44 protein-coding genes and 2 other RNA genes (2 of these 46 only partly in view) are annotated in these 57,671 nt (G+C 50.8%); 33 read left to right on the top strand and 13 right to left on the bottom strand.

Features of this window, described 5'->3' with window-relative positions; all coding sequences use genetic code 11:
• Together metH and CRO57_RS09690 are read left to right on the top strand one after the other, a co-directional pair.
• Positions 1-1,786, top strand: partial view of a methionine synthase gene (metH, locus tag CRO57_RS09695; RefSeq protein WP_097153045.1) — the final stretch only. 1,919 nt of this gene lie to the left of the window's left edge; the window shows 1,786 of its 3,705 coding nt (coding positions 1,920-3,705); its start codon lies off the left edge, out of view; the stop codon is at positions 1,784-1,786.
• A gap of 429 nt (positions 1,787-2,215) precedes the next feature.
• Positions 2,216-2,983 (top strand): DNA alkylation repair protein, encoded by a 768-nt coding sequence (locus CRO57_RS09690; protein WP_097153044.1) that lies wholly within the window; start codon positions 2,216-2,218, stop codon positions 2,981-2,983.
• 10 nt (positions 2,984-2,993) lie between these two features.
• On the opposite strand, the gene CRO57_RS09685 is transcribed toward CRO57_RS09690, so the two are convergent.
• A complete protein-coding gene (locus tag CRO57_RS09685) occupies positions 2,994-4,316 on the bottom strand; it encodes an amidase (RefSeq protein WP_097153043.1) in 1,323 nt (440 codons plus the stop codon).
• Between the two features lie 134 nt (positions 4,317-4,450).
• Here CRO57_RS09685 and CRO57_RS09680 point away from each other — a divergent pair, with 134 nt between their 5' ends.
• Positions 4,451-5,119 (top strand): extensin-like domain-containing protein, encoded by a 669-nt coding sequence (locus tag CRO57_RS09680; protein WP_170956009.1) that lies wholly within the window; start codon positions 4,451-4,453, stop codon positions 5,117-5,119.
• Between the two features lie 23 nt (positions 5,120-5,142).
• A complete protein-coding gene (locus CRO57_RS09675) occupies positions 5,143-5,454 on the top strand; it encodes an NIPSNAP family protein (RefSeq protein WP_097153319.1) in 312 nt (103 codons plus the stop codon).
• Between the two features lie 12 nt (positions 5,455-5,466).
• Here CRO57_RS09675 and CRO57_RS09670 read toward each other — a convergent pair whose 3' ends face one another.
• Both CRO57_RS09670 and CRO57_RS09665 read right to left on the bottom strand, forming a co-directional pair.
• Positions 5,467-5,796: a cupin domain-containing protein gene (locus CRO57_RS09670; RefSeq protein ID WP_097153041.1), complete on the bottom strand. Its 330-nt coding sequence runs from the start codon at positions 5,794-5,796 to the stop codon at positions 5,467-5,469.
• 170 nt (positions 5,797-5,966) lie between these two features.
• Entirely contained in the window at positions 5,967-9,587 is a 3,621-nt protein-coding gene (locus CRO57_RS09665; RefSeq protein ID WP_097153318.1) for a hydantoinase B/oxoprolinase family protein, read from the bottom strand.
• A 201-nt stretch (positions 9,588-9,788) separates the two neighbouring features.
• On the opposite strand from CRO57_RS09665, the gene CRO57_RS09660 reads away from it, so the two are divergent.
• The 3 genes from CRO57_RS09660 to CRO57_RS09650 all read left to right on the top strand — a co-directional run bounded on the left by CRO57_RS09660 (position 9,789) and on the right by CRO57_RS09650 (position 11,888).
• Complete coding sequence (locus tag CRO57_RS09660) at positions 9,789-10,328, top strand: winged helix DNA-binding protein (protein WP_097153040.1); 540 nt, start codon at positions 9,789-9,791, stop codon at positions 10,326-10,328.
• A 106-nt stretch (positions 10,329-10,434) separates the two neighbouring features.
• Positions 10,435-11,145, top strand: a complete 711-nt coding sequence (locus CRO57_RS09655; RefSeq protein ID WP_097153039.1) for a TerB family tellurite resistance protein — start codon at positions 10,435-10,437, stop codon at positions 11,143-11,145.
• A gap of 2 nt (positions 11,146-11,147) precedes the next feature.
• Positions 11,148-11,888, top strand: a complete 741-nt coding sequence (locus CRO57_RS09650; RefSeq protein ID WP_097153038.1) for an N-acetylmuramoyl-L-alanine amidase — start codon at positions 11,148-11,150, stop codon at positions 11,886-11,888.
• A 43-nt stretch (positions 11,889-11,931) separates the two neighbouring features.
• Here the strand turns inward: CRO57_RS09650 and CRO57_RS09645 are convergent, their stop codons facing one another.
• Positions 11,932-12,588 carry a pyridoxamine 5'-phosphate oxidase family protein gene (locus tag CRO57_RS09645; protein WP_097153037.1) on the bottom strand — a complete coding sequence of 219 codons (657 nt, stop codon included), beginning with the start codon at positions 12,586-12,588 and terminating at the stop codon, positions 11,932-11,934.
• A 116-nt stretch (positions 12,589-12,704) separates the two neighbouring features.
• Here CRO57_RS09645 and pdxR point away from each other — a divergent pair, with 116 nt between their 5' ends.
• Both pdxR and rnpB read left to right on the top strand, forming a co-directional pair.
• Positions 12,705-14,189 (top strand): MocR-like pyridoxine biosynthesis transcription factor PdxR, encoded by a 1,485-nt coding sequence (gene pdxR, locus CRO57_RS09640; RefSeq protein ID WP_097153036.1) that lies wholly within the window; start codon positions 12,705-12,707, stop codon positions 14,187-14,189.
• A gap of 87 nt (positions 14,190-14,276) precedes the next feature.
• Positions 14,277-14,656: RNase P RNA component class A (rnpB, locus tag CRO57_RS09635), an RNA gene on the top strand.
• Between the two features lie 29 nt (positions 14,657-14,685).
• Here rnpB and CRO57_RS09630 read toward each other — a convergent pair.
• Positions 14,686-15,306: a LysE family translocator gene (locus CRO57_RS09630; protein WP_097153035.1), complete on the bottom strand. Its 621-nt coding sequence runs from the start codon at positions 15,304-15,306 to the stop codon at positions 14,686-14,688.
• A 487-nt stretch (positions 15,307-15,793) separates the two neighbouring features.
• Between CRO57_RS09630 and CRO57_RS09625 the strand changes: the two genes are divergently transcribed.
• The 20 genes from CRO57_RS09625 (at position 15,794) to ligA (ending at position 41,693) form a co-directional block, all read left to right on the top strand.
• The gene (locus CRO57_RS09625) at positions 15,794-16,327 is read left to right on the top strand and encodes a division/cell wall cluster transcriptional repressor MraZ (RefSeq protein WP_097153034.1); all 534 of its coding nucleotides are present in this window, start codon (positions 15,794-15,796) and stop codon (positions 16,325-16,327) included.
• A complete protein-coding gene (gene rsmH / locus CRO57_RS09620) occupies positions 16,324-17,361 on the top strand; it encodes a 16S rRNA (cytosine(1402)-N(4))-methyltransferase RsmH (protein ID WP_097153033.1) in 1,038 nt (345 codons plus the stop codon). Before CRO57_RS09625 ends, rsmH begins: the two co-directional genes overlap by 4 nt.
• Positions 17,361-17,738: a cell division protein FtsL gene (gene ftsL, locus CRO57_RS09615; protein ID WP_097153032.1), complete on the top strand. Its 378-nt coding sequence runs from the start codon at positions 17,361-17,363 to the stop codon at positions 17,736-17,738. Before rsmH ends, ftsL begins: the two co-directional genes overlap by 1 nt.
• An 11-nt stretch (positions 17,739-17,749) precedes the next feature.
• Positions 17,750-19,483 (top strand): peptidoglycan D,D-transpeptidase FtsI family protein, encoded by a 1,734-nt coding sequence (locus CRO57_RS09610; protein ID WP_244580045.1) that lies wholly within the window; start codon positions 17,750-17,752, stop codon positions 19,481-19,483.
• 47 nt (positions 19,484-19,530) lie between these two features.
• Positions 19,531-21,027 (top strand): UDP-N-acetylmuramoyl-L-alanyl-D-glutamate--2,6-diaminopimelate ligase, encoded by a 1,497-nt coding sequence (locus CRO57_RS09605; RefSeq protein ID WP_097153031.1) that lies wholly within the window; start codon positions 19,531-19,533, stop codon positions 21,025-21,027.
• Positions 21,024-22,433: a UDP-N-acetylmuramoylalanyl-D-glutamyl-2,6-diaminopimelate--D-alanyl-D-alanine ligase gene (locus CRO57_RS09600; protein WP_097153030.1), complete on the top strand. Its 1,410-nt coding sequence runs from the start codon at positions 21,024-21,026 to the stop codon at positions 22,431-22,433. The genes CRO57_RS09605 and CRO57_RS09600 overlap by 4 nt, the downstream gene beginning before the upstream one ends.
• 36 nt (positions 22,434-22,469) lie before the next feature.
• Positions 22,470-23,555, top strand: a complete 1,086-nt coding sequence (mraY, locus tag CRO57_RS09595; protein WP_097153029.1) for a phospho-N-acetylmuramoyl-pentapeptide-transferase — start codon at positions 22,470-22,472, stop codon at positions 23,553-23,555.
• Between the two features lie 80 nt (positions 23,556-23,635).
• The gene (murD, locus tag CRO57_RS09590; protein WP_097153028.1) at positions 23,636-25,066 is read left to right on the top strand and encodes a UDP-N-acetylmuramoyl-L-alanine--D-glutamate ligase; all 1,431 of its coding nucleotides are present in this window, start codon (positions 23,636-23,638) and stop codon (positions 25,064-25,066) included.
• Positions 25,063-26,187: an FtsW/RodA/SpoVE family cell cycle protein gene (locus CRO57_RS09585; protein WP_097153027.1), complete on the top strand. Its 1,125-nt coding sequence runs from the start codon at positions 25,063-25,065 to the stop codon at positions 26,185-26,187. Before murD ends, CRO57_RS09585 begins: the two co-directional genes overlap by 4 nt.
• A 73-nt stretch (positions 26,188-26,260) precedes the next feature.
• Positions 26,261-27,367 carry an undecaprenyldiphospho-muramoylpentapeptide beta-N-acetylglucosaminyltransferase gene (gene murG, locus CRO57_RS09580; protein WP_097153026.1) on the top strand — a complete coding sequence of 369 codons (1,107 nt, stop codon included), beginning with the start codon at positions 26,261-26,263 and terminating at the stop codon, positions 27,365-27,367.
• Positions 27,364-28,773: a UDP-N-acetylmuramate--L-alanine ligase gene (murC, locus tag CRO57_RS09575; RefSeq protein WP_097153025.1), complete on the top strand. Its 1,410-nt coding sequence runs from the start codon at positions 27,364-27,366 to the stop codon at positions 28,771-28,773. The genes murG and murC overlap by 4 nt, the downstream gene beginning before the upstream one ends.
• Positions 28,774-28,777: 4 nt before the next feature.
• Positions 28,778-29,743, top strand: a complete 966-nt coding sequence (gene murB, locus CRO57_RS09570; protein WP_097153024.1) for a UDP-N-acetylmuramate dehydrogenase — start codon at positions 28,778-28,780, stop codon at positions 29,741-29,743.
• Positions 29,744-30,071: 328 nt separating this feature from the next.
• A complete protein-coding gene (locus CRO57_RS09565) occupies positions 30,072-30,998 on the top strand; it encodes a D-alanine--D-alanine ligase (protein ID WP_170956031.1) in 927 nt (308 codons plus the stop codon).
• On the top strand, positions 30,986-31,930 hold the full coding sequence (locus tag CRO57_RS09560) for a cell division protein FtsQ/DivIB (RefSeq protein ID WP_097153022.1): 945 nt from the start codon (positions 30,986-30,988) through the stop codon (positions 31,928-31,930). The genes CRO57_RS09565 and CRO57_RS09560 overlap by 13 nt, the downstream gene beginning before the upstream one ends.
• A 26-nt stretch (positions 31,931-31,956) precedes the next feature.
• Entirely contained in the window at positions 31,957-33,252 is a 1,296-nt protein-coding gene (ftsA, locus tag CRO57_RS09555) for a cell division protein FtsA (RefSeq protein WP_097153316.1), read from the top strand.
• Positions 33,253-33,462: 210 nt separating this feature from the next.
• Complete coding sequence (gene ftsZ / locus CRO57_RS09550) at positions 33,463-35,319, top strand: cell division protein FtsZ (RefSeq protein ID WP_097153021.1); 1,857 nt, start codon at positions 33,463-33,465, stop codon at positions 35,317-35,319.
• A gap of 294 nt (positions 35,320-35,613) precedes the next feature.
• The gene (gene lpxC, locus CRO57_RS09545; RefSeq protein ID WP_097153315.1) at positions 35,614-36,579 is read left to right on the top strand and encodes a UDP-3-O-acyl-N-acetylglucosamine deacetylase; all 966 of its coding nucleotides are present in this window, start codon (positions 35,614-35,616) and stop codon (positions 36,577-36,579) included.
• A 248-nt stretch (positions 36,580-36,827) separates the two neighbouring features.
• Positions 36,828-37,646 carry an outer membrane protein assembly factor BamD gene (locus CRO57_RS09540; RefSeq protein WP_244580043.1) on the top strand — a complete coding sequence of 273 codons (819 nt, stop codon included), beginning with the start codon at positions 36,828-36,830 and terminating at the stop codon, positions 37,644-37,646.
• Between the two features lie 244 nt (positions 37,647-37,890).
• On the top strand, positions 37,891-39,567 hold the full coding sequence (gene recN / locus CRO57_RS09535) for a DNA repair protein RecN (protein ID WP_097153019.1): 1,677 nt from the start codon (positions 37,891-37,893) through the stop codon (positions 39,565-39,567).
• Positions 39,564-41,693 (top strand): NAD-dependent DNA ligase LigA, encoded by a 2,130-nt coding sequence (ligA, locus tag CRO57_RS09530; protein ID WP_097153018.1) that lies wholly within the window; start codon positions 39,564-39,566, stop codon positions 41,691-41,693. Before recN ends, ligA begins: the two co-directional genes overlap by 4 nt.
• A 64-nt stretch (positions 41,694-41,757) precedes the next feature.
• Here ligA and CRO57_RS09525 read toward each other — a convergent pair whose 3' ends face one another.
• The gene (locus tag CRO57_RS09525) at positions 41,758-43,578 is read right to left on the bottom strand and encodes an aminopeptidase P family protein (protein ID WP_097153017.1); all 1,821 of its coding nucleotides are present in this window, start codon (positions 43,576-43,578) and stop codon (positions 41,758-41,760) included.
• Positions 43,579-43,839: 261 nt separating this feature from the next.
• On the opposite strand from CRO57_RS09525, the gene CRO57_RS09520 reads away from it, so the two are divergent.
• The gene (locus CRO57_RS09520) at positions 43,840-44,046 is read left to right on the top strand and encodes a hypothetical protein (protein ID WP_097153016.1); all 207 of its coding nucleotides are present in this window, start codon (positions 43,840-43,842) and stop codon (positions 44,044-44,046) included.
• A gap of 160 nt (positions 44,047-44,206) precedes the next feature.
• Here the strand turns inward: CRO57_RS09520 and CRO57_RS09515 are convergent, their stop codons facing one another.
• The 3 genes from CRO57_RS09515 to CRO57_RS09505 form a co-directional block, all read right to left on the bottom strand.
• The gene (locus CRO57_RS09515; protein ID WP_097153015.1) at positions 44,207-45,079 is read right to left on the bottom strand and encodes a 50S ribosomal protein L11 methyltransferase; all 873 of its coding nucleotides are present in this window, start codon (positions 45,077-45,079) and stop codon (positions 44,207-44,209) included.
• Positions 45,080-45,198: 119 nt separating this feature from the next.
• Entirely contained in the window at positions 45,199-47,595 is a 2,397-nt protein-coding gene (locus CRO57_RS09510) for an ATP-dependent helicase (protein WP_097153014.1), read from the bottom strand.
• A 180-nt stretch (positions 47,596-47,775) separates the two neighbouring features.
• Complete coding sequence (locus CRO57_RS09505; RefSeq protein WP_097153013.1) at positions 47,776-49,404, bottom strand: chloride channel protein; 1,629 nt, start codon at positions 49,402-49,404, stop codon at positions 47,776-47,778.
• A gap of 297 nt (positions 49,405-49,701) precedes the next feature.
• Between CRO57_RS09505 and CRO57_RS09500 the strand changes: the two genes are divergently transcribed.
• Together CRO57_RS09500 and CRO57_RS09495 are read left to right on the top strand one after the other, a co-directional pair.
• Complete coding sequence (locus CRO57_RS09500; RefSeq protein WP_097153012.1) at positions 49,702-51,114, top strand: FAD-binding oxidoreductase; 1,413 nt, start codon at positions 49,702-49,704, stop codon at positions 51,112-51,114.
• An 80-nt stretch (positions 51,115-51,194) separates the two neighbouring features.
• Positions 51,195-55,439: an AsmA family protein gene (locus CRO57_RS09495; RefSeq protein ID WP_097153011.1), complete on the top strand. Its 4,245-nt coding sequence runs from the start codon at positions 51,195-51,197 to the stop codon at positions 55,437-55,439.
• Here the strand turns inward: CRO57_RS09495 and CRO57_RS09490 are convergent.
• From CRO57_RS09490 to ssrA, 4 genes are all read right to left on the bottom strand, one after another.
• Positions 55,427-55,675, bottom strand: coding sequence for a ribbon-helix-helix domain-containing protein (locus tag CRO57_RS09490; protein WP_097153010.1), 249 nt, complete (start codon positions 55,673-55,675; stop codon positions 55,427-55,429). The two genes, CRO57_RS09495 and CRO57_RS09490, sit on opposite strands and share 13 nt — an antisense overlap.
• A gap of 10 nt (positions 55,676-55,685) precedes the next feature.
• On the bottom strand, positions 55,686-55,883 hold the full coding sequence (locus CRO57_RS09485; protein ID WP_097153009.1) for a DUF4169 family protein: 198 nt from the start codon (positions 55,881-55,883) through the stop codon (positions 55,686-55,688).
• Positions 55,884-55,945: 62 nt separating this feature from the next.
• On the bottom strand, positions 55,946-56,563 hold the full coding sequence (locus tag CRO57_RS09480) for an SspB family protein (RefSeq protein ID WP_097153008.1): 618 nt from the start codon (positions 56,561-56,563) through the stop codon (positions 55,946-55,948).
• Positions 56,564-56,632: 69 nt separating this feature from the next.
• Positions 56,633-57,003, bottom strand: a transfer-messenger RNA (tmRNA) gene (gene ssrA / locus CRO57_RS09475).
• Between the two features lie 92 nt (positions 57,004-57,095).
• Here ssrA and CRO57_RS09470 point away from each other — a divergent pair.
• Positions 57,096-57,671 carry the 5' portion of a thymidylate synthase gene (locus tag CRO57_RS09470; RefSeq protein WP_097153007.1) on the top strand. Its footprint extends 219 nt past the window's final position, so 576 of the gene's 795 nt are visible here — the first part of the coding sequence; the start codon lies at positions 57,096-57,098; its stop codon lies beyond the right edge, outside the window.

The following is a 57,671-nucleotide window of genomic DNA, read 5'->3' as shown; positions in this document are numbered from 1 at the left end:
TGAGCGCTATCTTCATAAAAAAGGCGAGGCCAAGGTTGTGGATCTCTCCTGGCGTGAAGCTTCGGTTGGCAAGCGTTTGGAATATGCACTTGTCAAAGGCATCGGTGATTACATTGATGAAGATGTCGAGGAAGCGCGTCAGGCCTCCGAGCGTACACTGGACGTGATCGAAGGTCCGCTTATGGATGGCATGAATGTGGTTGGTGATCTGTTTGGTGATGGCAAGATGTTCCTGCCACAGGTGGTGAAATCCGCGCGTGTCATGAAGAAGGCTGTCGCTTACCTCCTGCCTTTCATGGATGAAGAACAGGAAGGTGAGCGTCAAAGCGCTGGTAAGGTATTGATGGCCACTGTGAAGGGTGACGTGCATGATATCGGCAAGAATATCGTGGGTGTTGTTCTGCAATGCAATGGCTATGAAGTGGTTGATCTCGGCGTCATGGTACCAACCAATGACATTTTGGAGGCGGCTCGCAAGGAGAAGGTCGATATCATCGGTCTGTCTGGTCTGATTACGCCATCTCTGGATGAAATGGTGCATGTTGCCAGTGAATTGCAGCGTGAAGGTTTTGATCAGCCCTTGTTGATTGGTGGAGCCACTACCTCGCAAGTCCATACGGCGGTGAAGATTGCTCCGGGTTATCAAAACAGTCAGTCTATCTATGTTACCGATGCCTCCCGTGCGGTTGGTGTGGCGACCAAGCTTCTTTCGCGCGACAAGGATGCTTATATCGAAGATATTCGTGCCGACTATGTTCGTGTACGTGACAATCATGTCAAGGCACAAAACAAAAAGGCGCGTTTGGCGCTGGTTGATGCTCAGGCGAATGGATTAGAGCTCGACTGGGATGCCAGCAATCCGGTGAAACCTTCTTTTATTGGTACCAAGGTGTTTGAAGAGCAGGATCTGGCTGAGCTGGTTCCCTACATCGACTGGACACCTTTCTTCTCCACCTGGGAAATGAAAGGGCGTTATCCGGCGATTCTTGATGATGATGTCTATGGTGAAGCTGCGACGGCACTTTTCAATGATGCCCAAGCCATGTTGAAACAGATTATCGATGAAAAATGGCTCAGTGCTCGTGGTGTTATTGGCTTCTGGCCGGCCAACCGGGATGGGGATGATATCGCGCTCTATCGTAATGAAGAACGTGATGATGAGCTGGCTCGCTTCCATGGCTTGCGCCAGCAGATTGCAGGGCGTTCCAAGCGTGCCAATGTCTCGATTGCAGATTTTGTTGCGCCACAGGGCATGGATATCGCGGACTATGTAGGTGGTTTTGCAGTTTCGACCGGTTTTGGGGAAGCAGAACGGGCGTCGGCATTTGATGCAGCGGGGGATGATTATTCCAAGATCTTATTACAGGCTCTGGCTGATCGTCTGGCGGAAGCTTATGCAGAAAAGATGCATGAGGACGTGCGCAAGATCCATTGGGGTTATGCTGGTGAAGAGAAACTTTCCAATGCCGATCTTATCTCCGAAGGGTATCAAGGGATTCGCCCTGCACCTGGTTATCCTGCTCAGCCTGATCATACGGAGAAACGTACTCTGTTTGAATTGCTGGATGCAGAGGCAACCACAGGAATCAAGCTGACTGAAAGCTGTGCCATGACACCGGGTTCTGCGGTATCCGGTCTCTATTTCAGCCATCCTGATAGTTATTATTTCGGGGTTGGTAAAATCGAGAAGGATCAGGTTGAATCATATGCTGAGCGCAAGGGGTGGGATTTGGCAACAGCTGAGAAATGGCTTGCTCCAATTCTGAACTACATTCCCAGGAGCTGACTGCTCAATTTATGCGGTCTGAATGTAGATATGAAATTGAAAAACCGGAGTTTTTACCCCGGTTTTCTCATATTTGTCTTGTAAGCAGTTCTTGTAGTATAAGTCTTTTTGGAATGGAATATATAAAACATCCATTCAAGTGCAGACGATGTTGCCTAAACTAAACCAAATATAACTGCTGCAACAAACGCAAAGGCTGCACCAACCACAACGATATTCATCGATTTAATCATGGTTTTGCTTCCTCCTAGGCTTTTCACTCACGAAAATCTTACGAGATATTAGTCAAAAGACGAAGCGAAAAAGATTGTGCACTGCGGCATTATCTTTAGTTTTGCGGCCTAATAGCCCCATAAACCCTTGTGAACTCTTGGTTCCTTGTGCGACATTTTGTGTGTCTTTTTTGAGAGCATCTTGGGGAGAAAAAGGATGATGCAGGGGACGGAGGCAGGGAAATTTGCGCTTGCAGAGGTGGAAACCCGACTGGCGGATTTGGCTAGATCGGTTGACCCGCATAAAGCTGCAGAGCGGGCCCGCTTCATGAAAGTGACCATGCCGTTGCTTGGTCTGACCGTTCCTCAACAACGTCAATGTTTGAAGAAGAAATACAGTTTCTCAAAGCTCTCTTTTGCTGAACAAGTGCCAATCTGGGGCTATGTCTGGAACCATGCAACAACGCATGAAGCCAAGGTTCAGGCGGCTCTCTATGTCGAGAAACCTGGTGAGCGGTATGATCCGGTCTGGTTATGGCAGGAGTTGGAGCCTTGGGTGATGAGCGTGAATTGCTGGGACCAGTCAGATTGTCTGTCTCGTATCTATTCTCAATTGCTGGAAGAAGCACCTGAGCATGTTGTTCCGATTCTGAAGCGCTGGAATGAATCAGATAATCCATGGGAGAGGCGGCAGTCCCTGGTGGCGCTGCTTTTCTATTCACGATTTCGCAATGTGTTTCCAGATGAAGATCTTGTTTTCTCTTTGATCCGAGCACGGCTGGAGGATGAGGATTATTATGTTCAGAAAGGATTGGGTTGGGCTCTGCGGGAGGCTTATCATGTTTGGCCTCAACGAATGTTGGCCTTTCTGGATGAGGTGGTGGGCGTGTTGGCCCCGGCAGCTTGGCAGGCTGCAACCGAAAAGCTGGATCCTTCTGTCAAACAGCGTTTGAAAATCAATCGCAAGGTCGTTCGTGGTCGCTGACGGTGATGGGTCAGCCAGTCATATCCAGATGGCGCTGAATGGATTGTTCGATCAAATGGGCAATGATCAGGCAGTTATGATCCTGCATATAAGGACCTATGATTTGAATGCCGAACGGCAAGCCATTATCGCTCATCAAGCCGGGAACGTTGACGCATGGCAGACCGAATAATGTCCAGGTTCGGTTAAAGATGGAAGAGCCGGTTGAGGTTAACCCCTTCGGGGCTGAACCTGGTGCTGATAGCGAGATCAGGGCGTCAATCTCGCAAAAGACCTCATCCATCTGTTGGCTACCAACTTCCGCGATCATGCGGGCATCATCATAATCGGATGGTTGGATGGTTTGGGCGAAATCCAGAGTTTCGCGCAATAGATCGCTGAGTTTGTCCGGATGAGTTTGATATTCCCATGCCAGGGCCTGTTTGGCTTCGAAGTCTTGTATGCTCTGGTGGGCATGAAAAGCCGCAATATACTCGTCCGTTATTGGCAAATCGACAAGTTTGAAGCCGAATTTTGACAAACTGGAGAGCAGTGAATCAAATTGTTGCTGATATTCCTCGGTTGCTTCACTCCAACAATGGGTGCGGGCAATTCCGATGACCGGCATGTTCGGGGTTTTGTCTTCCAATTTCATGTGCCGACCGGTAAGAACCGATGTTGCAAAAGCGATATCTTCGACACCTTTGGCAAAGAAGCCAGCCGTATCCAGAGACCAGGAAAAGGTTTTCATGCCGACTGTAGGCAACAATCCGCTGGATGGTTTGAACCCGGCAACACCGCAAAAGGCAGCCGGTCGAATGACTGAGCCACCTGTTTGAGTGCCCAAGGCCAATGGTACCATGCCGGTGGCGACCGCTGCTGCTGAGCCGGAAGAGGAACCGCCGGGCGTGTGATCGAGATTGTATGGGTTTCTTGTTTCTCCTGGATGGAAGAAAGCAAATTCGGTGGTGACGGTTTTGCCCACCGGAGTACAGCCTGCTTTTCGAGCCAAAGCCACAAGAGCCGCATCCGCTGCAGGTTGGTGGTTTGCGTAAATTGGAGAGTTATATTCGGTTGCCAGATCGGCTGTATCAAAGACATCCTTGATTGCAAGCCCCACCCCCTTCAACGGACCTTTTCCTGCAAGTGTTTGCAGTATCTTGTCAGGGGTCACTTGCGTAAAGGCATGGATGTCATGATCAAACTCCGAGATTCTTTCAATACAGAGATCCAGAGCCTTCTTCGTTGTGAGCGAGCCTTGGTCGATTTTTTGGACAATTTTCAGCAAGGATTGCGGCGCAATTCGGCCAGCTACAGGTGTGTTGCCAAGCAATGATTTATCTGTGGAGGTCATGCACTTTGCCTTCCTTACAACAGGATGTTCCTAAAGAATGCGCCTTTCAAGGGTGCGTCGCAAGTCAATTTCGTGTTTTAAAGAGGCCAAAGGTGAGAGAAACCATACAGATTTCACGTCCAATAGGGATCGTTGTGTCTCTGATTCTTTTAGGCCTCGGTGGCTGCTCGGTCTTCGACCAGATTGATGAAGTTGATCAATCAATTCTTCAGGCTGAGGCGGTATCTGCACCTGAGGACAGCAAATTCTCTGGCGGTGACTGTCAAGTTTTCTTTCAAGGCCTTGCTGCAGGTGAGGCGCTGGATCGTTTCTTTGAAAAAGGAAAGTGTGGCAATGAGGCTCCGTATCGGGTTTCCGCGCTAGGGGGGGATAATCCGGTTCAATTGGGTCCGGAGGCCAAGCTTAACTGTGCCATGACAACCCAGCTTCAGCGCTATTTTGCGGATGTGGTTCAACCACAGGCCATGCGCTATTTGGGGCAACCAGTTGTCAAGGTGCGCGTTGCTGCTTCCTATTCCTGTCGTCGGCGCAATGGTAGCCGTAGAGGCAAATTTTCCGAGCACGCCTTCATGAATGCCATGGATATTTCGTCTTTCACGTTGAAAGATGGGCGGACATTGACTGTAAAACGTGACTGGCGAGGTGTGAGTCGAGATGCCCGTTTCATGAAGAAAATCAATCGGGAAGCCTGTAAATATTTTACCACGGTCTTGGGACCGGGGGGGGATAAATATCATCAGGATCATTTCCATTTTGATCTCGCCAAGCATGGCCGCAAAGGCACTTATCGAGTGTGTAAGTGATGCTGCTACAAAGGATGCAAAACGTGATTTCCTGCTACATCAAATATGAGATTAATCCCGATAAAATTGCGGAGTTTGAACATTATGCCAAGCTCTGGATACCCTTGGTGCGAAAGTTTGGCGGGCTGCATCATGGTTATTTCCTGCCTCATGAGAGTGCCAATGATCTGGCGGTGGCGATTTTTTCTTTTCCTTCGCTGGCAGCTTATGAGATTTATCGTCAGCAAAGTATGGATGACGCAGAGTGTCAGGCGGCTTTTCGATATGCGAGCGAGACGGGCTGTATACGCCGCTATGACCGTAGTTTTCTGAGGCCCGTTCTCAACACGGATTGATACTGCTATTGCCTATTTCTTTTGAGGGGGTTCAAGCAGTTCTACCTCGATGAATGCACATTCAAAGTCATTGCCATTTATGACGTCATGCTCGGTATTGGCTTCGCGGGTATAGGGAATGCCATTTTCTACGGGCCAGCTGATGCGGCCTTTGTCGGGTGTTTCGATCTCCAATATTCCGGTAAAAAGCGGAACCACGACATAGTCATATTCATGTTTGTGCCAGCCAGTGCTATCTCCTTTTTTCTTGAAACGCCATTCTGTTACGCGGATGCGGTTATTTTCCAGCATTTTGGTGCCTATTGCAGCAACATCTGGTGCCGGAGGAGTGGTATTGCACATGATACGCCTTTCTTGCCGTGTAAATAGCAAAGCCTAAGGGAAAGATGACACTCTACCAGACAAAGAGACTGAACCTTGGTTTGGTGCTTTCTGAACGGATGACCAGATAAAAAAGGCATCGGCGGGTAACGCCAATGCCTTTCTTGTTTGTTTTCAATTCGGGATGGGCATTATTCAGGAGTGCCGTAACCACCAGCAGTCGGTGTGGTCACGATGACTGTTTCACCGGACTTCAGGTGGGTTTGATCTGAAGAGCCCAGTTTTTCCAGTTTGCCATCAAGGCGGCGGACTTCGGTTGCTCCGCATTGACCTGCTTCACCACCTGCCAGACCATGTGGTGGAATTTTCCGGTGTGAAGCAAGAATGGCGCATTCCATATCTTCCAGGAACCGGATAGTGCGTTTGGTACCATCGCCTGCAGACCATTTGCCTTTGCCACCAGAGCCTTTGCGGATATGGAAGTCCTCCAACAGGACAGGAAAACGGAATTCCAGAATTTCCGGATCTGTCAGGCGAGAATTGGTCATATGAACATGAACGCCAGATGTGCCATTGAAACCCGGACCGGCGGGGGAACCAGAGCAAAGGGTCTCATAATATTGGTACTGGTCATTGCCAAAGGTGAGATTGTTCATGGTGCCTTGAGAGGCTGCCATGGCTCCCAGTGCCCCAAACAAAGCGTTGGTGACGTGTTGTGAGGTCTCGACATTGCCTGCCACAACAGCAGCAGGATAGGTGGGTTTAAGCATGCAATCATCTGGCAGGATGATGGTGATCGGATCAAGACAGCCAGCATTCATCGGAATATCGCTATCCACCATCACACGGAAGCAATAGAGAACCGCTGCACGGGTTACTGGTTCTGGTGCATTGAAGTTGTTTGGCAAAATACCAGAGGTACCGGTGAAATCGACGGTCGCCTGACGAGCTTCTTTGTCGACACTGATCTTGACCTTGATGATACCACCATGATCGATTTCATAGGTGAATTTGCTATCTTCCAATACATCCAGTACGCGGCGTACGCTTTCTGCGGCATTGTCCTGAACATGCTGCATGTAAGCGACAACAACCGGCATTGTGAAGTGATCGACCATCTTGGCCAATTCCTGCACACCTTTGGTATTGGCGGCGATCTGAGCCTTGAGATCAGCGATATTCTGAGTGATGTTGCGCACCGGGAATGCATGATTGGTCAGAACGCGGGTCAATTCTTCCTCTTGGAAGATGCCTTCTGCTACCAGTTTGAGGTTGTCGATCAATACGCCTTCATCATTGATGTTGGTGGCACGCGGGGTCATGGAACCCGGTGCTGTGCCGCCGACATCAGCATGATGACCGCGAGAAGCTACCCAGAAAATGACATTCTTGTTGTCATCATCAAAGACCGGGGTGATGACGGTGATGTCTGGCAGATGCGTGCCACCATTATAGGGAGCATTGATGGCAAAGACATCGCCTGGTTTCACATTGTTCTTGTTGTTGTTGATGATGCTCTCGACAGAGCGGTCCATGGAGCCCAGATGTACCGGCATATGCGGGGCATTGGCGATCAGGCGACCCTTGCCATCAAAGACAGCACAGGAGAAATCCAGACGTTCCTTGATATTCACGGAATAGGCGGTGTTTTGCAGGGTGACGCCCATCTGTTCGGCAATGGACATGAAAAGATTGTTGAAGATTTCCAGCATCACAGGATCGGCGTCAGTGCCAATTGCCTCAGATCGTTTTGCCGCGACCAGACGTTTGATGATGATGTGATCTTTTGAAGTTATCTCTGCTTGCCATTCCGGCTCAATCACGATGGTTTGATGGGGTTCCATAATCAAAGCGGGGCCGGTGACTTTCTGGCCAGGCATCAGGTTGCCACGTTTATAGATATTGATTGCGTGCGCTTTGCCTCCGGAGAAGAAAGAGCTGGATTCCGTCGCAATCGCATCATCGGATGATAGAGCCAGATCTGGTTCGACCAGATCAGAACCGCCGCCGACGCTTTCCACTTCAATGGCTTCCACAACGATCTGCTTGCCTTCAAAAACAAAACCGAATTGTTTTTTGTGGGCGTCTTCAAACTGGGCGGTCATATCCGCCAGATCCGTGAAATTGACTGGTAGTGCGGTGTCGGTGCCATCATACCGCAGATGCAGGCGAGGGAAGTGCTTGGCTTCCTTTTCAGAAATGCCTTGTTTGACCAGATCCGAGAGGTTTTGGGCTTTGATGTCATCACGCTCGGTCGCAACATCATTCAGGAGTTCATTGGAGAGTGGTTTGATGATGGCTTTCTGGCGGTTGGCTGAGATATCGGCCAACCCCATGCCGTAAGCGGAGAGAATACCCGAGAAAGGATGCACTACGACAGTCGACATGCCAAGACTGTCGGCTACGAGGCAGGCATGCTGGCCGCCGGCGCCACCAAAACAGGTCAGAGCATAATCGGTAACGTCATAGCCGCGCTGAACGGAAATTTTCTTGATGGCGTTGGCCATGTTCTCGACTGCAATGGCGAGAAAACCATCAGCCACTTCTTCAGGACTACGGCCATCGCCGATTTGATCTGCCATGTTTTGAAAGGCAGCACGGACCGCCTGATAATCCAGTGGCTGATCCTGGTTGGGGCCGAAAACATGGGGGAAATAATCCGGTTTGAGTTTGCCTACCATGATGTTGGCATCCGTGACTGCCAACGGGCCGCCACGACGATAGCCGCGAGGACCGGGGTTGGCGCCAGCGCTATCCGGACCAACCCGGAAGCGAGAGCCATCATAATGCAGAACGGAGCCACCGCCAGCTGCAACTGTGTGAATACGCATCATCGGAGCACGCATGCGAACGCCAGCAACCTCTGTCTCAAAAGCGCGTTCATACTCTCCGTCATAATGGGAAACATCCGTGGAGGTGCCACCCATATCAAAGCCTATCATTTTGGAATAGCCAGCCATTTCTGTGGTTTCTACGGCACCGACGACGCCACCAGCCGGACCGGATAGGATTGCATCCTTGCCCTGAAATAGATTGGCTGCGGTCAGGCCTCCAGAAGACTGCATGAACATCAGTTTGCAGTCGGTACCTTCTGCGCCAAGCTCGGAAGATACCTGTTCCACGTACCGTCGCAGAATTGGGGAAAGGTAAGCGTCGACCACTGTTGTATCACCGCGCCCGACCAATTTGATGAGTGGAGACACCTCGTGCGAGATCGAAATTTGTGTGAAGCCGATTTCGGAACACATATTTGCGACCGTCTTCTCATGGTCGATGTAACGATAGGCATGCATGAAGGCGATGGCGACTGAATGGATGCCTTTGTCAAAGGCGGCTTGCAGTTGTGGACGTAGACTTTCGGCATCTAATGGTATTTCTACAGAACCATCGGCTTTGAAGCGTTCATTTGCCTCTATCACTTCTTCATAGAGCAATTCAGGGAGAATGATTTCCTTGGCGAAAATTTCCGGACGCGCCTGATAGCCGATGCGTAAGGCATCCCGGAAGCCTTTCGTGGTGACAAATAATGTGCGATCACCTTTGCGCTCCAACAGTGCGTTGGTTGCTACGGTGGTGCCCATTTTGACTGTCGCGATATTTTCTGCCGGGATGCGTGCTTTTTTATCGATTCCCATCAGATCACGAATGCCCTGAATGGCGGCGTCCTTATAGCTTTCCGGATTTTCCGAGAGCACTTTGTGAGGATGGACGGACCCATCGGGTGCGCGGGCTACAATGTCGGTGAAAGTACCGCCACGATCGATCCAGAAATCCCATTTGCCACTGGTCTGATTGTTTGCCTCATTGCTCATGGTTTGTTCATCCTCACGGAATTTATGCAAAATAGGGGTGATTTGACGCAAGGAAAACACATAAATGGATTTTCGTCAATAAAATGTCGATAAAATGTCATTGAATTATTTCTTGATGCAGTGGATTACGCGTGCGAAAACGGATTTCATCGCCAATTTTGTGCTTATAAAGTATCGACGGATAAAATAGGAGGGTTCTGAATGAGCAAGGATAATGAGAATAGACAAACCACGGCTTCCATTGGGCCAGTTGTCGGGTCTTCTCATCTTGCCGAAGGGCGCAAGCCATCACTTTCAGAAGTGGAACTGGCACTTTCCATGTGTGGTAACGGGTTCCATCGGTGGATTACACGTTGCATGGCTGCTGCTGGTGTCGCCGATCTTGGATCGCTGGATGTGCTTGTGTTGCATTCGATCAATCATCGTGGTCGCCCTAAAAAACTGGCGGATCTTTGCCTGATCCTCAATATCGAGGATACGCATACTGTCAATTACGCCCTCAAGAAACTTCAGTCCATGGACCTTGTCGAAAGCGCCCGACAGGGTAAGGAAAAGGTCGTTGCTATTACTGACAAAGGAGAAGCGCTTTGCATACGTTATAAAGAAGTGCGGGAAGCCTTGTTGTTTGAGGCTGTTGATGCCGTGGGGCTAAGCGAGGAAGACCTCAGTCGGGTTGCGGCACTTCTGCGCTCTCTTTCCGGTCAATATGATCAGGCCGCACGAGCAGCGGCCTCGCTTTGATCTGAATTGATTTAATTTTTCTGGCCGGTGCCCTCGTAAAGGGCAACAGACTCACCTAAGTTGACGTGAGAAAAGCGTTTGGTGAAGCGATCTTTAGGGGCAGCGAATGAGCATCTGGAGCCAGATCGGAAATCTGATTGAGGATATCCGTCAAAGCGAAGCACTGACTGCCTTTGTCGACAAGCTTACCTCCGCTGTCCGAGGGCTTGGGGCCGGGCTGGACCGCAAACAACTGACCTTTACCATGGCGATGATTGCGCTTTCCGCAAAAATGGCCAAAGCGGATGGCGTGGTGACGCAGGATGAGATTTCAGCCTTTCGAGATTTGTTTGAAATTCCTCCAGGAGAAGAGAGTAACGTAGCTCGTCTTTTCAATCTGGCGAAGAAAGATGTCGCAGGCTATGACTCCTATGCTCAACAGATCGCACGTCTTTATGAAGAAGATCGTGATATTCTGGAGGATATCGTCGATGGACTTTTTCATATCGCCAAGGCTGATGGTGTACTTCACAGCAGTGAATTGAGCTATCTGGAACATGTGGCCGAAATCTTCGGAATTACCGAGCGATGCTTCGAGCGCATCAAAATGCGCCATGTGGATGAAGGAAAGCAGGACCCTTATACCATCCTGGATGCCGAGCGACACTGGACCGACAAGGATATCAAAAGTCACTATCGCAAACTGGTGCGGGAAAATCATCCGGATCGTCTGATCGCCCGGGGTGTTCCGGAAGAGTTCGTACGGATTGCCAATGACAAGCTGGCTGCGATAAATCATGCCTGGTCGATGATTGAGCTGGAACGAGGACTTAAATAATCATGGAAATAGTGAGTGCTTGCCCGTGCGAGCCTATGCCATCGCCCAACTTTGGCGAGCGTAATGATGGTCGTGCCATCGATATGTTGCTGTTGCATTATACTGGAATGGATGACGACATGCAGGCGCTGAACTGGCTGTGCAATGCAAAGAGCGAAGTGTCCTCACATTATTATGTTCATCGCAACGGTGATATTGTTCAGCTGGTTGATGAGAGCAAGCGTGCCTGGCATGCAGGACAATCCTATTGGAAGGGTGAAACAGATATCAATAGCTGTTCCATAGGGGTCGAGATTGCCAATGCAGGTAACGAGGAATTCACAGCCCAACAGATAGCCAGCGTTCTGATGCTCTGTCGTGATATCATTGAGCGGCATAATATTTCCGCTCATCGGGTACTGGGTCATAGCGATGTTTCACCAGGTCGCAAGATTGATCCGGGTGTGATGTTCCCGTGGCCCGTACTGGCCTCTCGCGGGGTGGGGCACTGGGTTGAACCAGAGCCAATTTCCGATGGCCGTTTCTTTCAGAAGGGCGACGAAGGGCAGCCAGTGCAAGCATTGCAAAGCATGCTGGCCATCTATGGTTACAAGATTGATGTCACTGGTGTGTTTGACGACCAGACAGAGATTGCTGTCGCTGCCTTCCAACGCCATTTTCGATCGGAAAAAGTGGATGGTGTGGCCGATGGTTCGACCATCACCACCCTTTACAAGTTGAGCTCCTCTTTGCCTGCACTCTAGAGAGATTGGCTGCTTCGGCTTCAAGGAACTTCACCGATCTGATTTAGCGAGTCGGGCCGGTAATCTTCTCGATGCTTGGCGATACGGGAATGCCGTCGCGAAGCTGGTCATCGTTGATGGCCTCACCAAATTGCGTGGTGATCGGTACAATGCCAGCCCAATGATCGAGCGCATAATCTTCGTCATCGTCAACAGGCATGCCTGAGCGGCATTTTGCTGCTGCCTGCTCGATGGTAAGCGCGATGACGCTGGTCGCATTGGCTTCCTTTTTTGTCATGTCCCGGCATTCATCCCATCGACCTGGCATCATGTGATCGGTGATGGCCACAAGAGCGTCGTACTTCTCGTCTTCATCTTCCACCAGATGCGCGGTGCCGTGAATGTTGACGGAACGAAAGTTCATCGAATGATGGAAGGCGGAGCGGGCCAGTACCAGACCATCAACCAAAGTGACATTCAGACAGGCGGGAATGCCTTGTTTTAGCTGCTTGAACATGCGGGTGGCTTTGGCGCCATGGATATAAATCTTGTCGTCAATGCGGCCATAAACCATGGGAAGGCAAATGGGGTCGCCATCATGAGAGAAAGCGACATGGGCGATCAAACCTTGATCCAGAATGGTGTGAATGGTGTTCTCATCATAGCTTGCACGCTTGGCATTACGAATTTTGTTTATCTTGGTCACGGCAAGGGTCTTCATCCCATTGGTCCTTTTGGTCGGGTGATTTTTGAGTCTTTTGGTTGCGTTTGGTCTTACTAATATCGATAAAATGCGCTATATGAAGGGCCAAAGATAACATTATCGAGGAACCAATCATGTTGCTTGCCGGACAAATCACACTTCAGCGTGACGAAACCGAGAGCCTGTCCCGGCAGATTTATGGTCAGATCCGTGGTCAGATTGAAGAAGGTCGATTGATAGCGGGAGTGAAATTGCCAACCAGCCGCTCTCTCGCGCAGGATTTGAGAGTTGGCCGAAACACCGTAATGGCTGCCTATGAACAGTTGGTCATGGAAGGATTTCTGGTTGCGGATGGACGTCGCGGCACCAAGATCAGTGAAGCATCTCGAGGTTTTGAAGGGCAGGGGGAGCCGCGAGAAAGAGCGCTCTCATCTGACAATATTGCCAAGCCCCGTCTCGCCAAACAGGCTCATGATATGATTGATGTGCGCAGACGAGAGCATCCAGCTTTTTACAGCTTCCAACCTGGCTTGCCCGAGTTGCGCAGTTTTCCTCATGATTTGTGGGCGCGGCATTTGCGACGAGCAGCTCGGCAAATGCAGTTGCATCCTGACATGGGGGGCTATGGTAATTATTCAGGTTTGCCAGAATTGCAGGACGCGATCATCGAGCATGTACGTTTGACCCGTGGGGTGGTGGCTGAGCCCGAACAAGTTTTGATCCTGTCTTCGGCGCAAGCGGCATTGGATCTTGTTAGTCGGTTGCTATTGGATGCCGGCGATCCAGCCATGATGGAGGAGCCTGGTTACAGCGGTGCTTTGGCGGCTTTTCGTGGTGCCCAAGCGGAGCTGCGTCCTTTGAAGCTGGATGATAAAGCGCCGTTTGCCTGTCTGCCGGAAGGATTCGATCCCAAACTGATATATGTCACTCCGTCGCATCAATTTCCTACTGGGCGTTTGATGGGGTTGGAAGAGCGACTGGCGCTTCTGCATTATGCGGAACGAAGTAGCAGTTACGTGCTGGAAGATGACTATGATAGTGAGTTCCATTTCAAGGGAACGCCTATTGCCAGTTTGCAGGGATTGGATCGGCAGGAACGTGTCATTTATATGGGTACCTTCTCTAAGTCTCTGATGCCAGCGCTGCACGTGGCCTATTTGATCATGCCGCCGAAATTGGTATCTCCCGCCACTTCGATGCATCGAAATATCGGTTCGGCCCCGGCGGTGGTTCTGCAATATGCCATTGCGTCCTTCATGCAAGAGGGGCAATTTCGTACCCATATTCGCCAGATGTGCCTTTTATATCAACAAAGACGAGAGCATTTGCTTGCGGCATTGGAGCGTAACTGTGCCAATGCTTTGTTGCCAACCCAGCAGGATGGTGGGATCCAGTTGCTTGGCTATTTGAGCGATCAGCTATTGAAGCAGGGATGGGATGATCAGAGCTTATCTCATCATTTGAGAGGTCACGGAATCGAAAATAGTCCCTTGAGCAGTTTCTATTGGTCCGGGCAGATGGATCGGCGACAGGGTTTGTTCCTTGGTTACGCAGCTTCCAGTCTCGATGCGATTGATGCGCAGGTGGAGTTGATGGCCAAGCTGATAGCAGAGCGTTAATCCTGCCAGATAATGTTATGCCCTGAATCCATCGTGATGATACCTGAATGCTTGACCTGAGGGCGTGAAAGCCTTACCTCACAGGAACCAGTCGGTCGGGCAGCCGCTTCGGTGTCGCGAAAGCAATCCGAGGAGGAAAGTCCGGGCTCCATGAAAGCACGGTGCCGGGTAACACCCGGCGGAGGCGACTCTAGGGAAAGTGCCACAGAAAGCAAACCGCCTGATCTTGTGTCAGGTAAGGGTGAAAGGGTGAGGTAAGAGCTCACCGCGCGACCAGCAATGGAAGCGGCAGGGTAAACCCCACCGGGAGCAAGACCGAATAGGGACAGTGCGGTTTCGCCAGCCTGCTTTCAGGCCAGCTGTCCGGGTAGGTTGCTTGAGGCATGCAGCAATGTATGTCCCAGATGAATGGTTGCCGCGCAAGATTTCTTGCCATACAAAACCCGGCTTACAGACCGACTGGTGCTTTTTCTTGTAATATGACGCCAATGATGTTTTAGCGCGTTGATGCCATCAAAACGCTGCCTCCAAGCAAGAAACCACCGCCCATGAAACCGAACTTCTGCTGTGCCCTGGCACTTTGGAAGCGTTTTCGGGCATGTGATGCAATGGTTGCATAGAAACCAAGGATTACGGCGACAATCACAGTTGATGTGGTTGTGACGATTACAAACTGGGAATAGATATTTCCCCCGGGTTCCAGAAATTGGGCAAGAAAGGCCACATAAAAGAAGATGGCCTTTGGATTCAGAATGGCAGTGAAAAAGCCCGCTCTTGCACTGGCCAGATTGGCTTGTGTGTTGGTGTCGAGCGTGGGGTCGGACTTGAGCTTGCTGGCATCATAGATCTGGTGACAGCCGAGATAAGCCATATAGAACACACCTGCCCATTTGACTATTTGGAACAATTCTGCAGAGGCGGCCAGAATTGCGCCCACACCGAGAAGTGAAAGTGCGATCAAAACCACGCCGCCTAGTAACTCGCCGAGGATACAGAGAAAAGCTTCTTTTCTTCCTTTGGTCAGTGCAATGCCAGTGACCATCAGAACGCTTGGGCCGGGGATGAGACAGATGAGTGTATAGGTTGCCACAAAGGCCAGCCATAGTTCGAGTTTCATCAAGTTGCCCCTTTACAGTTCGGAATGTTGGCCATTGCGTTGTTTCGGACAGGCAATATCAAATAACCGATATCTTTTCGTGTGCACTTTTGTCTGTCAATGCGTGATTGCTGAAGTGATTTGTATTGCAAATTTCTCAGATATGGGCTGATACGGGGAAATACCTCTCTTTCTCATGAAACGAATATGTTTCCCCATATTTCAAAATTTTTCTCATTTTTGCGCAGATCTGCAATCTGATCCGTAACTAATTGTTAATCATGGTTTTTTAGAATTGTATGGATGGTTTTTGCATTGTGATTCCCATCTGAATCCATTGACGCCCATCATTCCCCATGATATCCCATATCTAGATGCATCATGCTGGGACTCTGTTCCGGTTTTGATTGTGTCTTTAGAAATGACCTGAGATTTTGCATTTGCCAGCGGCGGACAATGCGAAATCTCAGGGATTAGCAGGCTGTTTGGTTGCTTGAGGCGAGGCTGGATGGACGAATTCGTGTCCAAATATGTGAATCGGCTGGATTCAAAGGGGCGGGTATCCATACCGGCTGCTTTCCGGCAGATTTTGGCTCGTGATGGCTATGACAATCTGTTTTGCAGTCCATCTCTGGAAATGGATTGCGTTGATGCAGGCGGGCAGGGTTTGCGATCCGCGATTGATGACTATCTCAATGCCTTCGAGGTCTTTTCTGAAGAACGGGAAATTCTGGCCACCACTTTGCTGGGTGAAAGTGAAGCCTTGAAAATGGACAAGGATGGTCGTGTTGTTCTGAGCGAAACGCTTAAAGGCCATGCAGGCATTGATGACAAGGTTGCCTTTGTTGGTAACGGGTTCAAGTTTCAGATCTGGAATCCTGAACGTTATGAAACCTATCGCTCCGATGCTGTCGAACGTGCGCGTGCTTTGCGCAAGAGCCTGACTGCGCAGCGCCAGACCAGTCGGATGGCGCGTGTGGCGCAGCCATCGACAGCACAATCGTCCCTTGGTTCCAAAAGAGATGGCGAGGGGGCGGAATGATGGCGCATCCCACTTCAGATGATGAAATGGTTGGCGGACCGACGCGTCATGTTCCAGTGCTTTTGCAAGAGGTGCTTGATACTTTGTCTCCTGAAAAGGGACAATGGGTTCTGGATGGTACCTTTGGGTTTGGTGGCTATTCCAGTGCAATCATGAAGGCTGGTTCGAATGTGCTTGGGGTTGATCGTGACCCGGAAGCAGCGGTGCGCGCTACGGTCCTGCAACAGACATTTGGATCACAGTTGAAATTCCAGGCCGGTTGTTTCGGTGAGTTGGCCGAGATTGCAATGGAGCAAGGTCTGGCACCTCTGGATGCTGTGGTGCTGGATATCGGTGTTTCCTCCATGCAGTTGGATGATGCGCACCGTGGTTTTTCGTTCATGCAGGATGGTCCGCTGGATATGCGGATGGCTCAGTCCGGAGCCAGCGCTGCAGACGTGGTCAATGGCTATGAGTCCAAGGAACTGGCGCAGATCTTCAAGCAGCTGGGTGAGGAAAAGCAGGCGCGACGTATCGCTGAAGCCATTGTTACCCAACGTGCACAACAATCATTTGAGACCACTTTGGATTTGGCAAATTGTATTGAAAAAGCCGTTGGCCGCAAACCACAGCAGAAAATTCATCCAGCAACTCGTGTCTTCCAAGCATTGCGCATTTTTGTCAATGCAGAGCTGGATGAGTTGGTAGATGGGCTTGTGGCTGCCGAGAAATGTCTCAAGCCTGGTGGCCGTTTGGTGGTGGTGACTTTTCATTCGCTGGAAGACCGGATTGTAAAGCGTTTCTTTCAGGAGCGTTCGAAGAAACATGCAGGTGGGTCTCGGTATATGCCGGAGCAAGAGCTGGCCGAGCCGAGCTTCGAGATGATTGTCAAAGGGGCTGTTGGACCGGGTGATGAGGAGTTGGAACGAAATCCTCGTGCGCGGTCAGCGAAATTGCGTGCAGCTTATCGTACGGAAGCGCCAGTTCATGATTTGGATGCACGAGCCTTGGGTTTGCCGCGGTTGTTGGCCGATAATCGAGTGGGAGAGATGTGATGGGACGATTGATCAATCTTGTTCTGTTCGGCGGTGTGCTCTTGGGGGCCTTCTGGCTGTACCAGGTCAAACAGCAGGCGCGTGAGACCGAAGGACAGATTGCCACTCTACAGCACCAGATTGCTGTAGAGAAAGAAGCTCTCCTCCTTCTGAAGGCTGAGTGGAGTTATCTTAATCGTCCGGAACGCGTGCAGAATCTGGCCAAGCGCTTTGCTGATCAGTTGGGGCTGAAAGAGGTCAAGGCTTATCAGATTGGTGAGGATGCGGACTTGCCGGAACGTGTGGCCAGTCGAGATGGTGCTGGTGATGCCGGACCTGAAACTATTGATGAATTGTTGGGTAAAGCAAGTACCCGGCCAAAACCGATGAAACAATGATGGGGGTGGAAATGGCGGATACATCCCAAACAACTGGCGGATTGATGGGTTCTGACGACTCGGTGGCTTCACATTTTGATTTTGAGGGTACCAACAAGGTGCGTTCCGAGGCGACACGTGGTCGCATTCGTTTGGCAATACTGGTTTTTACCTGTTGTTTCGCAGTGATGACAGGTCGATTGGTGATGCTGGGTTTCGATAGCCCGGAGCCCGAGGCACAGCGCAACTCTGCGCAAGAGGCCATGGCTGCGGCCCGTCCCGATCTTTTGGACCGGAATGGCGAAATTCTGGCGACCGATATCAAAACGGCTTCCATTTTTGCCGAGCCGCGCCGAATTGTCGATGTTGATGAGGCGGTTGATGCTATTCTGAGTGTTTTTCCTGATATTGACGGGGAACGTCTGCGTAAGCGTTTGGCCGGAAAAGGTAAGTTTACCTGGATCAAACGTGAGGTGACACCGCGTCAGCAGCAGGCAATGCATGAAGCCGGTATTCCTGGTATCGGGTTTTTGTCAGAAAATCGTCGGTTCTATCCAGCTGGCCCCACGGCTTCCCATATAGTGGGTCTGGTCAATGTCGACAATGAAGGCATTGCCGGGATGGAGAAATATGTTGATCAGTCCGGCCTGTCAGTTTTGCATGATCTGGGCTTTGCTCGTGATAGCAATCAGGAGCCGGTGCAACTTTCCATCGATTTGCGTGCTCAGCATGTGTTGCGGGATGAGCTTGGCAAAAGCATGACCAAGTTCAAGGCGATTGCTGCTTCCGGGATTGTCATGAATGTGAATACCGGTGAAGTGATTGCCATGGCATCCTTGCCAGATTTTGATCCGAATGATCCCAAGGATGTGAACAAGCCAGATCGCTTGAACCGTATTACAGCCGGTGTGTATGAGATGGGGTCGGTGTTCAAGACCATCACCACTGCCATGGCGCTGGATAGTGGTAAAGTGCGCATGCGGGACAGCTTTGATGCGACACAGCCAATCAGGGTGCGTGGGGGAACGATCAGTGACTTTCACGCCAAGAAGCGCATTTTGTCCGTGCCGGAAGTCTTTATCTATTCTTCCAATATAGGCACCGCCAAAATGGCTTTGAAGATTGGTAAGGAAGAGCACAAAAACTTCCTGAAACGTGCTAATTTGCTTGATCGCTTGCAGACCGAATTGCCGGAAGCGCGTACGCCGTCCTTTCCGAAGCGTTGGACAGATTTGTCTACCATGACGATTTCCTATGGTCATGGTCTGACCGTTGCTCCGATTCAGGTTGCAGCCACGGCAGCAGCGTTGGTCAATGGTGGCAAGTATATCAAGCCAACCTTCCTGAAACGTAGCCGGGAGAAGGCGCGTAAGATTGCTCAGCCGCTGGTGAGTGATGAGACAAGTGCTTCTATGCGGTATCTGATGCGCCTGAACACTCTGAAGGGTTCAGGTAAACGCTCAAAGGTTGACGGATATCTGGTTGGTGGCAAAACAGGGACCGCCGAGAAGGTGGAGAATGGCCGCTATTCCAAGGACAAGGTGTTCAATTCCTATCTATCCGCTTTTCCGATGGATAAACCAGAATATGTGGTTCTGGTCATGCTGGATGAGCCAAAGGGTTTGAAAGAGACCTATGGCTATGCGACGGCTGGTGTGAATGCTGCACCTCTGGCGGGCAATGTTATCCGCAGAATTGGCTCAATGTTGGGGGTTTCGCCTCGTTTTGGTCAAAAGATTGTTCCAACTGTCGCCGCATCCTTTTAAAGCTGTGAGATATTCATGAGCTGAATGGCGTTCGGGAGCCTGCTTTTATGTTGTTGCGAGACCTTTTTGCATCCTTGCCTTTGATCCAAAAACAAGGAGACAAGGCATGTTTGGACCAAAAGGTCGCGGGGCTGAATGCGGATAGCCGAAAAATAGAAACTGATTTTCTGTTTATTGGTGTTCCTGGTAGTCAGGTCGATGGAGCGCGGTTTCTCGAACAAGTGATCGAAAAAGGTGCTCTTGCCGCTATCATCTCTGATGCTTCTGACATCCCTGCAGAAGGTGTCCCTGCAGAATTTCCAATTTTCTGTTGCGCGGATGTGCACGGAGCATTGGCTACGCTTGCAGGCGCATTCTATCCCATATCCTATGAAAAGATCGCGGCTGTCACTGGTACGAATGGGAAGACCTCAATTGCCTCTTTCTTGCGTCAAATTTGGGCAAGTGCTGGTAAGCGTGCTGCCAATATTGGCACTATTGGCGTTGAAGGGCCCAATGGCGCCAGCTATGGAGGATTGACAACGCCGGATCCTGTTGGTTTGCTGCAAAGTGTACAGAGGCTGGAGGAAGAGCAGGGCGTAACCCATCTGGCGTTGGAAGCCTCCAGTCATGGGCTCGAGCAAAAACGCCTTGATGGATTGAAGGTCGATGTCGGGGCCTATACCAACCTGACCCGGGACCATCTGGACTATCATAAAACGTTCGAGGCCTACCGCGATGCAAAGTTGCAACTCTTTACGCGTTTGGTAAGAAAAGACGGTACGGCTGTCATCAATCTTGATGATGATCATAGCTCCTACTTTCTGGATGCTGCCAAAGCGCGTGGCTTGACCTGCCTCACCCTGGGTGAAACGACAAGTGCTGATCTGCGTATCAAATCGATTTCCTTTGATGGTGAGAAACAGATTGTTTTGCTGACTGGTGTTTGGGGAAACGTTGAAGCGCATATCCCTCTGGTTGGAACCTTCCAGGCTTCGAATGCTCTGGTGGCTGGATTGATGGCCTACGCTTCGGGTCTGTCAGTTGGAGAAATACTGAATGCTCTGTCTCAGCTCAAAGGAGCTTGTGGTCGTATGGAGCTGGTTGGTAGAACCGGGCAGGGCGCACCGATCTATGTTGACTATTCCCATACTCCAGACTCTCTGGAGACTGCTTTGAAGGCTTTGCGCCCATTCACCAAAGAACGGTTGATTGTGGTCATTGGTGCTGGAGGAGATCGTGACCCCGGCAAGCGTCCCATGATGGGCAAAGCTGCAAATGATTATGCTGATTTTGCCATCGTCACCGATGACAATCCTCGTTCGGAAGACCCGGCCCTTATCCGCAAGGCGGTAATGGAAACAGTCGAGACTGGCTGTGAAGTTGCTGGACGATATGATGCCATTGCCAAGGGCGTGTCCATGTTGCAAGCGGGCGATATCTTGCTAGTGGCAGGTAAAGGACATGAGCAGGGTCAGACCGTGAAAGGTGAGGTTTTGCCTTTCTCAGATCACGAGGCAGTGCAGCAAGTTCTCAAAGAACATAATGAAGGAGCTGCATCATGAACCATCTCTGGACCGCTTCAGATTTCTCGGATGCCGTAGAGCCTATCTCTCAACCCGGCGAGATCGGCAACGTCGATGGGGTTTCCATTGATAGTCGTTCGATAGGCAAAGGAGATGCTTTTTTTGCGATCAAAGGTGATCGCTTTGATGGACATGCCTTTGCATATTCTGCTCTTGAGGCCGGAGCTGCTGTGGTGGTGCTGGAAGAGGCACAAAAATCCGACTTTTCGAACCTCTCGGAACGTGTTGTTTTTGTTGATGATGTTTTAAAAGCACTTGAACGTTTGGGGCGTGCCGCCCGTAAGCGAACCAAAGGCAAGATCATCGCTGTGACTGGCAGTGTCGGTAAGACCAGTACGAAAGATGCTTTGCGCAAAGCGCTAGAGCCGTCCGGTAAAGTGCATGCAGCCGTCGCGTCCTTTAACAATCATTGGGGGGTGCCGCTGACGCTGGCACGAATGCACGCGGATAGTGATTTCGGTATTTTTGAAGTTGGTATGAACCATAGTGGTGAGATCAGGACCTTGATCGATATGGTACGGCCCGACATTGCCATTGTCACTACTGTGGTTGCGGCTCATATTGGTAACTTCAATAGCATTGATGAAATTGCTGTTGCCAAAGCTGAGATTTTTGAAGGTGTGGTATCGGGTGGTTCTGCACTTGTGAATGGCGACAATGAATTTGGCGATTATCTGGCCAAGCAAGCGGCGTCTTGTGGAATAGAGAATATCCATCGCTTTGGCTCTGATGCCGAGTTTGATGCCAAGCTCTTGAAAGCAGATTTGCGAGCAGATGGCTCAGACTTATCCATTTCCCTGTTTGGCGAGCAATATCGGGTGCATTTGGCAGCTCCAGGAGCCCATTTGGCACAAAATTCGCTGGCGGTTTTAGCTGTGGTTCATCTGGCAGGTGCTAATGTGCCCGCTGCCATTGCTGTTTTGGCAAGCCATGGAGCAACCAAAGGGCGGGGCGAGCGGCATGAATTGTCGATCGGCAAGGGAACTGCCTTGTTGATTGATGAAAGCTATAATGCCAACCCAAGTTCTGTTTCCGCAGCACTGGAAACACTGGGGTTGGGATCTGGCAAAGGTAGTGGTCGTCGTATCGCTGTTCTCGGTGACATGCTGGAGTTGGGCAGCGACGCTGCTGCGCTTCATATGAGTTTGAAAGAAATGCTTGTCGATGCTGGTCTGGACAAAGTCTATTTGTGCGGGCCAATGATGCATCATTTATGGGAGTGCTTGCCCAAGGATATGCAGGCGGGCTATGGAGAGCGCTCACAAGATCTGATTGCTCCTTTGAAGGAAGACTTGCAAGAGGGTGACATGGTGATGGTCAAAGGGTCGTTGGGCTCTCGTATGGGTGTCATTGTTGCCAGTTTGCTGGAAAGCTATAAGAATTAGAAGAGTTGAGTCGCGGCAGGGAAAGGCCATTTAAAGATGCTGATGTATCTCGTTGAATTTTCGGACTTTATTTCCGGGTTGAACGTTTTTCGCTATTTGACCTTTCGAACAGCCGGAGCCATCATTACGGCTCTGTTGTTTGTTTTCCTGTTTGGGCCAATGATTATCCGCTCCCTGCGGAACCGTCAGGGTAAAGGCCAACCTATCCGTGAGGATGGGCCGCAAAGCCATCTGGTGACCAAAAAAGGCACCCCAACGATGGGTGGCTTGATGATCCTTTCCGGCCTTTGTATGGCAACTTTGCTGTGGGCAGATCTAACCAATCCATATGTCTGGATCGTGCTGTTTGTAACGGTTGGCTTTGGCTTGATCGGTTTTTATGATGACTTCCTGAAGGTCTCCCGCTCGGATCATAAAGGCTTTTCTGGCAAGATGCGCTTGTCTATTGAGGCCTTGATTGCTGGTATGGCCTGTTTTGCAGTTGCCCAGCTGGGTGAAAGTGCTTTTTCCACTTCCGTGACTTTCCCTTTCTTCAAGGATGTTTTGCTTGACCTCGGCTGGTTCTTTGTGCCGTTCGGTCTGTTTGTGATCGTGGGTGCAGGCAATGCGGTGAACCTGACTGATGGTCTTGATGGTTTGGCCATTGTGCCCGTGATGATTGCGACGGCCACGTTTGGCGTGATCGCTTATCTTTCTGGTAACGAGATTTTTGCCGATTATCTGCAAATCCATTATGTGCCGGGGACTGGTGAGTTGCTTGTTCTATGTGGTGCAATGGTTGGGGCTGGTCTTGGTTTTCTCTGGTTTAATGCACCACCAGCGGCAATCTTCATGGGCGACACCGGATCGCTCGCATTGGGTGGCATGTTGGGCTCTATTTCTGTTGCAACCAAGCATGAGCTGGTTTTGGCTATCGTTGGCGGTTTGTTTGTTTTGGAAGCGGTCTCTGTGATCATTCAGGTGGCTTCCTTTAAGTTGACCGGTCGTCGTGTGTTTCGTATGGCGCCAATCCATCATCATTTTGAGCATAAAGGTTGGACAGAGCCACAAGTTGTGATCCGTTTCTGGATCATTGCGGTGGTGCTGGCTCTGATCGGACTGAGTACCCTGAAACTGCGTTAAAATTGGCCAACGGTATTTGGTCAGACATATTTTGTGGCAGTGGCTCTGAGCCATCGTCAACGACAAGTTAGAGGCAAGGCATGATCGCGCTCACTTCCTTCAAAGGCAGATCCGTGGCCGTATTCGGTTTGGGGGGTAGTGGGCTATCCTGCCTGAATGCGTTAAGTGCTGGCGGTGCGCATATTCTTGCGTTTGACGATAGTGAAGAACGCTGCGCTGTCGCGGCCAAAATTCCCGGCGTCACCATTCTTGATTTGCGTGAAGCGGACTGGCGTAGCATTGATGCGCTTGTTCTGTCTCCCGGCGTGCCTCTTACCCATCCTGAACCACATTGGAGCGTGAGGTTGGCGCAGGATGCCGGTGTTGAAATTATTGGCGATATTGAATTATTTGTCAGGGAGCGGAACAAGCAGTCTCCGTCCTGTCCCTTTGTGGCAATTACCGGAACCAATGGTAAATCCACCACCACCGCGCTGATCTCTCATATTTTGAAGCAGGCTGGTTTTGACGTTCAGATGGGTGGCAATATCGGTACGCCTATTCTGGAGCTTGAACCCTTTGACGGGCAGGGTGATGCTGAGCGTGTATATGTGATTGAAGTTTCCTCTTATCAGATCGACTTGGCCCCAAACCTGAATCCATCGGTAGGCTTGCTGCTCAATCTCTCTGCAGATCATCTGGATCGTCATGGCACTATTCAGAATTACGCGCAGATCAAGGCACGCCTGGTAGCTCAATCAAAGAATGCCATTATCGGAGTTGATGATCGCTATAGTGCAAATATTGCGTCCAATTTGCGTGTCAAAGGCAATGATGTCGTGGCCATTTCAGGCTTTGCCAATGATCGCGCAGGAGTGCGTGCTCCGGATGGTTTCCTGCAGAGCAAAAGTGATGGGTTTTTGTTTAATCTGGATCAGGCACGTGCCTTGCGCGGGAGCCATAATGCTCAGAATGCAGCAGCGGCTGTGGCCATTGCCCAGACCTTCAATCTTACCCCATCGCAGATTGCCAAAGGTCTGACCAGTTTCGGTGGACTGGAACACCGCATGGAAGAGGTTGGTCACGGTAAGGGCTTTCTCTTCATCAATGATTCCAAAGGTACCAATGCTGATGCTGCTGCCCGAGCGCTTGGGGCGTTTCCAAAAGTGCGCTGGATTGCTGGTGGCCTTGCCAAAGAAGGTGGAATTGATGGGCTCGTTGATCATTTTGATCGGATTGACTGTGCTTATCTGATTGGCGAAGCGGGTGCGGATTTTGCTGAAACCTTGAACCAGCATGGGGTGCCGTTCAAGGATTGCGGAACATTGGATCGGGCGCTTGATGCAGCCATCGCAGATGGTGAGGTTGCGAGGGCTGATGGTGAGAGCATGGAGGAAGTCATTCTACTTTCACCAGCATGTGCATCCTTTGATCAATATCCGAATTTCATGGCCAGAGGCGACGCGTTCAGAGCGAAGGTTTCGGCCTATCTGAATGATGAAAGTGAGACCCAAAGCCAAGGAATGGCATGATGCGGCGAACGACGAAGAACCGATTGACGGAATGGTGGTGGACAATTGATCGGCCCATGCTGCTGGTTCTTGTTCTTATGTTGTTTGCTGGTCTGGTATTGTCCATGGCAGCCAGCCCGGCTGTTGCCGAGCGTATTGGTCTGGACAGCTTCCACTTTGTCAAACGTCATGCGATGTTCATTCCTGTAGCAATTGCGATCATGATTGGCATTACCTTTCTGGAGGCAAGAGCCATTCGCAGACTGGCTCTTTTGGTGCTGGTCGGTTCGCTTATTGGAATGGTATTGACGTTGCTCTTCGGTTTTTCTGCCAAAGGGGCGCAGCGTTGGGTTTCGATTGCCGGTTTCTCATTGCAGCCGTCTGAATTTCTTAAACCGGCTTTTGTTGTACTGGCAGCATGGTTGTTTGCCGAGAATGATCGCAGACCCGAGATACCGGGTAACCTCTTTGCCATTATCCTTCTGATGGTCGCTGGCGCGCTTTTGGTGGCACAGCCAGATATCGGTCAGACAATCTTGCTGGGGGCGGTTTGGTCTGGCCTTTTCTTCATGGCGGGGATGCCACTATTCTGGATTTTTCTATTACTTGGATTAGGTATGGTTGGTTTAACGGCGGCCTATATGTTTCTTCCGCATGTTAACGGACGTATCAATCGTTTTCTGGATCCAGCAACCGGTGATACTTTTCAGGTAGACAAGGCCATGGATTCGATCATACGGGGCGGATGGCTCGGCACTGGTCCTGGCGAAGGTATGGTGAAACGGATTTTGCCGGATTCTCACACCGACTTTATTTTCGCGGTACTGGCTGAAGAGTTCGGGATCATTGTTTGTCTTGTTCTGGTTGGGGCTTACATTTTCATCGTTGTGCGTTCATTGATGCTGGCTTTGCGCTCTCATGATCTTTTCAAGCGCCTTGCAATTGCCGGATTGGCTATCTTGTTTGGATTGCAGGCTGTGATCAATATTGCCGTAAATTTGCAATTGATGCCTGCAAAGGGTATGACGCTGCCTTTCATCTCTTATGGCGGTTCGTCTCTCTTGTCTGTGGCTTTGGGAATGGGTTTTTTGCTGGCATTGACCAGACGAAGGCCCGAGGTTGGGCAGCGCAACGACAATTGATGAATAATGTGGATTGGGTACTTTATCAATCCGGTCAAATTTGAATGGAGCCTTGCGTCTCGCGAGGAAAAGAATGGAAAAAGTAATTGTTCTGACCGCTGGCGGTACCGGGGGGCATCTATTCCCGGCTCAGGCTCTGGCGCATGAATTGGATGTGCGTGGTTGGCAGGTGCATTTGGCTACCGATGGCCGGGCTGAGCGTTATGGTCACGATTTTCCGGCACAGAGCGTGCGCATCATTCCTTCTGCTACTCCGTCCGGCAAGAACCCTATCAAGATGGCAAAAGCGGCTCTGACGCTGGCAAAAGGTTTCTTCATTGCACGCAAACAGTTGAAAGAGCTGAAACCGGCAGCTCTTGTCGGCTTTGGTGGCTATCCGACAGTTCCTCCCATGTTGGCGGCAGCCAGCCTTGGTATTCCGACTTGTTTGCATGAGCAAAATGGGGTGCTTGGTCGTGCGAACAAGTTGTTGGCACGTAGCGCCAAGGTCTTGGCCGCAAGCTTTCCAATTCTAAAGGGTGGTGAGCCATTCAAGGAGATTACCACCTTGACCGGCAATCCGGTGCGTCCAGCTGTGCTGGATGCGGCATCCAGTGACTATCCTGCATTGGATGCTGATAGTCCGTTGAAATTAACTGTTTTTGGTGGCAGTCAGGGAGCGCGCTTCTTTAGCGAATATATGCCGGGTGTGATCGGACGTTTGCCGGAAGCAATGCGATCCCGGATCAAGCTTGTTCAGCAATGCCGTCAGGAAGATTTGCCCAAAGCGCGCGTTGCTTATCGAGAGCTGAAGATTGATGCCGAGATCTCACCTTTCTTTGCCGACATGCCTGCAAAGATTGCGGATAGCCATCTGGTCATTTGCCGCTCTGGTGCTTCTTCGGTGAGTGAGCTGGCAGCCATAGGTCGCCCGTCCATCCTTGTGCCCTTGCCAGGATCTTTGGATCAGGACCAGAAAGCCAATGCGGAAGTTCTTTCCAATGCCGGCGGCGCCTGGATCATGGACCAGCGTGGTCTTCGTCCAAACCCGATTGCAGATTTGATTGAAGATTTATTTTCCAACCCGGACAAGCTGACAGCTGCGGCAGATGCTGCGCGTAAGCAAGGGCGGCCCGATGCGGCTGAACACCTTGCTGACCTTGTCGAAGGGCTGGTATCAGAGACAGGAGTTGTCCAATGAAAATGCCTCAGAATATAGGTCCCGTCCATTTTGTCGGGATTGGTGGCATCGGTATGTCCGGCATTGCCGAAGTGTTGGTTCGCCTGGGCTATACGGTTCAGGGCAGCGATTTGTCGGAGAGTGCCAACGTATTGCGTCTTCGGGAGAAGGGCATCGAGGTCAAAATCGGTCATGCGGCTGAGAATATTGACGGTGCCCAAGTCGTTGTTGTCTCTTCTGCCATCAAAGCCGATAATCCGGAGTTGAAAGAAGCGCGGGCGCGCTTGCTGCCGGTTGTTCGTCGTGCTGAAATGCTGGCCGAACTGATGCGTTTCAAATCTGCCATCGCAGTTGGTGGTACACATGGCAAAACCACTACGACATCCCTGGTTGCCGCATTGTTGGACGCGGGCCATAAAGATCCAACCGTGATCAATGGCGGTATTATCAATGCCTATGGCACGAATGCTCGTATGGGCGATGGTGATTGGATGGTTGTCGAGGCTGATGAGTCAGATGGAACCTTCGTCAAGCTTCCTGCCGATGTGGCTGTGGTGACCAATATTGATCCCGAACATCTGGATCATTATGGTGATTTTGAAGCCGTGCGCGCGGCTTTTGCCTCCTTTGTCGAGAATGTGCCTTTCTATGGCTTTGCGGCCATGTGTCTGGATCATCCGGAAGTCCAGTCTCTGGTTGGTCAGATTGAAGATCGTCGTATCGTGACCTATGGCGCCAATCCGCAGGCCGATGTGCGCTATTCTGATCTGCGTTCCGAGGGCGGTATCAGCCGCTTCACCATTACGATCCGCAATCGCCAGACGGGTGAAGAAGAAGAGATTACAGGTCTCACTCTTCCAATGCCGGGCGAGCACAATGTGGCCAATGCGACAGCTGCGATTGTAGTCGCTCATGAGTTGGGCATTCCAGCTGATGATATCCGCAAAGGTCTGGCGGGTTTTGGCGGTGTGAAGCGTCGCTTTACACGCACCGGTTCCTGGAACGGGATAGAGGTGATTGATGATTACGGTCATCACCCGGTTGAGATCCTGGCTGTTCTGGATGCTGCACGTCAGGCCAGTCAAGGTAAGGTCATTGCTGTTGTTCAACCACACCGTTACAGCCGTCTTGAAGACCATTTCGAAGACTTCTGTACCTGCTTCAACAATGCCGATCATGTCCTGGTGGCCGATGTTTATGCAGCTGGTGAGCAGCCAATTGAAGGCATTAGTTCCGAAAGTCTGGTTGAAGGACTGAAGGGTCATGGTCATCGCCATGCCTCTTTGCTGGGTGATGAAGCTGGTCTTGCTGGGCGTGTTCGAGAAATTGCAGAGCCGGGTGATTATGTTGTTTGCCTTGGAGCTGGCAACATCACGGCTTGGGCCAATGCACTGCCGGAGCAATTGATCAAGCTGGCTGGAGAATAAGAGAATGGCTTTCCCTGATTTGCTGGAAACATTGGGTGACTGGACCTCTGAAATTAAGGGCCGCCTGCAGTCCAATTTCTCGCTGGCGCCATATACCTGGTTTCGGGTTGGTGGGGCTGCACAGTTGCTGTTCAACCCGGCGGATGAAGCGGATCTGGCTTTCTTCCTGAAGAATTTACCTGCTGATATCCCTGTCACAGTCATTGGCCTTGGCTCGAACCTTTTGGTGCGTGAAGGTGGCGTGGAAGGTGTGGTCATTCGTCTGTCCGGTAAATCCTTCAGCGCCATCGAAGTTGATGGGAATTACAAAGTGCATGTGGGTGCCGCGATGCCGGATATGCGTTTTGCCACCCAGATGGCCAAACAGGGTATTGCCGGTTTTGCTTTCTATAAGGGTATTCCTGGCAGCATTGGTGGTGCGTTACGCATGAATGCTGGCGCTCATGGGGCTGAGACAAAGGAGCGGCTGATATCCGCACGTGCTGTGGATCGTCAAGGAAATGTCCATATTCTGACACCGGAAGATCTGAAACATGAATACCGTTCTTGTGGTGTGCCAGCTGATTTCATCTTCACCCAAGCGACTTATCAGGGTGAGGCAGGAGACCCGAATGAATTGAAAACCGAGATGGATGAGGTTTCCACCTATCGTGAGGAAAACCAGCCAACCAAGGAACGTACCGGAGGGTCTACTTTCAAGAATCCGGATGGGCTGAGTGCCTGGAAGTTAGTGGATGAAGCAGGTTTTCGTGGTTTTGAGCTGGGTGGAGCACAGGTTTCGCCCAAACATACCAACTTTCTGATCAATACTGGTGACGCGACTGCAGAAGATATCGAGCGTCTTGGCGAGATGGTGCGTGGCAAGGTGCGCAAGCAAACCGGACTTGAGCTGCATTGGGAGATCAAGCGTATCGGCTGTCATGCGGAGGGTGTCTCCATTCCAGAATTTTTGGAAGATGGTGAAGCCTGAGCGTCTCCAAAACCCAACTATATTTCAGACAAATTGAGGCGGCCTTCTGGTCGCTTTTTTTATGCTAGAGAGAGAACGTTCAGATTTGATTCATTTGACATGATTCATGGTCTTCCTGACTGTGATTTTCACTTGAGAATTGTTCTTTTTTATCTCTGTGCATCTTTTAAAAAATATGCCGGTTCAAAGATTTTATTAGGTTTTGTTAACCATAATGGGTCCAAGTAGATGCAAATTGCATTGCAAGTCGCATGAATGCCTTTTTGCCACTGTCAGCTAACAAATGGCTATTCAGTCGGCTCGATTGTGATTTGTGAATGAGGAAATGATTATGACGAAACATGTTGCGGTTTTGATGGGGGGGTGGTCTTCGGAACGCCCGGTTTCGTTAAGTTCCGGGGCTTCTTGTGCAGAGGCTCTTCGGGAGGCTGGATATAGGATCTCCGAAGTGGATGTCGATCGCAGCATTGCACAGGTTTTGGCTGAGTTGAAGCCTGATGTGGCTTTCAATGCATTGCATGGTCCGTTTGGTGAAGATGGCCGGATCCAGGGCCTGTTGGAAATTCTTGATATTCCCTACACTCATTCCGGTGTGCTGGCATCTTCATTGGCTATGGATAAGCAAAAAGCCAAGGATGTCATGAAGGCAGCGGGGATTCCGGTTGCAGAAGCCAAGGTCATGCATCGGCTAAATGCTGCAAAAAAGCATGTCATGAAACCACCTTATGTGGTCAAACCTGTCTCCGAGGGATCCAGCTTTGGTGTTCTGATTGTTCTGGAAGGGCAGGAACATCCACCGCAAGAGCTCTATTCCTCTGATTGGCCCTATGGCGATATGGTGATGATTGAGCGCTATATTCCCGGTCGGGAACTCACCTGTGCGGTCATGGATGGTAAGGCAATGGATGTGACGGAAATTATATCCACAGATCATGCCTTCTATGATTATGACGCAAAATATGCGCCGGGAGGCTCTTCGCACATTTTACCGGCCCAACTTAAACCGAATGTTTACGAATATATACAATCGTTAACCTTAACCGCGCATAAAGCTCTTGGATGCCAAGGTGTTAGTCGAGCTGATTTTCGGTTCGATGATAAAGGTGACGGGGAAGGTGAATTGATCTGCCTGGAAGTGAATACACAACCAGGTATGACGCCAACCTCACTCGTCCCGGAGATCGCTCTTGAAGCAGGCATGAATTTTGCGCAACTGGTTTCCTGGATGGTGGAGGACGCTACGTGCGACCGCTGAAGGCAAATAAACTGACTGAGCAGCAGCGGGCTATCGCCACAGCTGGCAAGGGGACATATTCTCATGGCCCTTTGGCACCACGTGCTGCTGCCTATGAGCAGCGCCGCCTTCCTGCCTATAAGCGGATCATTCCAGCTGCTGAAGCCTGGTTGCCTCGTGGGATTGGCTGGGGTTTGTCCATTGGCTTTCTCAGTTTGACCTGTCTTTATGGGGCCTCCATTAGCGGTGGAAACCAAACCGCATTGGAGCGCGTCTCCTCTGTCATGGGATTGAAAGTGGATTCCGTTTTGATTTCCGGCCAGAAGGAAGTCAGTGAAGCAGAGATCCTGAATGCGCTGGCGCTGAATAGCGAAAGCTCACTGCTGACTTTTGACGCCTATGCCGCACGCAAAAACCTGGAACAGATCAGTTGGATTGCCGAAGCCAAAGTGCAAAAGCTTTATCCGAACAAGTTGCAGATCGTGGTCGAAGAGCAAAAGCCGTTTGCTCTGTGGCAACGCGGGCAATATGTCTCGCTCATTGCTTATGATGGATCGGTAATTTCCGACACCATCGAACCCGAATTCAAGTCCTTGCCTTTGGTTGTTGGTCATGGTGCTCAGCGTCAGGCTTCAACCTTGTTCGAGCTTTTATCCAATTATCCGTCGCTGGCCCGCAAAATTCGTGCGGTTGCCTATGTCGGTGAACGGCGCTGGGATCTGTATTTGAAGAATGGCGTCTTCATCAAGCTACCAGAGCAGGATATTGCATCTGCGTTGGAGAAAGTCGTGGCTTTTGATGAAGACGGGAATTTGTCCCGCAAAGACATCATGTCAGTTGATTTGCGACTGAAAGATCGCACCTTTGTGCGAATGGGTAAGGATGCCGCTGAGAAACGCCGTGCCATTTTGCGTGATCTTGGTGCCAAATTGCCCAAGGAGGTGGAGGCATGATCCATACTCCGTGGAACAAACGTGATATGCGTGCGCGTGGTCTGAACCAGAAGCGCTCGTCCATCATCACGATTCTTGATATCGGTTCAAGCAAGGTATGTTGTATCATTGCGCGCCTGACACCACGTCCTGCGGGCGAGGCTTTGCGCTATCGCACCCATCATGTACAGGTGTTGGGGTTTGGTTTGCATCAAGCCAAGGGCATGAAATCCGGTGTAATTGTCGATCTCGAACAGGCTGAGAATTCCATTCGCCTGGCGGTAGATGCGGCGGAACGTCAGGCTGACATTACTGTTGAGAGCCTGATCGTCAATGTGTCTTGTGGGCGTTTGTCATCTGATACGTTGAGCGCTACCGTGTCTCTGAATGGACATGAAGTGGATGATGCGGACATTCGCCGTGTGTTGCACGCCGGCGCAGAGCATCTTCTGACCGTTGATCGCTCTGTTGTGCATTCCATGCCTATTGGCTATTCACTGGATGGCGGCAAGGGTATCCGTGATCCACGCGGTATGCTGGGTGATGAGCTTGCCGTTGATATGCATGTGGTAACAGCACAATCTGCTCCGCTGAAAAATCTTGAGCTTTGCGTCAATCGTTGTCATCTGGAAGTGGAGATGATGGTGGCAACACCATATGCTTCCGGTCTTGCCTGTTTGGTGGATGATGAAGCTGAACTCGGGGTTGCGTGTGTTGATATGGGTGGTGGCACGACGACCCTTTCCATCTTCATGGATGGTCAGTTTGTGCATTCCGACGCTATCGCAATTGGTGGAACTCATGTGACCATGGACTTGGCGCGTGGCTTGTCAACCCGTTTGACGGATGCCGAGCGGATCAAGACGCTGCATGGCAGCGCCTTGTTGTCCTTATCGGATGATCAGGAATTGGTAGCAGTGCCTCCGGTTGGAGACGATGATCGGGACTTGTTGAACCAAGTGCCAAAAGCCGCGTTGACACGGATCATTCGTCCGCGTGTCGAAGAAATTCTGGAACTGGTCAGAGATCGACTGCAGGCCTCGGGTTTTTCCGCCCATGTTGGCCGCCGTGTGGTGCTGACCGGTGGTGCAAGCCAATTGACCGGTATTCCGGAAACAGCGCGTAGAATGTTGGGTCGCAATGTGCGCCTTGGGCGTCCATTGGGTATTGCGGGTCTGCCGGAGGTGGCCAAGGGGCCAGCCTTTGCAACCGCCGTTGGACTATTGATTTATCCGCAAGTCTCGCAAATCGAGCAATTCGAGAGACTGGCGGTAAAACCGAGATTAACTGGGACAGATGGCTATTTTTCCCGTGTTGGTCAGTGGCTTAAGGAGAGTTTCTGAGGATTGATGATCAGATTTAGGCGTGAAAAGCGTGCTTGGTTATTTGATCAGAATCAATGGCTTGGGGTATATTCATTTCAAGTGATTCGCCCCACTGCTTAATCAGGACTCTGAATTGAAATTGGGACGAAGCTGTTCGAGGTGCGACAGCTTTAAAGATGCGGATTGAGATCGGTGACAATTCGATCCATGCAGTGAAACGAGGGTATTATGACCATTAATCTGAAGATGCCCGACATTACCGAATTGAAGCCGAGAATTACGGTATTCGGTGTCGGCGGTGCAGGCGGTAACGCTGTCAACAACATGATCAATACCGGCCTTGAAGGTGTTGAATTTGTGGTTGCCAATACCGATGCTCAGGCTCTTACCACGTCCAAGGCGGAGCGTATTGTGCAGATGGGCATCGCTGTGACGGAAGGTCTTGGTGCCGGTTCCCAGCCAGAGGTTGGCCGTGCTGCTGCCGAGGAAGTAATCGACGAGATTGGCGATCATCTCAATGGCTCCCACATGTTGTTCATCACTGCCGGTATGGGTGGCGGTACCGGTACCGGTGCTGCCCCTGTGATTGCACGTGCTGCGCGTGACATGGGTATCCTGACTGTCGGTGTCGTGACCAAGCCTTTTCATTTTGAAGGGCAGCGTCGTATGCGCCTTGCGGAATCCGGCATCGAAGATCTTCAGCAGAGCGTTGATACTTTGATCGTGATCCCGAACCAGAATCTGTTCCGTATTGCCAATGAGAAAACCACTTTCGCTGATGCCTTCACCATGGCTGACGAAGTGCTTTATTCCGGTGTGGCCTGCATTACTGATCTGATGGTCAAGGAAGGCCTGATCAATCTGGACTTTGCCGATGTGCGTTCGGTCATGCGCTCTATGGGTAAAGCCATGATGGGCACCGGCGAAGCATCCGGTGAAGGTCGTGCGCTGGCCGCAGCAGAAGCTGCCATTGCCAATCCACTACTCGATGATGTGTCCATGAAAGGCGCACAAGGTTTGCTGATCTCCATTACTGGCGGTCGGGATCTTACCCTATTTGAAGTGGATGAAGCTGCAACCCGTATTCGCGAAGAAGTGGATGAGGATGCCAACATCATTCTTGGTGCGACATTCGATGAGAGCATGGAAGGTATGATCCGTGTGTCTGTCGTCTCCACTGGTATCGACCAGATGATGCAAGAGTTGGTGACACCGGCCGATCAGCGTATGAAAGAACTGGCCGAGCGCCTGCGTTCTGTTTCTGTTGCAACGCCGGAAGCCCAGGCACAACCAGTGATGCCAGTACCAGCTTCTACCGAGCCGGTTGCTGAAATTCCAGCCGCTCCAATTGCGGAAGCCGTTCAAGCTGTTGAGCGTGAGATCGAATTGCCTGAAATTCCTCTGGCCCGTCCTGCCGAGCAAGATCCTTCTATCTCACTGGCTCCATTCAAGCCAGAAGCTGCGAGCGAACCTTCTGTTCCTGAAGTAGAAGAAGAATTTGAACCGGCAGCTCCAGTTGTTGAAGAGCCCGTGATTGCATCTGCTCCATTCATTCCGCCTGCACCTGAGATGCCAGACAATTTGCATCGCACCATGCCGAAAATGGATGATCTGCCTCCAATGATCCAGCGTGAGTTGGCTCAGTTGCATAGTCAGGACGAGCAGGTACAGGAAGATGAGCAACGCCCAATGAGCTTGCTCAAACGTTTGGCCGCTGTTGGACTTGGCCGTCGCGAGGAAGAAGAAGCTGCTGCGCAGATGCAGGCGCAGGCATTGCAAACCCCTGGTCAGCCACAGGCTCCTCAGGCTGAGCTGCCTGTGATGCCAAGCATGAATGCACCGGCTGCACCTCAGGCTCCGATTTCTCAGCAACCTGCAGCACCTGCCGCAGGATCTCCGTTGAACGAGTTTGCGCCGCGTCCTCAGATGGCTCCACGTCCTCAACATCAGGGCATGTATCAGCCACAGCAAGGTCAACTTGATCCACATGGTCGTGCGGTGCCGAATCCAGCGCCGACACAACCTGCATTGAGTGAAGAAGAGCAGGTGGAGATTCCCGCTTTCTTGCGCCGTCAGGCTCAGTAACAGATTGTTACAAAAACAGTTTTGAACACATAATTGAAGGCCGAAGCATGAACTGCTTCGGCCTTTAACATTTTGAAAATGAATAATAATTAGACCCTGTTTCATTGCACTTTCAATATATTGTTTTTCGTAACAATGGGTAAGAAAGCGTGATTTGTACTGCGCTGGCCGTGCAGGGTATGTTTACCAAAATAACAAGATATGGGTCTGGGCAGGGATTTAAGAACGCGCGCCAATCAAGCGAAGCAAACCCATGCGTCCAAGCCATTGTTAGAAAGCATTAGGGGCGACATTATGACGAATGTGCTGAAAGCCAAGCAGACTACGCTGATGGATCGTGTTGTTGTATCCGGAGTGGGTGTGCATAGCGGAAAGCCTGTCGAAATGGTTCTGCATCCTGCTGACGCCAATACCGGTATCACCTTTGTTCGTGTTGACAAGGAAAAAGGCACTGAAGTCGAGTTTGCTGGTAATTATTCTTCCGTTCTTGATACACGTCTTTGTACGATCATTGGTCACCCTGAAAAAGGCATGATCGCGACTATCGAGCACCTGATGGCGGCTCTGGTTGGCTATGGTGTCGACAATGTGATGGTGGAAGTGGACGCCGACGAAGTGCCTGTGATGGATGGCAGTTCTCGTGCCTATATTGATGCAATTGATCAGGTTGGCTTGAAGGAGCAGAATGCGCCTCGCCGTTATATTCGTGTTCTGAAGCCTGTTCGTGTTCAGAATAATGATTCCGTTGGTGAGTTGCTGCCACATGAAGGCACCCGCTTTGATGTGACCATTGATTTCGAGTGTGATGCAATTGGTGTGCAGACCTTTGATCATGAGATGAGCCCTGAGATTTTTAAACAGGAAGTCAGTCTCGCTCGAACTTTTGGCTTCATGAGCGACGTTGAGAAGCTCTGGGCGGCAGGTTACGCTCTTGGATCTTCTTTGGAAAATTCTGTTGTTATTGATGCAGAGCAGAAAATCGTCAATCCGGATGGTCTTCGCTACGATGATGAATTTGTTCGCCACAAGACTCTGGATGCTGTTGGTGATCTGGCATTGGCCGGAGCACCTTTGCTGGCGCATTATCGTTCCTTCAAAGGCGGCCATAAGCTGAACTTCAATATGCTGGAAGCCTTGTTTGCTGATGACAGCAATTGGGAATGGGTCGAAGCCGATGCTCCAATTCGTAGTGCGACCCGTAGCGGTGTTACCCATTCCACCCCTGCGATTCAGGCGGTTATGGGGCCAGAAACCAACTGACAGGCGCTGTTTAGGTCGATAAGAGTTATGAGGGTACCAAGAAATTGGTGCCCTTTCTTTTTGGAAAGCTGATGAAACTGTAATTTCGACGAGAAAAATGTGGGGGGAGAATTGGTGCCTGACATATTTTTTCCAATATTGTCATTACAGTGATGGCGGATTTAGTTGGTTTCTTGTAAGACAGTGTTGAATTTGATGGTCTCTCGGCAATCTTTTGGCCCGTTATGAGTATAGAGGTACGAGTCTTCATGATGTTTCGGTCAGCAATGAATTTGCGCAATAGTCTGGTATTGCTGGGCGCATTGGCACTTGGTGCCTGTGCCAGCAGTGACCCGTCTGAACTGGCATTTGAAGAAGTGCCGGCTGAAAAACTTTATGCGCAAGGTCTTACCGCTATGGATAGTGGTGATGACAGTCTGGCACGCAAGAAGTTCGAGGAGCTGGATCGCCAGCATCCATATTCAAACTTTGCCCGTCGCTCGATGGTGCTCAGTGCCTATAACGCCTATCGTCAAGGTGATTACAGTGAAAGTGTTTCTTCAGCGAAACGCTTCATTGCGCTCTATCCGAGCGATGAAGATGTGCCATATGCTTACTATCTGATCGGCCAATCCTACTATCGCCAAATCCCGGAAGTAACCCGTGATCAGGAAGCGGCTGAGCGCGCCATGCAGGCGATGAACGAATTGGTTCAGCGCTATCCTGATTCTGAATATGCCTCTGATGCCCGCAAGAAAATCCGTATCACTATGGATCAATTGGCTGGTAAGGAAATGCAGATCGGTCGTTATTATCTGGAGCGCAAGGAATATATTGCCGCTGCGAATCGCTTCAAGCTGGTGGTGAAGGATTTCCAGACGACCCGTCACGTGGAAGAGGGATTGATGCGTTTGGCACAGACTTACCTTGCCATGGGTATTGTCCATGAAGCGCAAACAGCAGTTGCTGTTCTCGGTCATAACTTCCCGGAAAGCAAATGGTACAAGCAGGCTTATAGCATGCTGACCAAGGATGGATTGCAGCCTGAAGTGAACAAAGGGTCTTGGATGTCCAAGATTTTCTCGTAAGGAGAAGCGGACAATTCATATCGGAAGTATGAAAAGCGAGGCTTGGCCTCGCTTTTTTTGTTTGCAGCTCTTGTTAAAACTGGACCAACAGGTTGGTTCTCGCTACAGAGAAGGAAGGGAATGTTTCAGGATGTTCTCTTTTTGTGCTTGTCTTTATTGCAATTCCAATTGCATATGGATTAGCATTGCCGCAGATGCGTACCTGTTTATAGGCAGGCAAAACCGCAATAGTTAAGAGGGGCCAATGCTCGCATCACTCTCAATCCGTGACATCGTGTTGATTGATCGTCTGGATCTGGAATTCGGGTCCGGTATGACTGTGCTTACTGGTGAGACAGGTGCGGGTAAATCCATCCTGCTGGATTCGCTGTCTCTGGCTCTTGGTGGTCGGGGCGATGGCGATCTGGTGAGGGCCGGACAGAAACAAGGGCAGGTGATTGCCATGTTCGATCTGCCGCTTACTCATCCTGCGTATAGAGTTCTGGAAGAACAGGATATCCCTCATGATGGTGAGCTTGTCTTGCGTCGCGTGCAAAATGCAGATGGCCGTACCCGTGCCTATGTCAATGATCAGCCGGTCAGTGCGGGTTTACTTCGCCAGGTCGGTGAAGGCCTGATTGAAATTCATGGGCAGCATGATGACCGGGCATTGGTGGATGCCGATCTACATCGCGTTCTTCTGGATGCTTTTGGTGGATTGGATGAACCTCTACAAAATGTGCAAGAGGCCTATGCTCATTGGCGCAAGGCGGAGCGGGAGCTGTCCAAGCTGGAACGCTCGATAGAAGAAGCGCGCGCGGAAGCAGATTATATTGCAGCAGCTGTCGAGGAACTGTCGGTTTTGTCTCCCATGGAAGGGGAAGAAGAAGAGCTGGCGAGCAAGAGAACCACGATGATGCAATCGGAGAAGATTGCGGGCGACTTGAACGAAGCTTTTCAAGCGCTTGATGGTACCGCATCACCCATTCCGGTTCTCGCCAGCATGATGCGCCGTCTTGAGCGCAAATCCGAACAGGTTCCTGGTCTCATGGAGGCACCGCTGGAACATATGAACCATGCGTTGAACGCATTGGAAGATGCTCGTGGTGCTTTGGATCAGGCCCTGCGTGATACAGCCTATAATCCGCGTGATCTGGAAGAGACCGAAGAGCGTCTCTTTGCTCTTCGAGCCTTGGTGCGAAAGCACAAGGTTCAGGATGCGGATGCGCTTGTCCCGCTGCTTGAGAGAATGCAGAGCGAGATGGATGCGCTTGATCATGGGGAAGAGCGCTTGGTTGCTCTGCGCGAAGAAGCTGTTGCCAGTAAAGATGCTTATGATGCTGCAGCCAAGATCTTGAGTGATGCCCGCGTTGGGATTGCCGAGCGGTTGATTTCTGAAGTCATGATTGAGCTACCGTCTTTGAAGTTGGAGGCTGCCACGTTCCTCGTGCAGCATGAAAGTGACCCTGAAAACCGCAATGCTGATGGCATTGATCAGATTGAGTTCTGGGTGCAGACCAATCCAGGCACGCGCCCGGGACCAATGATGAAAGTGGCGTCGGGTGGTGAATTGTCTCGTTTCCTTTTGGCCTTGAAAGTTGCAATGGCGGACAAAGGCTCTGCGCCTACGCTTGTGTTTGACGAAATTGATACCGGTGTCGGCGGAGCGGTGGCGGAAGCCATTGGCCGTCGTTTGGCACGCTTGGCTGATCAGGTGCAGGTGCTTTCTGTCACCCATGCCCCGCAGGTGGCCTCTCGTGCCATGGCGCATATGCGGATTTCCAAGAGTGCCGTGGATGGTGAAGATCGTGTTGCAACGGCAGTGATCGAGATTGATGGTGATCATCGCGAAGAAGAGATTGCCCGGATGCTGGCTGGCGCTGTGATCACCGATGAGGCGCGTGCTGCAGCCCGTCAACTGTTGTCAGGAGTTGAGCAATGAGTGAAGCCATTAAGGGTGCTCTGGCTCTGGATGAAATCAAGGCTCTGAATGAAGAGCAAGCGACAGAAGAGCTGGCACGGCTTGCATATGTGATTGCGGAGGCTGACAAAGCTTATCACGGTGAAGATGCGCCTGATATGTCGGATGCTGACTATGATGCCTTGCGTAAATCCAACACTGCGATTGAAGCTCTTTTTCCGCATTTACGTCGCGATGATAGTCCTACTTTGCGGGTCGGTGCGGCACCATCAGAGAAGTTTGCCAAGATCACCCATGCGGTGCCGATGCTCTCGCTGGACAACGCCTTTGATGGCGACGATGTGCGTGAATTTGTGGATCGCATGCGTCGCTATCTGGGAATGCCGAGTTCCCAAATTATATGTCTGACCGCAGAACCCAAGATTGATGGTCTCTCCGCCAGTCTTCGTTATGAGAATGGGGTGCTTGTGTATGGAGCAACCCGTGGGGACGGTGCGGTTGGTGAAGATATCACGGCCAATCTGAGAACCATCTCTTCCATACCTCACAAACTACAAGGTTCTGGTTATCCAGATGTATTGGAAGTGCGTGGTGAGGTTTATTTCCCGCGCTCGGAGTTTGACGCGCTGAATGCACGGCAAGAGGAGAGTGGTGGCAAGGTATTTGCCAACCCTCGTAATGCTGCTGCTGGCTCACTTCGTCAATTGGACGCAGACATTACTCGTAGCCGCAATCTGGCGTTCTTTGCCTATGCTTGGGGCGAGATAAGCGAGCCATGGCGGGAAAGTCAATATGAGGCCGTACAAGCTTTTGCAGAGTGGGGGTTCACCATCAATCCGTTGCTTCAGATTTTTGATGATCTGGATGGCTTGCTGGCTCATTACGCCAAGATTGAAGCGCTGCGAGCGGAACTTGATTACGATATCGACGGCGTCGTCTATAAAGTTGATGATCTTGCATTGCAAAAACGATTGGGTTTTGTGTCCCGTGCTCCGCGCTGGGCCATTGCGCACAAATTCCCGGCCGAACAGGCCACAACGATTCTCGAATATATTGACATTCAGGTTGGTCGTACTGGCGCCTTGACACCAGTGGCCAAACTGAAGCCAGTGACTGTCGGTGGTGTGGTTGTCTCCAATGCCACATTGCATAATGAGGATGAGATTGCCCGCAAAGATGTCCGCAAGGGTGATACGGTCATTGTGCAGCGAGCAGGAGATGTAATCCCTCAGATCGTTGGTGTGGTGCTGGATAAGCGCTCAGTCGATTCCAAACCCTATGAACCTTTGACAGAATGCCCGGTTTGTGGCTCACATGCTGTGCGTGAACAAAAGGATGGCGATAAGGAAGATGTGATCCGACGTTGTACCGGGGGCATGATCTGTCCAGCACAGGCCATTGAACAGCTCAAGCATTTTGTCTCTCGCAATGCCATGGATATTGATGGCATGGGGGAGAAGCAGATCGCCGCCTTTTATGAGGAAGGTGAGGTCAAGACTGCTGCTGATATCTTCCGTTTGGAGGAGTTGGATCAGGAAAAGGGGCGTGGTGAGCGCTTGCGCAACAAGGAGGGCTGGGGGGCGACTTCTGCTCGCAACTTGTTTGCAGCCATTCGGGACCGCCGCTCAGTTGAACTGCATCGTTTCATTTTTGCGCTTGGTATTCGCCATGTGGGTGAAACGACTGCCAAGCTGCTAGCCCGTCGCTATGGCACCTTTGAAGTTTTGCGTCAGGCCATGATGACAGCAAAAGAGGTGGATAGCCCAAGCTGGAAAGAGCTGCTGGATATTGACGGTATCGGCGAGGTGATGGCCAAATCCATCGTTGATTTCTTCACCGAAGAGAAGAATGAAGTAGCGCTTACTGATTTGCTTTCCTTTGTCACGCCTCAGGAAGCGGAAGCTGTTCAGACTGATACAGAAATCTCCGGCAAGACGGTGGTCTTTACCGGCAAACTGGAGCGCTTGTCACGATCGGAAGCCAAAAACCAGGCCGAGAGTCTTGGAGCGAAAGTGTCTGGCTCTGTTTCCGCCAAAACTGATATTCTGGTGGCAGGACCAGGTGCCGGTTCAAAGCTGAAGAAGGCGCAAGAGTTGGGTATTACCACGCTCACGGAAGATGAGTGGATTGAGTTGATTGGTAACTGACCACACTATCTGCAAATAAAAGGGCTGGATCACTGAACCGGCCCTTTCATTTGGTGAGGTATTTTCAGGATTTATGAAGAGGCTTGGTTGCTTCGGCCAGCCATAGGCGCTCATCTTCTTCAAGATCATTGGAGAGTTCTGCAAAGACGCGCTCATGATAATCATTGAGCCAGTTTAGTTCCTCGATGCCGAGAAGGTTGGTATCAACCAAACGGCGATCAATTGGGCAAAGCGTCAAGGTTTCAAATTCGTGAACTGCCAACTCACCGCCTTTGGGAACTTCTGCTTTCTGGACTGCGACCAGATTTTCAATACGGATGCCCCAAGTACCTTCCTTGTAATAGCCGGGCTCGTTTGAGAGGATATTGCCTTCTTCCAATGGTACGCTGCCACGTTTGGAGATATTCTGCGGCCCCTCATGGACGCAGAGGTAAGACCCGACGCCATGGCCAGTTCCGTGAGCGTAATCCAAGCCTACCTGCCATAAGGCGTGTCTAGCGAGGGTATCCAATTGAGCGCCTGTGGTACCTTGGGGAAAGCGGGCCAGTGAGATCGCGATCATGCCTTTCAGGACACGGGTGAAGCAGGCACGCATCTCTGCATCGGGCTCGCCAATTGCGATGGTGCGGGTGATATCTGTTGTGCCATCAGGATATTGACCACCGGAATCGACCAGATAAAGGCTGTTTTCCTCCAGCCTTCGATTGGTGGTCTCTGTCACCCGATAATGAACGATAGCTCCGTTAGGACCGGCACCTGAAATGGTGTCAAAGGAGATGTCTTTCAGGCAACCGGTCTCAGTCCGGCATTGCTCCAACTGCTTCGCAGCTTGAATTTCATCGACTGTGCCGGTTGGGGCTACGTTGTCCAGCCAGCTCAAGAATCGGACCATAGCTGCGCCATCACGTAAATGAGCGGACCGCATACCTGCTAATTCTTCTGGTGTTTTGGCGGATTTCAAGCGTAGGCACGGGTCAGACCCTTCGACCAATACCGCATTCGAGAGCTCCAGCATGGAGACGACGGCCTGAGGTGTCAAAGTGAGATCAATCAACCAACTTTTGGCATCTGCTTCATTGCCGGTAAAGAATTGTTCAAGCTCTTTTGGTGCAACCACTGTCAAGTTGTTGGGCAGCAATTTGCATGTTTCGCGAGGAAGTTTCTTTTCTTCGCAGATTAGGTAAGCCTTTGCCGACTTGGTGACGATGGCAAATGCGAGTGGTAGGGGGGCACGAGGAACATCAGCACCACGAATGTTTAAGAGCCAAGCGACGCTATCTGCTTGTGTGATGAAGGTAGCATCAGCCTTGTCAGCAATCTTGTCAGCGATGAGTTGGATTTTATCTTCTGCATTCCGACCGGTCAGCTCGAACGGTTGCGGGACAATCGGAGCGCTCGGGCGAGCCGGTTGATCTGACCAGATGGAATCAACCGGATTTTTGGAAACCGGTTCCAGTTTTGCCTTGGCTTTGATACAGTTTTGCTCCAGCTGCTCCGCATGTTTTGCGGTATGAAGCCATGGATCAAAACCGATAACATCACCTTCCTTGATATTCTCTTTCAGCCATTGTGCCGGGGTTGTTTCCGGAAAGGAAACAGGCGTCAATAGATCTGTGTCCACCTGATCGCGTACTTGTAGGGTATAACGACCATCAATGAAAATGGCTGCCTTGTTGCGCAAGACAATGACAGTACCTGCGGAACCGGTGAAACCGGTGAGCCAGGCAAGACGCTCTGCATAATCTGCCAAATTTTCTCCGCCATATTCATCTGCACGTGGCAGGATGAAGCCGGTCAATCCCTGCTCCTGCAATTCCTCGCGTAGCAGAGGGAGACGGACACGGCCCTGATCTGGGCTGGCTTGGTCGGAGAAGATTTGAAACATGTTGATCTCTTTTGGCAATGAGAAATAATCCACAGCCTCCGGGCGGGCGCGGAGCAGACTTTTATGGCTATGATTTGATGGTGCCCAATGTACCGATGAAGTGCAAGGTGGCTTTAGGGGGCTGTCGTGTTATCCGCTGAAAAATTTGCTTAACCTGCCATGCATTTTTTGCAGAGCTGTCTTGTAAAACTGAGACTTCTCAAATGTATGGAAAATCCACATATTAGGCTCAAGAAAAACGCAAAGAGCAGAGGGCCATTGATGGCGCCTCCCAACCTGCTCCATGTAAAGGATGAGACCATGTCCGTTATTCGTCGTACTTTTGATCGTATGATCCACGCTCGCGAGCAGGAAGCTCGTCGTTATGTTCAAGCTTACATCCGCAATGCTGACCGTAGCCTGCTTTCTGCTGGTGGTTTTGATGCGGACGAAGTGAAGTCCAAAGACGCAAAATATCTGCCATTCTAAGTTCTGGAACTTGACTTGGTTTGGATTCATCAGTCTTGCGACTGAGAAAAAGTAAAGCGGGCCTTGGCCCGCTTTCTTTGTATCTAGAGCATATGCCCGCAAACCGCGCACACTTTTGGGCAATATGCTTCTAGGGTATGCCTGATCAGAAACTGTATGATCAGCTCTGCAGGACCAGAACCAGCCAGCCATCTTCTTCTACAGCGCGCAGCAGATGGAAGCCTTGTTGACGATAGGCTGCAACGACCTTGGCTTTCTGGTGAGGCAACAAACCTGAAAGCACAATGCGGCCACCCAGCATGGTGTTGGCGGCTACATCCTTGGCCATGTCACAAAGTGGTCCGGCCAGAATATTGGCAACGATCAGATCGAACGGGCCTTCTTCCTTGAAAATGGGATGGCTGAAGCCGGAAGCACAAGCAAGTTTCACATATGGATGCACCTCATTGATTCGGACGTTGTCGCGGCTGGTTTCAACGGAAATCGGGTCAATGTCGGTTGCCACAATGGTCTGCTTGAGCAATTTTGCAAGCGCAATGGCAAGGACAGCTGAGCCTGTGCCGAGATCCAGAATGCGTTCAGGTTGAATTTGCTTCAGCTCTTCACTCAAGACCTTCAGGCAGCCTGCTGTGGTGCCATGGTGGCCAGTGCCGAATGCTTGACCAGCATTGATCTGTACAGGAATGCGGCCTTTGGTGTTCATGCCAACATCATGGGAGCCATGAATAACAAAACGGCCTGCTTCAACTGGCACCAGGCCTTCCAGGCTTTTGCTTACCCAATCTTCGTCTGGCAGAGTTACCTTTTCCAATGGTAGCGAGATGTCCTGAGTCTTCAGATTGTCCAGTGCTCGGGAAAGGGCTTCGTCGGCAATTTCCTCAGCTGGATAGAGGGACAAGGCCCAGACTTTGGCGTCTTCATCAATCTCGAAATTGGAAATGGCAAAGCCGTCTTCTTCGAACAGGACTTCAAGATGCCGGGCGGCATTCTGGACCTGATCGGCAGGGCCTTCGGCATAGAGATAGTGGGACATGTGTCAGTCTTTCGCTTGACGTATAACGCTATGGCAACTCGATGCCAATTTTGTGCTTCGATAGCGGCTCTTGGAGGTAAAGGCAAGATCACAAGATGTTCCGCTGGCGTTTCCGCCAATCAATGACGTTCCACAAAGCTGTCAATCACCCGCTTAGTGCCGGTAGAAAACTCGACTGTCAACTTGTTACCTTCGATGGATTTGACATTCCCGTAGCCGAATTTCTGATGGAAAACACGCTCACCTACTGAATAGAGAGATGGTGTATCTGAGGTGCCTTTGGCGATCAGTTCGCCATCAATCACCTTGCCACTGGAAGCAGGTCCGCCTCCATAGCGTTGCTTGGGCTTGCCGGTTTTCTTGGCCTTGTTGTTTTGAGCGCGTTTCCAGCCCGGAGTATCGTAATTGTTCTCGAACGGATCGGAGCTATCAAAGCGGCTTTTGCCATAGATGGAGCCACCGACACCGGAATTGCCATAGCCGCCATAAGTGGATTGGCTCTCCACAACGTCCACATGAGCGGGAGGCAGTTCGTCCAGAAAACGCGATGGGACGGAACTCTGCCAAAGACCATGAATGCGGCGATTGGAAGCCACATAAATCTTGGCACGTTTCTTGGCACGGGTGATGCCCACATAAGCAAGACGGCGTTCTTCTTCCAAACCGCGTGTGCCGGATTCATCCAAAGCACGTTGATGAGGGAAAAGACCTTCTTCCCAACCTGGCAGGAAAACGGTGTCAAATTCCAATCCCTTGGCTGAGTGCAATGTCATGATGGAGACTGCTTCATTACTTTGGGCAGAATCACGATCCATGACCAGCGCAATATGTTCCAGGAAGCTTGGAAGGCTGTCGAACTCTTCCATGGAGCGGATGAGTTCCTTCAAGTTGTCGAGGCGGCCAGGGGCATCAGCGCTTTTGTCCTTCTGCCACATCTCGGTATAACCGGACTCATCCAAAATCATTTCAGCCAGTTCGGTATGCTTCATGGAAGCGAGCATGGTGCGCCAATGGGTAAACTGGCCGAGCACGCCCTTCAGCGAATTGCGCGGACGCGGTTTGAGTTCTTCTGTCTGAACCAGATCAGTTGCAGCTTCGGTAAGAGGCAAACCATGGCTTCGGGCGTGATCGTGAACTTGTTTGAGTGTTGCATCACCCAGGCCGCGGCGCGGGGTGTTGACGATACGCTCAAAGGCCAGATCATCGGCAGGTTGTACCACGCAACGGAAATAGGCGAGGGCATCACGGATCTCGGCGCGTTCATAGAAGCGCGGGCCGCCAATGACGCGATAGTTCAGCCCCATGGTGATGAAGCGATCTTCGAACTCGCGCATCTGGAATGACGCACGGACGAGAATGGCAATTTCGTTCAGATCATGTTTGGCACGCTGGAGATCTTCGATTTGCTCACCGATGGTGCGGGCTTCTTCCTCGCTGTCCCAAGCTGATGTGACTGTTACCTTCTCCGCGTCGTCATCTTCGATTTGGGGATGAAGCGTTTTACCGAGACGGCCTTCATTATAAGTGATCAAATGAGAGGCTGCGGCAAGAATATGGACCGTGGAGCGATAATTGCGTTCAAGTCGAATGACCTTGGCGCCGGGAAAATCTTCCTCGAACCGCAGAATGTTATCGACTTCTGCGCCACGCCAACCATAGATGGATTGGTCGTCGTCACCAACGCAGCAGATATTATTGCCGCCTTGGGCCAGCAGGCGCAGCCAGAGATATTGCGCGATATTGGTGTCTTGATACTCGTCCACCAGAATATAGCGAAAGCGCTTGTGATAATCGGCCAATATGTCCGGGTTTTCGCGGAAGAGCCGCAAGCATTCCAGAAGCAGATCTCCAAAATCACAGGCATTGAGAACTTTCAGGCGGGCCTGATATTCCGTATAGAGTTTGACGCCATGGCCTTGGGCAAAATAATAGCCTTCGTCTTGTGGGACTTGTTGTGGCGTCAGGCCGCGGTTCTTCCAGCCATCAATCAGAGTGTTCAGTTGGCGCGCAGGCCAGCGCTTTTCGTCCAGGCCTTGGGCTTGGATAAGCTGCTTCATCAGGCGAAGTTGGTCGTCAGTATCAAGGATGGTGAAATTGGATTTCAGATCCACCAACTCCGCATGTCGACGCAGGATCTTCACGCCAATCGAGTGGAAGGTGCCCAGCCATTGCATGCCCTCGACATTGCCGCCGATGAGATTGCCGATGCGGTCCTTCATTTCGCGGGCGGCCTTGTTGGTGAAGGTCACTGCGAGGATCTGCCAAGGCATGGCGCTGCGGGTTGCCAGAATATGACCGATGCGGGTGGTAAGAACACGGGTCTTGCCTGTACCTGCGCCAGCCAGCACCAGAAGTGGCCCATCGATGCTTTCTACCGCATCCCGTTGTTCCGGGTTCAGGCCATCCATATAGGGTACGGGCCGCATCTTTTGCAATTGTGCTCGAATGCTTTGATGATCAGGCTCACCGTCTGACGGAGTAGGGGGTGTCGGTGGTGAAGCAAACAAGTCAGACATGGAGTGAGTGGGTCCTACTGGATCGGTTTATGCATGGCATTGAAGGGCATAAGCCCTTATAAACCAGATTTCGAATCTGGATCTAGAACATTATAGCAACATAATGGCTTTGTCAGGACTTTCTAAGCCTTTTTTAAAGGGGGCGATAGAAGTCAAATGCCATTGGTGGGCATTCCAGTCTTAGCGGTGTTCTTGCGCATGGGTGTCGATCAACAGGTCGTTGAAATAGCGAAGGGCATCAACTTGCTTTGCCCAACCAAGTATTTTGGTTGGATCATCAGGATCTGCGACGGGGATTGGTTCGCCACCACAGGCGTCAAAGGCCTTCAAAGCTGTTTCCAGATTATCCATCAACCGTAATGTGTCTGAATCTTCCGGAAGTAGATGGTCTTCTTCCAAAGCATCCTCTGTCAAAGGATGATAGAATTGCGCCACTTTGATATGGGTAACAAGGAACTTGTGATCACCTTCCTGTAAGAAGACACCGCGCATTTCCAGCTGCCAATGAAAATAGGAGCGCCCATGCAGTGCCAATGTCAGGCCTGTGGCAATGGAGACTGTGATAAGTAGTGCGATGGAGAGCGCATATCCACCGGTGAGCTCAAAGACGATCATTGTGGTGGAGACAGGGGCGCCGAGAACCGCAGCGGCCACGGCTCCCATTCCAAGAATGGAATAGAGGCCCTGGCTTGATGCCATTTCCGGGAAGACTTGCGCAGCGATGATGCCAAAGACACCGCCAGTCATGGCGCCGACATAGAGCGAAGGCGAGAAAATTCCCCCGCCGAAACGCGAGGCGAGCGTGATGGCTGTTGCCGCTGTCTTGGCAATGATCAGCGCGAAAAGCATGGCGAGGGGCAGCTTTTGGTGCAGGGCCATGTCGGTTGCTTCATAGCCAACCCCCAGAACTTCCGGGAACACCAGAGCGATACAGCCAATGACAAAGCCACCAATGACTGGGCGCAGGAACAGCGGTATTTTTACATGCCGGGCGACCCAGTCCGTGCCCATCAGAGAAAATTGAAACAACACAGCAACGACGGCACAGGTGATACCGAGCAAAGCAAACGCCGGGAGTTCCCAATAGGATGTGATCTGATAGGCCGGGATGTCAAAGGCTGCTATATCGCCAAAATAAAGGCGGGACAGCAAGGTGCCCATGGCTGACGCCAGAACGATAGGCACAAAGGCAGTCATGGCATAATGGCCGAGAATGACCTCATGGGCGAACAGGACGCCGGCGATGGGAGCATTAAAACTGGCTGATACTGCACTGGCGACGCCACAGGCCAGCAAGGTTTTGCGGGCAGTTGAGGGCAGACTGAACAGTTCGCAGACGATTTTTGCAAGACTGGCACCCAGATGCACCATTGGACCTTCACGACCAGCACTGGCACCAGCGCCCAGTGAGACGATGGTCACGGCGGCGCTATCCAATCCTTGCCAGAAACGCAGACCGGAACCACCGTGAGCACGCGCCTCGATGACATCGGCAACACCTTCAGCGCGTTTGATCGGATGGACATATTCGAGAAACAGACCGACAAAGAGCCCACCCAATGTAGGAGCAAGCAGGATAAGCCAATAAGGTTGGTTATCGGCAGCGGTGGCGATGCTTTCACTTATGGTGCCGAGCCACGTCCATTGCACAGCGCCGATCCCCAATCGAAATATGATCGCTGCGCAGGAGACAAGCAGGCCAATCAGAATGGCCAATAGCCATAATTGTGGTTGTTGAGTTGCCAGATAGCTGCGCCAATTGGGTTCGATCCAGTTTTTGGCAAGGGAGACGGGATTTAACCAGCGCATGTTTTTCTTCTGGCCTGTTGTTTGTGATGCTCGATAATTGGCTCTTGTGCCAGAGTAGCATGTCTTACGAAACAAGATTGCTTGAAATTCAACTATAAAGCCAGATTCGCCAATTCAAAAGCGCTCTGCGTGGTAAGATCTACAAGCTTTTGTGAGCAGAAACAGCTTTGTCCGAGTTGATAGCTAAGGCAGCAGGATGCGCTTTGTCCTGTCCCATAGAGCATTACTACGCTATTTTCGCGTGGTTTCCTTTGCTAGATAAGACACAAACGAGAAGAAAAGCAGGAGATAACCCCCATGGTTGAGCCAATCTTTGCGCGTGTAAAGGACCAGAAGGCTATCGATGTTGTTTGTGCGGAACTGGAAAGTAAATATTCCAACCGTTTCACGAAAGGGGAAGCTTTGCGCGAACAACACGGTCATACGACCACATGGTTAGAGAATCAGGTGCCGGATGGCGTGGTGTTTGCTCATTCTGCAGAAGAGGTCTCCGATATCGTCAAACTTTGTGCTGAATGCAATGTTCCTGTCATTCCGTTTGGTACAGGTTCGTCGCTGGAAGGACATCTGAATGCTCCATATGGTGGCATCTCCATAGATGTTTCCCAGATGAATGAAATTCTGGACGTGTATGCTGAAGATTTGAGCTGCCGTGTCGGGGCAGGTGTGACACGAAAGCAGCTTAATGATTATTTGCGTGATACCGGCTTGTTCTTTCCAATTGATCCTGGAGCTGATGCGTCCATTGGTGGTATGGCGGCAACTCGTGCTTCTGGCACCAATGCAGTTCGCTATGGCACCATGAAGGACAATGTTCTGGCGATGACTGTTGTGATGCCTGATGGTGCCATTGTCCGCACTGCCAGCCGCGCCAAGAAAAGCTCCGCTGGATATGATCTGACACGTTTGATCGTGGGATCAGAAGGAACTCTCGGTATCATCTGTGACGTAACGTTGAAATTGTCCGGTATTCCGCAAGCTATAGCAGGGGGCATTTGCAATTTTCCTGATCTGGAAAGTGCTTGCAATGCCGTGATTCTGACCATTCAATGTGGTATTCCCATTGCCCGTATCGAGCTGCTTGATCCTCTCCAGGTCAAGGCTTGCAACGATTATTCCAATCTGAACTTGAAGGAACGGCCAACTCTATTTGTCGAATTTCACGGTTCAGAGAATGGAGTATCGGAGCAGTCTCAGCTGTTCTCTGAAATTGTTGCGGATTGTGGTGGTGAAGATTTCCAATGGACAACGAAAGCAGAGGAACGCACGGCTCTTTGGACTGCACGCCATGATGCCTATTGGGCAGCACATGCTTTGCGCCCGGGAGCCAAGGGATTATCTACGGATGTTTGTGTGCCAATCTCACGCCTTGCGGAATGTGTCATGGCAACCCAGGCTGATCTTGATGAATTTGGTTTCATTGCTCCTATCGTGGGGCATGTGGGTGATGGTAATTTTCACGTGCTGTTGTTGCTGGATCCCGAGAAGCCGGAAGAGCATGAAAATGCGGAAATCTTCCTTGAACGTCTGGCCTTGCGCGCCATTGAAATGGGCGGAACCTGTACCGGCGAACATGGTGTTGGTCAGGGCAAGATGAAATATATGAGTTATGAATATGGTGCGGGTCTTGGTGTCATGGCGGCCATCAAACAGGCAATTGACCCCCAAAATATTATGAATCCGGGGAAAATCCTTCCCAAAACTGATTGAGGACGGTTTGGGATTTGCCGCTTTGCCCGTGACAGAGTAGCTTAAGGCCACAACCCAGTAGTCCATAGACCGCCTTTGTTGTGGTTTTCAGTTCGGAGGGTAAGGCCCTGAATACGCTCTATATTGGTATTGGCGGCACAATTCTGCTGGCCCTGATCATTGCGTTGGTGGGACCGCTTTTTGTTGACTGGACGTCCTATCGTTCAGCCTTTGAACGTGAAGCCAGTCGGGTTTTGGGGCAACCGGTTCGTGTTCTTGGCACAGCGGATATGCAAATTCTGCCCTTGCCACATCTACAGTTTGGTACTGTGCATGTGGGGGCCGACCGGGATAAGCCGCTACTGGTTATTGATCAATTTGATGTACGCATTGAACTTCTGCCCTTGATCAAGGGGGAGGTCGAGGTGGTCGATATGACCTTGACCTCACCGCGTTTGCGTCTGGATCTTGATGAAAAGGGTCAATTGAGGTGGAAGCGCCAACCTGATCTGCAAGCTCATTTGGTGCCGACACATATCAGTCTTAATGATGTTATCATCAAAAATGGACAATTGTCTTTGGCCGATAGACAGACCGGGCGTGTCTTTCAGCTTGATGATTTCAACGGCAATCTTGCAGCTCGTGATCTGTTTGGGCCGTATAAGTTCGAAAGCTCATTTCTTCATGATGGTCAGCCTTATTCTTTGATGGTGTCAACCGGTTCGCCTAATTCTCAAGGAGTTCGGGTCAAGAGTCTGTTGACCCCGGCCAATGAGCCTTTGACTGTGGCAATGGATGGTTTGGTCAGCTTTGATGATGGGGAAGGTCTGCACTATCGTGCCAAGGTTAATGTCAAGAATCTGATTGAGGATGGTTTTGCGACCAATGACGGGGGGGGAACGAACCGTCTTGCCAATGTGCCTTGGTCTTTCAGCGCGGATGCTGATCTTTCTGCACGTGGATTGTCTCTGACAAAGCTGGAACTGGAGCATGGACCGAAGGAACAGGCTTATCGAGTTAATGGCAATGCAAATGTCGATTGGGGTGGTGATCCCTCCTTCGATGTGAAACTGGCATCACGACAATTGGATTTGGATCGGGCCTTGGGGCAGGGACCAAATGCACCAGTGGACTTGCAACAGGCTCTGTCTGCGTTCGGGCGTTTGCTTCAGGCTTTGCCTAAGCCACAAATGAATGGTCAGGTAAGCTTTGACGTGCCCGGAGTTATTCTGGGTGGCGGTATCGTTCGCAATTTTCTGTTTGAGGCGCGGCTCTCGAATAAAGGAGAACAGGGTGCATGGCAAATCGAAACGCTGGAAGCCGACTTGCCAGGCAACAGCCGCGTTGCATTGACAGGGCTCTATTCCGCCCGATCTCAAAATAAGGGGGGTGTTTATGCGTTCGAAGGAGAAGGGCGGCTACGATCTGAAAATCCTTCTGCTTTTGCAAAATGGTGGCTGAAAAATCCTACACAACAAAGCAAGCTTGCTCCTTTTGATTTAAGCGGTCAGATTGCGTTGAAACCTGATTATTTCTCCGTTTCGCGGATGAACCTTACTATTGAAGGGGATCGGGTGCGCGGCCGGATTGACTGGCAAGACGGCAAGGAACGGGTGTCTGATACAGGCAGTGGAGCTTTGACCATTGTTGCGGAAGCGGACAAGCTGGATTTGGATGTGGCGCAGGGGATTGGGGCATTGCTGCTATCCAATAATGGCGCGGATGCTGGCAAGATCTCCAATATCTCTCTTGATATCAAGGCCCGCCGTTTTGTTAGTGGTGGTTTTGAGGGGCGGTCATTGGCTGCCAAGACTTACCTGTCCGCCGGTATCGTCGATGTTGAGACTCTCGTGATTGATGATTTTGAAGGGGCAAAAATTGATGTCTCCGGACGTTTGGAGAATTTGACCTCTGTGCCGAATGGTCAGGTTAGTGGGACACTTCAAGCCCAAAAACTGAACGGACTGGTTGCGCTGGTGAAACGCTTGGCACCAGATATGGCTTTCAGCCACTGGTTGGAAAATGTCCAAGCTTCTGTGGAACCGGCCGATCTGTATTTCACAGTTACCGATCGAAGTGCTGTCAATGGCATTGTTGGTTCGATATCCGGTAAATTGGGTGGCGGAGAGCTGGAACTGAAAGCACAGTTGGATGGAACGCCACAGCAATGGACACAAGCCCCGATGCGCCTGTCAGCTGTCGTGTCGCAAAATGATGGCAGTAAACTGATCGGATTATTGACTGGTCAGAATTTGGTTGTGCCATTGCCTGGCTTGAAAGCTCAGATCGAGCTTGATGGAATTGTTGCTGATGGTGCAAAGCTGGATAGTCGTGTGCTTGCGGAAGATGGTGGGTTGGAATTTTCCGGTACATTAAAACGTGATGGAAAAGATGTGCTGGCTAAAACTCACGTTGAGGGTGATCTCGCGTTGCAAGCTGATGATTTAGCACCTTATTTTTTGGCTCTTGGATTGCCAATGGGAGATCTTGCGCAGGCCTTGCCGGTCGAGTTGTCAGCAAAGTTTCGCTATGAGGGGGATAATGCTCGTTGGCAGGATCTGCGGGGACGCTGGAATCGTCAGCCAATTGCGGGTGATCTTGTTTATCGCCTGGAAGGCAATGAAGGGTTGATGGAAGGATCTCTTTCGCTGGGAGATCTGGATGGATATTGGTTGGGTGAAAGTCTGCTTGGCCCGGGACGCCTCACATCAAATAGTACTGATTGGCAGGATATAGCCTTTTTACCTCCATCCAAGGTTGGTGAACTCTATCCCGTGCGCCTAAAGCTCAATGTTGATGCACGTTCCATGGAATTGGCGGCTCCTTATATACTTCAACAGCCGAAATTCGAGCTTTCCTGGCAACCTGATCAACTGATTATTCGCAATATGAAAGGCCTCCTTGAAGGTGGTTCCGTGTCTGGTAATTTGCAGATCAGCAATGTTGACGGGCAAGGTGTTGCCAAAGGCCATGTGCAGGTTGGGGATGTCGCTTTGGCTCCGTTGGTTTGGGAGAGAGAAGGGCGCGCCGTTGCCGATGGTTTGTTGGATAGCGTGATTGACTTTGAGGCACAAGGTCGCTCTTTGGCCGGTATGGTTTCAACACTGTCAGGTTCGGGAGCCTTCACTGTAAAAAAAGCTGTTTTGCGCTATTTGAACCCTTCGGCTTTTGATTTGGTTGTGCGGGCAGTGGATGCTGGGCTGCCATTGGAAGACAAGGCGATTTCTGATGCGTTTCAATCACATCTCGATGCTGGATCGGTGAATGTTGCAAGTCTTGATGGTACATTCCGTCTTGCAGGTGGGGCTCTTCGGACCGGGTCGATTGGTAATGACAGCGATGGACTGCTATCTCGTGGCAGCTTGACCATGGATCTGAATGAACAGACATTGGCCGGTGATTGGTCTATTTCTGTAAAACCAAGAGAAGAAGATGCGGTCACCGGTGCGGTACCGGAAGTTGGTGTCGTTTTTTCTGGTGCATTGGCTGAACCGAAACGTCTGATAGACGTGGCGCCTTTCACCGGGTATTTGAGCATTCGAGCGTTTGAGCGAGAAGTTGACCGCATTGAGACCATGCAGGCCGACATTCTGGAGAAAGAAGGGTTCCGGAGAAAAATCAAACTCTATCGTCAGGAGGCCAAGCGACGGGAAATCGACGCTCTTGCAGCCAAGGAAGAAGCGGAACGTAGGGCGAAGGAAGAGATTGCCCGCAAAGCTCAGGAAGCTTTGGAAGCCAAGAAAGCCCGCGAAGCAGAGTTGGTCCGTCAAGCTGAAGAAAAACGCCGCGCTGAGGAAGAAGCCAGAAAAGCTCAAGAGGCGGAGGCTGCACGACAACAAGAAGAATCCCGGTTGGCTCGAGAGGCGGAAGAAGTTCGCTTGGCTGAGGAAGAGCGTAAAGCTGAAGAGGCTCGCAAAGCTGAAGCTGCTCGTCAGGAACTCTTGCGTCTGCAAGAGGTAGAGCGCTTGCGGATTGAGGAGTTGCGTCGCAAACAGAGAAAACCGCGTAAAGAATGGATCAACCCCGATGAACTTGATCCGAATGGTATTGAGATCAAGCCATTGGCACCATTGCAGCAAGGTAGTCAATCCAGTGATCAGCCAGCTGACCCTTTGTCTTTCAGTGCTCAAAATGGGATAGTTACTGGTGGAATTGAAACCACCGGCACCATTGTTTCGGCAGATGAAACTGTCGGTGCTGACGCAATTCAGGTGTTGCCCAATCGATTGAGGATTTTACCCAAAGCTCCGGCGCGTGGGGTTTCATTGGGATATGAGCGGGGAAGCCAACAGGATCTGTTCGAGCGGCTGCGTCAGTCGCCTGATTTGATCATTCAGTTGGACTGATATGTTTCGTTATCCGGAGAAGGAGTGGGTTGAATCTGTGCTTTATAAAAGTTGAGCACAGCCAGTCTGATGGCGGAGGACAGATTTGTACTTCCTCTATCCTTGTCGATCTGGCGAATGACATCTGCCAGAGATCTGTTGCGTGTGGCAGCAATGGCCTTGAGACCAATCCAGAACTCGTCTTCCAGACTGATGGAGGTGCGGTGGCCAGAAATGGTGACGGAGTGCTTTTGCATCTCTTTCTATCTATTCCGGTTCATCGGAATTTGCAGAATTCAATCTGTGACCATCCAGATGTTGCTTCAGTCTGGATGCTTCATTTCTGGATTGCTGCTTTTCTTGTTTGCTGCGTCCATGTAAACGACGATTTTCGGTGGCTTTAACGTCTTTTTCAGTGCGTATCTTTGCCTTGCGGGCCTGCCGCAGATTGATGATTTCTGCCATGAAAGCCTCCTTGAAAGTCAGCTGATGACGTGATGGTGCGTGAGATATATCCGGTCGGGGGTTCACTTTTTGCGAAATGCATCCAGAGATACAACTTCTGCACCTTCCGGCTTTGCTTCGCTTTCACCTTTGTCACCATCTTTCTCTTCAACATTTTCTGCATCTTTGTTTTCGGCATTTGCAGCTGCCTGATCTTTGTCGTCCTTGGTACTTTTTGGCGATTCGCTTTTTTCTTCGTCAACGTCACCAATCACCGAGAGGATAATATCGTCCTGTTCTTCTTCAGAGATCAGATTTTCATCTTCTTCATCCTCGTCATATTCCTCTTCAACCTCGAACTGCAGTGAAAAATGCACGCTGGGATCAATGAAAGAAATGATGGAGGTATAAGGAATATAGAGCTTCTCCGGGATGCCGTCGAAAGACAGGCCGATTTCAACGGCAGTTTCACTGGTCTGCATATCCCAGAATTGGTGCTGTAGAACGATGGTCATATCCTTGGGATACTTGCCCAGTAATCTCGGGGAAATACGTACGCCAGGGGCTTGCGTATTGAAAGTGATATAAAAATGATGCTCTCCAGGAAGACCAGTGCCGGACACTTCGGTCAAAACCTTTTTGACCACACCGCGTAAGGCGTCTTGTGCCAGAATATCATAACGGATCAGGTCTTCGGACATGGAGTTCTCCCTTCACGGACCGCGGTTCCTGTATCATTCGCACGGACGGGCCCTAAGGTTTGGAAAATCAGTGGAGGCTTCTGTTGCCAGGTGCCTCCGAACCCCGCCTAGCCGAGCAAACCGACTAGGAGTTCAGTGGGTTACCGCACTGCTTAAGCAGCAGCGAGGCGTGACCCTGCATAGTTGTCGTTTGCAACTACAAAATTAGCCCGATAACGGTGGTACAATGCCGAGCAAAAACACAATTTTTACACCCTCGTCGATCCTATTTCGCCCCCATCATAAAAATCGCCAACTCTCTGATGGAGAAGACGGTTCTTATGGTGGAGGCGCCGGGTACCGCCCCCGGGTCCGATAGGCTTATTACAGAGGCCATTTATTGCCATAGTCACGTGAGTGACATTTTGAATATAGGGTGCGGCTTACGGGAAAGAAAGGGGGGGAATGAAAACCATCCACGATTTGAATTGGTTATTGCTGCGTCGAATCGGCTAAATAGCGAATATCCAATCCATGCTTTCAAGGAGCGATCATGCAGGCCTATCTCGATCTTATGCGTCATATATTGGAAAACGGCGTCGATAAGGGCGACCGCACCGGCACTGGTACACGCTCCGTTTTTGGCCATCAGATGCGATTTGATCTAAGTGACGGCTTCCCGTTGCTCACGACCAAAAAGCTGCATTTGCGTTCAATTATTCATGAGCTTTTGTGGTTTTTGGCTGGTGATACCAATATTGCTTATTTGAAAGATAACAAGGTTCGAATCTGGGATGAATGGGCCGATGAGAATGGTGATTTGGGGCCTGTTTATGGCCATCAATGGCGCAGCTGGCCTGCACGTGATGGCGGCACAATCGATCAGATCAGTCAGTTGGTGGGGCAGATCAAGACCAATCCCAATAGTCGTCGTTTGATGGTGACTGCGTGGAACCCGGCAGACGTCGAGCGGATGGCTTTGCCTCCTTGCCATTGCCTGTTCCAGTTCTATGTGGCGGATGGCAAGTTATCTTGCCAGCTCTACCAGCGTTCGGCTGATGTCTTTCTTGGCGTACCGTTCAATATTGCATCTTATGCCTTGTTGACCATGATGATTGCCCAGGTTTGC

Source organism: Cohaesibacter gelatinilyticus (genome assembly GCF_900215605.1).
GTDB classification, from domain to species: Bacteria; Pseudomonadota; Alphaproteobacteria; order Rhizobiales; family Cohaesibacteraceae; genus Cohaesibacter; species Cohaesibacter gelatinilyticus.
This window is presented reverse-complemented; position numbering and strand designations above follow the sequence as displayed.

What these genes read in the sequence shown, in the direction of transcription:
- CRO57_RS09655 (WP_097153039.1), top strand. Translation starts at nt 10,435, where the DNA reads ATGAGCATCTGGAGCCAGATCGGAAATCTGATTGAGGATATCCGTCAA.
- CRO57_RS09600 (WP_097153030.1), top strand. Translation starts at nt 21,024, where the DNA reads ATGAACCATCTCTGGACCGCTTCAGATTTCTCGGATGCCGTAGAGCCT.
- CRO57_RS09500 (WP_097153012.1), top strand. Translation starts at nt 49,702, where the DNA reads ATGGTTGAGCCAATCTTTGCGCGTGTAAAGGACCAGAAGGCTATCGAT.
- CRO57_RS09645 (WP_097153037.1), bottom strand. Translation starts at nt 12,588, where the DNA reads ATGAAGACCCTTGCCGTGACCAAGATAAACAAAATTCGTAATGCCAAG.
- CRO57_RS09525 (WP_097153017.1), bottom strand. Translation starts at nt 43,578, where the DNA reads ATGTTTCAAATCTTCTCCGACCAAGCCAGCCCAGATCAGGGCCGTGTC.
- rsmH (WP_097153033.1), top strand. Translation starts at nt 16,324, where the DNA reads ATGATGGCGCATCCCACTTCAGATGATGAAATGGTTGGCGGACCGACG.
- CRO57_RS09670 (WP_097153041.1), bottom strand. Translation starts at nt 5,796, where the DNA reads ATGTGCAATACCACTCCTCCGGCACCAGATGTTGCTGCAATAGGCACC.
- murD (WP_097153028.1), top strand. Translation starts at nt 23,636, where the DNA reads ATGATCGCGCTCACTTCCTTCAAAGGCAGATCCGTGGCCGTATTCGGT.
- mraY (WP_097153029.1), top strand. Translation starts at nt 22,470, where the DNA reads ATGCTGATGTATCTCGTTGAATTTTCGGACTTTATTTCCGGGTTGAAC.
- ftsA (WP_097153316.1), top strand. Translation starts at nt 31,957, where the DNA reads ATGCGTGCGCGTGGTCTGAACCAGAAGCGCTCGTCCATCATCACGATT.
- lpxC (WP_097153315.1), top strand. Translation starts at nt 35,614, where the DNA reads ATGACGAATGTGCTGAAAGCCAAGCAGACTACGCTGATGGATCGTGTT.
- ftsZ (WP_097153021.1), top strand. Translation starts at nt 33,463, where the DNA reads ATGACCATTAATCTGAAGATGCCCGACATTACCGAATTGAAGCCGAGA.
- murG (WP_097153026.1), top strand. Translation starts at nt 26,261, where the DNA reads ATGGAAAAAGTAATTGTTCTGACCGCTGGCGGTACCGGGGGGCATCTA.
- CRO57_RS09490 (WP_097153010.1), bottom strand. Translation starts at nt 55,675, where the DNA reads ATGCAAAAGCACTCCGTCACCATTTCTGGCCACCGCACCTCCATCAGT.
- CRO57_RS09510 (WP_097153014.1), bottom strand. Translation starts at nt 47,595, where the DNA reads ATGTCTGACTTGTTTGCTTCACCACCGACACCCCCTACTCCGTCAGAC.
- CRO57_RS09540 (WP_244580043.1), top strand. Translation starts at nt 36,828, where the DNA reads ATGATGTTTCGGTCAGCAATGAATTTGCGCAATAGTCTGGTATTGCTG.
- murC (WP_097153025.1), top strand. Translation starts at nt 27,364, where the DNA reads ATGAAAATGCCTCAGAATATAGGTCCCGTCCATTTTGTCGGGATTGGT.
- CRO57_RS09585 (WP_097153027.1), top strand. Translation starts at nt 25,063, where the DNA reads ATGATGCGGCGAACGACGAAGAACCGATTGACGGAATGGTGGTGGACA.
- CRO57_RS09505 (WP_097153013.1), bottom strand. Translation starts at nt 49,404, where the DNA reads ATGCGCTGGTTAAATCCCGTCTCCCTTGCCAAAAACTGGATCGAACCC.
- murB (WP_097153024.1), top strand. Translation starts at nt 28,778, where the DNA reads ATGGCTTTCCCTGATTTGCTGGAAACATTGGGTGACTGGACCTCTGAA.
- CRO57_RS09485 (WP_097153009.1), bottom strand. Translation starts at nt 55,883, where the DNA reads ATGGCAGAAATCATCAATCTGCGGCAGGCCCGCAAGGCAAAGATACGC.
- CRO57_RS09660 (WP_097153040.1), top strand. Translation starts at nt 9,789, where the DNA reads ATGAGCAAGGATAATGAGAATAGACAAACCACGGCTTCCATTGGGCCA.
- CRO57_RS09480 (WP_097153008.1), bottom strand. Translation starts at nt 56,563, where the DNA reads ATGTCCGAAGACCTGATCCGTTATGATATTCTGGCACAAGACGCCTTA.
- CRO57_RS09630 (WP_097153035.1), bottom strand. Translation starts at nt 15,306, where the DNA reads ATGAAACTCGAACTATGGCTGGCCTTTGTGGCAACCTATACACTCATC.
- CRO57_RS09690 (WP_097153044.1), top strand. Translation starts at nt 2,216, where the DNA reads ATGATGCAGGGGACGGAGGCAGGGAAATTTGCGCTTGCAGAGGTGGAA.
- CRO57_RS09625 (WP_097153034.1), top strand. Translation starts at nt 15,794, where the DNA reads ATGGACGAATTCGTGTCCAAATATGTGAATCGGCTGGATTCAAAGGGG.
- CRO57_RS09610 (WP_244580045.1), top strand. Translation starts at nt 17,750, where the DNA reads ATGGCGGATACATCCCAAACAACTGGCGGATTGATGGGTTCTGACGAC.
- CRO57_RS09685 (WP_097153043.1), bottom strand. Translation starts at nt 4,316, where the DNA reads ATGACCTCCACAGATAAATCATTGCTTGGCAACACACCTGTAGCTGGC.
- CRO57_RS09605 (WP_097153031.1), top strand. Translation starts at nt 19,531, where the DNA reads ATGTTGTTGCGAGACCTTTTTGCATCCTTGCCTTTGATCCAAAAACAA.
- CRO57_RS09650 (WP_097153038.1), top strand. Translation starts at nt 11,148, where the DNA reads ATGGAAATAGTGAGTGCTTGCCCGTGCGAGCCTATGCCATCGCCCAAC.
- CRO57_RS09665 (WP_097153318.1), bottom strand. Translation starts at nt 9,587, where the DNA reads ATGAGCAATGAGGCAAACAATCAGACCAGTGGCAAATGGGATTTCTGG.
- CRO57_RS09515 (WP_097153015.1), bottom strand. Translation starts at nt 45,079, where the DNA reads ATGTCCCACTATCTCTATGCCGAAGGCCCTGCCGATCAGGTCCAGAAT.
- ligA (WP_097153018.1), top strand. Translation starts at nt 39,564, where the DNA reads ATGAGTGAAGCCATTAAGGGTGCTCTGGCTCTGGATGAAATCAAGGCT.
- pdxR (WP_097153036.1), top strand. Translation starts at nt 12,705, where the DNA reads ATGTTGCTTGCCGGACAAATCACACTTCAGCGTGACGAAACCGAGAGC.
- CRO57_RS09520 (WP_097153016.1), top strand. Translation starts at nt 43,840, where the DNA reads ATGGCGCCTCCCAACCTGCTCCATGTAAAGGATGAGACCATGTCCGTT.
- ftsL (WP_097153032.1), top strand. Translation starts at nt 17,361, where the DNA reads ATGGGACGATTGATCAATCTTGTTCTGTTCGGCGGTGTGCTCTTGGGG.
- recN (WP_097153019.1), top strand. Translation starts at nt 37,891, where the DNA reads ATGCTCGCATCACTCTCAATCCGTGACATCGTGTTGATTGATCGTCTG.